Annotated in this window: 47 protein-coding genes and 1 tRNA gene (1 of these 48 cut by a window edge); 20 read left to right on the plus strand and 28 right to left on the minus strand. The window is 62.2% G+C overall.

The window, feature by feature from the left end; all coding sequences use genetic code 11:
- Positions 1–106: 106 nt before the first annotated feature.
- From CTATCC11996_RS11530 to cysS, 6 genes are all read right to left on the minus strand, one after another.
- A tRNA-Ser gene (locus CTATCC11996_RS11530) sits at positions 107–199 on the minus strand.
- Positions 200–253: 54 nt separating this feature from the next.
- Complete coding sequence (locus tag CTATCC11996_RS11535) at positions 254–1,519, minus strand: aspartate kinase (protein WP_003057587.1); 1,266 nt, start codon at positions 1,517–1,519, stop codon at positions 254–256.
- A 93-nt stretch (positions 1,520–1,612) separates the two neighbouring features.
- Positions 1,613–2,617: a tRNA lysidine(34) synthetase TilS gene (tilS, locus tag CTATCC11996_RS11540; protein ID WP_042437736.1), complete on the minus strand. Its 1,005-nt coding sequence runs from the start codon at positions 2,615–2,617 to the stop codon at positions 1,613–1,615.
- Between the two features lie 145 nt (positions 2,618–2,762).
- A complete protein-coding gene (locus CTATCC11996_RS11545; protein WP_003076249.1) occupies positions 2,763–3,740 on the minus strand; it encodes an acetyl-CoA carboxylase carboxyltransferase subunit alpha in 978 nt (325 codons plus the stop codon).
- A gap of 60 nt (positions 3,741–3,800) precedes the next feature.
- A complete protein-coding gene (locus tag CTATCC11996_RS11550) occupies positions 3,801–4,625 on the minus strand; it encodes a DNA-3-methyladenine glycosylase family protein (RefSeq protein ID WP_003076255.1) in 825 nt (274 codons plus the stop codon).
- A 50-nt stretch (positions 4,626–4,675) separates the two neighbouring features.
- The gene (cysS, locus tag CTATCC11996_RS11555) at positions 4,676–6,061 is read right to left on the minus strand and encodes a cysteine--tRNA ligase (protein ID WP_003076258.1); all 1,386 of its coding nucleotides are present in this window, start codon (positions 6,059–6,061) and stop codon (positions 4,676–4,678) included.
- A gap of 222 nt (positions 6,062–6,283) precedes the next feature.
- Between cysS and CTATCC11996_RS11560 the strand changes: the two genes are divergently transcribed.
- The 4 genes from CTATCC11996_RS11560 (at position 6,284) to CTATCC11996_RS11575 (ending at position 9,336) form a co-directional block, all read left to right on the plus strand.
- A complete protein-coding gene (locus CTATCC11996_RS11560; protein ID WP_003076260.1) occupies positions 6,284–6,847 on the plus strand; it encodes a tetratricopeptide repeat protein in 564 nt (187 codons plus the stop codon).
- A 132-nt stretch (positions 6,848–6,979) separates the two neighbouring features.
- A complete protein-coding gene (locus CTATCC11996_RS11565) occupies positions 6,980–7,564 on the plus strand; it encodes a peptidylprolyl isomerase (RefSeq protein WP_003076263.1) in 585 nt (194 codons plus the stop codon).
- Positions 7,565–7,633: 69 nt separating this feature from the next.
- The gene (locus CTATCC11996_RS11570; RefSeq protein ID WP_003076264.1) at positions 7,634–8,161 is read left to right on the plus strand and encodes a peptidylprolyl isomerase; all 528 of its coding nucleotides are present in this window, start codon (positions 7,634–7,636) and stop codon (positions 8,159–8,161) included.
- 377 nt (positions 8,162–8,538) lie between these two features.
- On the plus strand, positions 8,539–9,336 hold the full coding sequence (locus CTATCC11996_RS11575; protein ID WP_003076267.1) for a UDP-2,3-diacylglucosamine diphosphatase: 798 nt from the start codon (positions 8,539–8,541) through the stop codon (positions 9,334–9,336).
- A 191-nt stretch (positions 9,337–9,527) separates the two neighbouring features.
- Here CTATCC11996_RS11575 and CTATCC11996_RS11580 read toward each other — a convergent pair whose 3' ends face one another.
- Positions 9,528–11,174: an acyl-CoA synthetase gene (locus tag CTATCC11996_RS11580; protein ID WP_003076269.1), complete on the minus strand. Its 1,647-nt coding sequence runs from the start codon at positions 11,172–11,174 to the stop codon at positions 9,528–9,530.
- Between the two features lie 592 nt (positions 11,175–11,766).
- Here CTATCC11996_RS11580 and dnaG point away from each other — a divergent pair.
- The 6 genes from dnaG (at position 11,767) to CTATCC11996_RS11610 (ending at position 19,726) form a co-directional block, all read left to right on the plus strand.
- A complete protein-coding gene (dnaG, locus tag CTATCC11996_RS11585) occupies positions 11,767–13,752 on the plus strand; it encodes a DNA primase (protein WP_003076271.1) in 1,986 nt (661 codons plus the stop codon).
- Positions 13,753–14,027: 275 nt separating this feature from the next.
- Positions 14,028–16,475 carry an RNA polymerase sigma factor RpoD gene (gene rpoD / locus CTATCC11996_RS11590; protein WP_003076272.1) on the plus strand — a complete coding sequence of 816 codons (2,448 nt, stop codon included), beginning with the start codon at positions 14,028–14,030 and terminating at the stop codon, positions 16,473–16,475.
- A 147-nt stretch (positions 16,476–16,622) separates the two neighbouring features.
- Positions 16,623–17,615, plus strand: a complete 993-nt coding sequence (locus CTATCC11996_RS11595) for a Bug family tripartite tricarboxylate transporter substrate binding protein (RefSeq protein ID WP_003076274.1) — start codon at positions 16,623–16,625, stop codon at positions 17,613–17,615.
- Positions 17,616–17,636: 21 nt separating this feature from the next.
- Entirely contained in the window at positions 17,637–18,581 is a 945-nt protein-coding gene (locus CTATCC11996_RS11600) for a ketopantoate reductase family protein (protein WP_003076276.1), read from the plus strand.
- Between the two features lie 356 nt (positions 18,582–18,937).
- Positions 18,938–19,243 carry a winged helix-turn-helix transcriptional regulator gene (locus CTATCC11996_RS11605; protein ID WP_003057624.1) on the plus strand — a complete coding sequence of 102 codons (306 nt, stop codon included), beginning with the start codon at positions 18,938–18,940 and terminating at the stop codon, positions 19,241–19,243.
- Between the two features lie 129 nt (positions 19,244–19,372).
- A complete protein-coding gene (locus tag CTATCC11996_RS11610) occupies positions 19,373–19,726 on the plus strand; it encodes an FKBP-type peptidyl-prolyl cis-trans isomerase (RefSeq protein ID WP_003076278.1) in 354 nt (117 codons plus the stop codon).
- 77 nt (positions 19,727–19,803) lie between these two features.
- Here CTATCC11996_RS11610 and CTATCC11996_RS11615 read toward each other — a convergent pair whose 3' ends face one another.
- The 4 genes from CTATCC11996_RS11615 to ppsA form a co-directional block, all read right to left on the minus strand.
- A complete protein-coding gene (locus CTATCC11996_RS11615) occupies positions 19,804–20,310 on the minus strand; it encodes a hypothetical protein (protein ID WP_003076280.1) in 507 nt (168 codons plus the stop codon).
- A gap of 197 nt (positions 20,311–20,507) precedes the next feature.
- On the minus strand, positions 20,508–22,592 hold the full coding sequence (locus CTATCC11996_RS11620; protein WP_003076283.1) for a VC_2705 family sodium/solute symporter: 2,085 nt from the start codon (positions 22,590–22,592) through the stop codon (positions 20,508–20,510).
- The gene (locus CTATCC11996_RS11625) at positions 22,585–22,974 is read right to left on the minus strand and encodes a DUF4212 domain-containing protein (RefSeq protein ID WP_034349047.1); all 390 of its coding nucleotides are present in this window, start codon (positions 22,972–22,974) and stop codon (positions 22,585–22,587) included. The genes CTATCC11996_RS11620 and CTATCC11996_RS11625 overlap by 8 nt, the downstream gene beginning before the upstream one ends.
- Positions 22,975–22,989: 15 nt before the next feature.
- Positions 22,990–25,380 (minus strand): phosphoenolpyruvate synthase, encoded by a 2,391-nt coding sequence (gene ppsA / locus CTATCC11996_RS11630; RefSeq protein WP_003076285.1) that lies wholly within the window; start codon positions 25,378–25,380, stop codon positions 22,990–22,992.
- Between the two features lie 252 nt (positions 25,381–25,632).
- On the opposite strand from ppsA, the gene ppsR reads away from it, so the two are divergent.
- Positions 25,633–26,454, plus strand: coding sequence for a posphoenolpyruvate synthetase regulatory kinase/phosphorylase PpsR (gene ppsR, locus CTATCC11996_RS11635; protein ID WP_003057637.1), 822 nt, complete (start codon positions 25,633–25,635; stop codon positions 26,452–26,454).
- Positions 26,455–26,523: 69 nt separating this feature from the next.
- On the opposite strand, the gene CTATCC11996_RS11640 is transcribed toward ppsR, so the two are convergent.
- Together CTATCC11996_RS11640 and CTATCC11996_RS11645 are read right to left on the minus strand one after the other, a co-directional pair.
- On the minus strand, positions 26,524–26,724 hold the full coding sequence (locus CTATCC11996_RS11640) for a YgaP family membrane protein (protein ID WP_003076287.1): 201 nt from the start codon (positions 26,722–26,724) through the stop codon (positions 26,524–26,526).
- Positions 26,725–26,913: 189 nt separating this feature from the next.
- Complete coding sequence (locus CTATCC11996_RS11645) at positions 26,914–27,858, minus strand: LysR family transcriptional regulator (RefSeq protein WP_003076289.1); 945 nt, start codon at positions 27,856–27,858, stop codon at positions 26,914–26,916.
- Positions 27,859–28,047: 189 nt separating this feature from the next.
- Here CTATCC11996_RS11645 and CTATCC11996_RS11650 point away from each other — a divergent pair, with 189 nt between their 5' ends.
- Positions 28,048–28,320, plus strand: coding sequence for a DUF2798 domain-containing protein (locus tag CTATCC11996_RS11650; RefSeq protein ID WP_003076290.1), 273 nt, complete (start codon positions 28,048–28,050; stop codon positions 28,318–28,320).
- Between the two features lie 88 nt (positions 28,321–28,408).
- Here the strand turns inward: CTATCC11996_RS11650 and CTATCC11996_RS11655 are convergent, their stop codons facing one another.
- The 8 genes from CTATCC11996_RS11655 to ahpC all read right to left on the minus strand — a co-directional run bounded on the left by CTATCC11996_RS11655 (position 28,409) and on the right by ahpC (position 37,723).
- Positions 28,409–29,233, minus strand: coding sequence for a heme ABC transporter ATP-binding protein (locus CTATCC11996_RS11655; protein WP_003076292.1), 825 nt, complete (start codon positions 29,231–29,233; stop codon positions 28,409–28,411).
- Positions 29,230–30,339, minus strand: a complete 1,110-nt coding sequence (locus tag CTATCC11996_RS11660) for a FecCD family ABC transporter permease (RefSeq protein ID WP_003076295.1) — start codon at positions 30,337–30,339, stop codon at positions 29,230–29,232. Before CTATCC11996_RS11660 ends, CTATCC11996_RS11655 begins: the two co-directional genes overlap by 4 nt.
- A 14-nt stretch (positions 30,340–30,353) precedes the next feature.
- Positions 30,354–31,244, minus strand: a complete 891-nt coding sequence (locus CTATCC11996_RS11665; RefSeq protein WP_003076297.1) for a heme/hemin ABC transporter substrate-binding protein — start codon at positions 31,242–31,244, stop codon at positions 30,354–30,356.
- Complete coding sequence (locus CTATCC11996_RS11670; protein WP_003076299.1) at positions 31,241–32,353, minus strand: hemin-degrading factor; 1,113 nt, start codon at positions 32,351–32,353, stop codon at positions 31,241–31,243. The genes CTATCC11996_RS11665 and CTATCC11996_RS11670 overlap by 4 nt, the downstream gene beginning before the upstream one ends.
- On the minus strand, positions 32,350–32,739 hold the full coding sequence (locus CTATCC11996_RS11675) for a hypothetical protein (RefSeq protein ID WP_003076301.1): 390 nt from the start codon (positions 32,737–32,739) through the stop codon (positions 32,350–32,352). Before CTATCC11996_RS11675 ends, CTATCC11996_RS11670 begins: the two co-directional genes overlap by 4 nt.
- Before the next feature lie 71 nt (positions 32,740–32,810).
- On the minus strand, positions 32,811–35,075 hold the full coding sequence (locus CTATCC11996_RS11680; protein WP_003076304.1) for a TonB-dependent hemoglobin/transferrin/lactoferrin family receptor: 2,265 nt from the start codon (positions 35,073–35,075) through the stop codon (positions 32,811–32,813).
- Positions 35,076–35,414: 339 nt separating this feature from the next.
- A complete protein-coding gene (ahpF, locus tag CTATCC11996_RS11685; protein ID WP_003076305.1) occupies positions 35,415–36,971 on the minus strand; it encodes an alkyl hydroperoxide reductase subunit F in 1,557 nt (518 codons plus the stop codon).
- 176 nt (positions 36,972–37,147) lie between these two features.
- Positions 37,148–37,723: an alkyl hydroperoxide reductase subunit C gene (gene ahpC, locus CTATCC11996_RS11690; RefSeq protein WP_003057651.1), complete on the minus strand. Its 576-nt coding sequence runs from the start codon at positions 37,721–37,723 to the stop codon at positions 37,148–37,150.
- Between the two features lie 393 nt (positions 37,724–38,116).
- On the opposite strand from ahpC, the gene bfr reads away from it, so the two are divergent.
- Positions 38,117–38,593: a bacterioferritin gene (gene bfr / locus CTATCC11996_RS11695; protein ID WP_003057652.1), complete on the plus strand. Its 477-nt coding sequence runs from the start codon at positions 38,117–38,119 to the stop codon at positions 38,591–38,593.
- 65 nt (positions 38,594–38,658) lie between these two features.
- Here the strand turns inward: bfr and CTATCC11996_RS11700 are convergent, their stop codons facing one another.
- The 3 genes from CTATCC11996_RS11700 to CTATCC11996_RS11710 form a co-directional block, all read right to left on the minus strand.
- Entirely contained in the window at positions 38,659–39,615 is a 957-nt protein-coding gene (locus tag CTATCC11996_RS11700; RefSeq protein WP_003057653.1) for an alpha-E domain-containing protein, read from the minus strand.
- Entirely contained in the window at positions 39,615–41,075 is a 1,461-nt protein-coding gene (locus CTATCC11996_RS11705; RefSeq protein WP_003076309.1) for a circularly permuted type 2 ATP-grasp protein, read from the minus strand. The genes CTATCC11996_RS11700 and CTATCC11996_RS11705 overlap by 1 nt, the downstream gene beginning before the upstream one ends.
- 160 nt (positions 41,076–41,235) lie before the next feature.
- Positions 41,236–43,725, minus strand: a complete 2,490-nt coding sequence (locus CTATCC11996_RS11710) for a DNA internalization-related competence protein ComEC/Rec2 (protein WP_034348915.1) — start codon at positions 43,723–43,725, stop codon at positions 41,236–41,238.
- A gap of 210 nt (positions 43,726–43,935) precedes the next feature.
- Between CTATCC11996_RS11710 and CTATCC11996_RS11715 the strand changes: the two genes are divergently transcribed.
- Both CTATCC11996_RS11715 and pdxY read left to right on the plus strand, forming a co-directional pair.
- Positions 43,936–44,394 carry a RidA family protein gene (locus tag CTATCC11996_RS11715; protein WP_003076313.1) on the plus strand — a complete coding sequence of 153 codons (459 nt, stop codon included), beginning with the start codon at positions 43,936–43,938 and terminating at the stop codon, positions 44,392–44,394.
- 163 nt (positions 44,395–44,557) lie between these two features.
- Positions 44,558–45,451, plus strand: a complete 894-nt coding sequence (pdxY, locus tag CTATCC11996_RS11720) for a pyridoxal kinase PdxY (protein ID WP_003076314.1) — start codon at positions 44,558–44,560, stop codon at positions 45,449–45,451.
- A gap of 16 nt (positions 45,452–45,467) precedes the next feature.
- Here pdxY and CTATCC11996_RS11725 read toward each other — a convergent pair whose 3' ends face one another.
- The 4 genes from CTATCC11996_RS11725 to CTATCC11996_RS11740 all read right to left on the minus strand — a co-directional run bounded on the left by CTATCC11996_RS11725 (position 45,468) and on the right by CTATCC11996_RS11740 (position 52,657).
- Positions 45,468–47,129 (minus strand): methyl-accepting chemotaxis protein, encoded by a 1,662-nt coding sequence (locus CTATCC11996_RS11725; protein ID WP_003076317.1) that lies wholly within the window; start codon positions 47,127–47,129, stop codon positions 45,468–45,470.
- A 205-nt stretch (positions 47,130–47,334) separates the two neighbouring features.
- Positions 47,335–49,725, minus strand: coding sequence for a DNA topoisomerase IV subunit A (parC, locus tag CTATCC11996_RS11730; RefSeq protein WP_003076318.1), 2,391 nt, complete (start codon positions 49,723–49,725; stop codon positions 47,335–47,337).
- Positions 49,726–49,765: 40 nt separating this feature from the next.
- Positions 49,766–50,632 (minus strand): lytic transglycosylase domain-containing protein, encoded by an 867-nt coding sequence (locus CTATCC11996_RS11735; RefSeq protein WP_034349049.1) that lies wholly within the window; start codon positions 50,630–50,632, stop codon positions 49,766–49,768.
- Between the two features lie 54 nt (positions 50,633–50,686).
- Positions 50,687–52,657: a DNA topoisomerase IV subunit B gene (locus CTATCC11996_RS11740; protein ID WP_003064589.1), complete on the minus strand. Its 1,971-nt coding sequence runs from the start codon at positions 52,655–52,657 to the stop codon at positions 50,687–50,689.
- Positions 52,658–53,073: 416 nt separating this feature from the next.
- Here CTATCC11996_RS11740 and CTATCC11996_RS11745 point away from each other — a divergent pair, with 416 nt between their 5' ends.
- From CTATCC11996_RS11745 to CTATCC11996_RS11760, 5 genes are all read left to right on the plus strand, one after another.
- Positions 53,074–54,270, plus strand: coding sequence for an MFS transporter (locus tag CTATCC11996_RS11745; protein ID WP_003076322.1), 1,197 nt, complete (start codon positions 53,074–53,076; stop codon positions 54,268–54,270).
- 16 nt (positions 54,271–54,286) lie between these two features.
- Positions 54,287–54,418 carry a hypothetical protein gene (locus tag CTATCC11996_RS26475; RefSeq protein WP_003064585.1) on the plus strand — a complete coding sequence of 44 codons (132 nt, stop codon included), beginning with the start codon at positions 54,287–54,289 and terminating at the stop codon, positions 54,416–54,418.
- Between the two features lie 42 nt (positions 54,419–54,460).
- Entirely contained in the window at positions 54,461–55,273 is an 813-nt protein-coding gene (locus tag CTATCC11996_RS11750) for an SDR family oxidoreductase (RefSeq protein ID WP_003076324.1), read from the plus strand.
- Between the two features lie 81 nt (positions 55,274–55,354).
- Positions 55,355–55,957, plus strand: a complete 603-nt coding sequence (locus tag CTATCC11996_RS11755) for a class I SAM-dependent methyltransferase (protein WP_370511088.1) — start codon at positions 55,355–55,357, stop codon at positions 55,955–55,957.
- 36 nt (positions 55,958–55,993) lie between these two features.
- Positions 55,994–57,469 carry the 5' portion of a DUF6630 family protein gene (locus CTATCC11996_RS11760; RefSeq protein WP_003076328.1) on the plus strand. The gene runs 675 nt beyond the window's last position, so only the first 1,476 of its 2,151 coding nucleotides appear in the window; the start codon lies at positions 55,994–55,996; its stop codon lies off the right edge, out of view.

Consider the following 57,469-nt stretch of genomic DNA (forward strand, 5'->3'; position numbering starts at 1 on the left):
GCATTGTAGCCTGTTTTCACCAGACTCAAATCAAAGTTTGAAACTTTTTGTCAAGACCCAGAAGGTCTTGACAAAAAGAAAAAGCCTCTCGGCTTTTTCTTTGATTTGGCGGAAACGGAGGGATTCGAACCCTCGATGAGGCTCTACACCCCATACTCCCTTAGCAGGGGAGCACCTTCGGCCACTCGGTCACGTTTCCGGAATGACGCTATTGTAAACAGCTTTTTTGTTCGTTTTTGGAAAGTTGCGAAAATTATTCGCTTTTGTCCAAACCAAAGGCTGTGTGCAGGGAGCGCACAGCCAGCTCCAGGTACTTCTCGTCGATCACGACCGAAGTCTTGATCTCTGAAGTCGAGATCATCTGGATGTTCACGCCTTCCTTGCTCAGAGCACGGAACATGGTGGAGGCCACGCCCACATGGCTGCGCATGCCGATGCCGACGATGCTGACCTTGGCGATATTGGGATTGCCCACCACTTCGGAAGCACCCAGTGCAGGAACAACGCTTTCACGCAGCAGCTCCATGGCGCGCTGGTAGTCGCCCTGGCTCACGGTGAAGCTGAAGTCGGTCTTACCGTCCTTGGAGATGTTCTGGATGATCACATCGACTTCGATGTTGGCATCGGCCACAGGACCGAGGATGGCAGCAGCCACACCAGGGGTATCAGGCACGCCCAGCACGGAGATCTTGGCCTCGCCACGGTTGAAAGCGATGCCGGATACGACAGCCTTTTCCATTTTTTCGTCTTCCTCAAAAGTAATCAGCGTGCCGGACTTGGCTTCTTCTTCCAGATCGATATCCCAGGGCGTGAAGCTGGACAGCACGCGCATGGGCACCTTGTACTTGCCTGCAAACTCCACGGAGCGGATCTGCAGCACCTTGGAGCCCAGGCTGGCCATTTCCAGCATTTCCTCGAAGCTCACCGTACCCAGGCGCTTGGCAGCAGGCACCACACGGGGATCGGTGGTGTAGACGCCATCCACATCGGTATAGATCAGGCATTCGGCAGCCTTCAGGGCGGCAGCAACGGCCACGGCAGAAGTATCTGAACCGCCACGACCCAGCGTGGTGATATTGCCTTCGGGATCGATCCCCTGGAAGCCGGTCACGATCACGACACGACCTGCCTCGAGGTCGGCGCGCACGCGCTTGTCGTCGATGGACTCGATGCGAGCCTTGGTGTAGCTGCTATCGGTGCGCACGGGCACTTGCCAGCCCGCATAGCTGACGGACTCCATGCCTTCAGCCTGCAGCGCAATGGCCAGCAGCGCCGAGGATGCCTGCTCGCCAGTGGCGGCCAGCATATCGAGCTCACGATAGTACGAACTCTTGGCGTGGCTGGGAGCCAGTTCGCTGGCCAGACCCAGCAAACGGTTGGTTTCGCCACTCATGGCGCTGGGCACAACCACCAACTGGTGACCTGCCCGAGCCCATTTGGCCACACGCTTGGCGACGTTGCGGATGCGCTCTGTCGAGCCCATCGAGGTGCCGCCGTATTTATGAACGATCAGTGCCATTGGATACTAAAGGGTGACGAAACAGCAGCCACGGCGCAGGTCACAAAGGTTTTGGCGCGCCGGCGGTTTTCGTACAGGTAAAAAAACCAAAACCTAGGAATTGTACCAACCGAGACTTGCCCCCTGGCGCTCCACAAAACCCCGCCCCACCTTGATGTGGATGCGGTGCCCTCGCGTAGTGCAAACGCCGAGCTGCGCCATGAGCTGCGCAAGCTGGGCCGCAGTCGGCGTTGTGCCATGTTCGGTGCGCAGCCAATAACGCAGAACATTGCCCAGACGTGCCTCACTCAAACTCTGCAGCGCCTTGATGGCGGGCGGCGCCCCCACCAGCTGCAGATCTGCCGCAGCCTGCTGGTCCAGCAGTTCGGACGCCTGGGCACAATGGGCACTGCTGCGCGCAAAGGTGCTGCGAAACTGCGGAAAGACCTGCTCCAGCACTGGCAGCAGCTGAGCCCGGATACGGTTGCGCGTGTAGCCTGGATCGGCATTCGTCGGGTCCTCGACCCAGCTCACATCCCTGAGCCGCAACCAGTCGCGCAGCGCCTGGCCCGGCACTGCCAGCAAGGGCCGGAACCACTCCAGCCCCGCTCTTTGCCAATGGCCGGGCATGGCTGCCAGACCGGCCACACCTGCGCCGCGCGAGAGCGCCAGCAGCAAGGTCTCGACCTGATCGTCGGCATGCTGGGCCAGCGCCATGGAGCGTACTGCATCCAGCGGCACACCATCTGCAGCCAGCCAGGGCTGGCCGGCCGCCTGAATCAAGGCCGCATAGCGCCCCTGGCGCGCCGCATCTTCGGGGCTTTGCCCCTGCACGTTGCGCGCATCGATGGCGCAGACCTTGAGGACAATGCCGTGGCTGGCGCATAGCTGCTCGCAGTGCTGCTGAAAACCATCAGCTGCAGCCTGCAAACCATGGTGCACATGAATCGCCCTCACCTGCCCCGGCCAGCGCGCATGGCAGGCCAGCAGCAGAGCCGACGAATCGGCTCCGCCACTGAAGGCCACGACCAGCGGCAGCGGCGGCTTGAATGCAGCGATGGCCGCATCCACCCGAGCCGCCGAAGCCCCCAACAGCTCAGCATCTGACTGGGCTTGCATGAACAACAAACTCCCTCTTTCCAACTCAATAGCGCCCAACGCTTACTTGGCAAAGGCTTAAGGCGTATTTCGCTCATAAACTCTCGACAAAAACAAATGGCTCCCGAAGGAGCCATTGTGCGCAAGCGGCATCAAGCCCGCTGGATCAGCGGTTGTCAGCCTTGGTGTCGGCAAACTTGCCATAGCTCTGAATGCGCTCGTAGCGACGATCCTGCAGCTCCTTGGGCTTGAGATCGGTCAGCTGGCGATAGGCGTCACCCAGTGCACGCTTGAGGAAGGCCCCCATTTGCTTGTGATCGCGGTGAGCACCGCCCACAGGCTCGTTGACGATCTTGTCCACCAGCCCCAGCGCCTTGAGGCGGTGGGCGGTGATGCCCATGGCATCCGCTGCTTCCTGGGCTTTTTCGCCGGTCTTCCAAAGAATGGAGGCGCAGCCCTCGGGGCTGATCACCGAGTACACGGAATATTGCAGCATCAGCACCTGGTCGGCCACGGCAATGGCCAGCGCACCGCCCGAGCCACCTTCACCGATGATGGTGGTGATGATGGGGGTCTGCAACTGAGCCATTTCGTAGATGTTGCGACCGATGGCCTCGGACTGACCACGCTCCTCGGCATCGATACCGGGGAAGGCGCCGGGCGTGTCCACAAACGTGAACACGGGCAGCTTGAACTTCTCGGCCGTCTTCATCAGACGCAAGGCCTTGCGATAGCCCTCGGGGCGCGTCATGCCGAAGTTGCGCAGTGTGCGCTCCTTGGTATCGCGGCCCTTTTGATGACCGATCACCATGCAGGGCTGGCCGTTGAAGCGCGCCAGGCCACCGATGATGGACTGGTCATCAGCAAAGTGGCGGTCGCCGTGCATTTCGACAAAGTCGGTAAAGCACTCGCGCACATAGTCGAGCGTATAGGGGCGCTCGGTATGACGGGCAATCTTGGTGATCTGCCAGGGGGTCAGGTCGCTGTAGATGTCCTTGGTCAGCTGCAGGCTTTTCTTGCTGAGCTGGTCGATCTCTTCCGAGATATCTACTGCGCTTTCAGTCTGCACATAGCGCAGTTCTTCGATTTTGGATTCGAGTTCTGCAATGGGCTGCTCAAAATCCAGAAAGTTCTTTTTCGCCAACGTATTTCTCCTTGTGCCAGCCTGTTGCAATCCTTGCAATCGGCCAGTGGACAGATGTCATCAAGCCACAGGCTGCGCCTCGAGCGAGCGCCAAATATACCAAGTTGCAACCGTGCACCACGGTTTCCAAGCCTCGGCAACTTCACGGGCATCGCTGCGACTGACAGGATCGCCCGAAAAATGATTGAGAGAGATGCCCTGTATCAAACCGGCATCGTCCAGAGGCAGCACATTGGGCCGCCCCAGGCAGTAAATCAGAAAATTCTCGGCCGTCCAGCGGCTGAGACCGCGTATGGACATCAGCTCGGCAATGATGACTTCATCGCTCATCTGAGCCCATTCATCCATATGCAGGCGATGCTCGGTGAAGTGCAGGGCCAGATCGACCAGATAGTCCACCTTGCGAGCCGACAGTCCCGCGCCACGCATATCATCCACCTTGAGCCTGAGCACCTGCTCGGGCTGCATGGCAGCAGGTAGCCTGGCGAACTTGTTCCACAAGGTCTTGGCCGACTTTGCAGAGATCTGCTGCCCGATGATGGAGCGGGCCAATGTGGCAAAGGCCTGCTCCTGCCCGCAAGGCTGCAGCGCCTGGCTGCCGAGTTGCGGAATCAGGCGCTTGAGCACGCGATCGCGGCGCATGAGCTGACGGCAGGCCTCGGCCCAATAGGCAGGCACGCCATCGGGCAGATCCAGATGGATCTTGGGCGCAGCCACTTTGGGCGCGACTGCCTGCTTTGCAGTTGTACCCGCTGGCTGAGCAATGGCTGCCGCCCCCAAAGGCGCTACAGGCAAAGGCGCAGCCGGCCCCATCGGCACGGGCAGATCAGCCACCAGCGGCAGCTGCTCGAACTCCATGGTGTCCAGATGCTTGACCGCACTCATGCGCGACTCTCCGCACTGCTCACACAGTTGATGGAATATTGCATGCAGCCTCAGCCCTTTGCGGCCGCTTCCCAGCTCGTGCCCGCAGCCGAGTCCTTGAGGACGATGCCCTGCTCGAGCAGTTCCTTGCGGATGCGGTCTGCCTCGGCCCAGTTCTTGGCTGCCTTGGCGGCTGTGCGGGCAGCGATCTGCGCTTCGATGGCAGCAGCATCCACGCCTTCAGCGCCAGCTTGCAAGAACTTCTGGGGCTCGGTCTGCAGCAGACCCAGGCTTGCTCCCAGCACCTTGAGCAGGCCCGCCACTTCAGGCGACTTGCTGCGGTTGACCTCTGCGGCCAGCTCGAACAACACGGCCACGGCTTCGGGTGTGCCAAAGTCCTCATCCATCGCCGCCTTGAAGCGGGCGGCGTAGGAATTGCTCCAGTCGATCTGCACCTCGGCGGGGGCCACCAGATCCAGGGCGGTATAGAGGCGCTTGAGCGCACCACGCGCATCATCGAGATGCACGTTGGAATAGTTCAGCGGGCTGCGGTAGTGGCTGCGCACGACGAAGAACCGGATGGTCTCGGCGTCGTATTCCTTGAGCACATCGCGGATGGTGAAAAAGTTGCCCAGCGACTTGGACATCTTCTCGTTGTCCACATTGATGAAGCCGTTGTGCATCCAGGTACGGGCAAACGGCTTTCCGGTCGCGCCTTCGCTCTGGGCAATCTCGTTCTCGTGGTGAGGGAACTGCAGATCGGCACCACCTCCGTGGATATCAAAGCTCTCGCCCAGCAGCTCGCAACCCATGGCCGAGCATTCGATATGCCAGCCGGGTCGACCCTCACCAAACGGGCTCTGCCATTTCACATCGGCCGGCTCGTCGGCCTTGGACGACTTCCACAGCACAAAGTCCAGCGGATCATGCTTGCCGTCAGCCACGGCCACACGCTCACCGGCGTTGAGTTCATCCAGCGTCTTGCCCGAAAGCTTGCCGTAGCCAGGGAACTTGCGCACGGCGTAGTTCACATCGCCATTGCCGGCCTGATAGGCCAGACCCTTGGTCTGCAGCTGAGCGATCATGCTCAGCATCTGCGGCACGTATTCGGTGGCGCGCGGCTCCAGCGTGGGGCGCTCGATACCCAGCGCATCCGCATCCTGGTGCAGCGCATCGATCATGCGATCGGTGAGGCTGCGTATGGTCTCGCCGTTTTCCACCGCGCGCCTGATGATCTTGTCGTCGATGTCGGTGATGTTGCGCACATAGGTCACCTTGTAGCCGCTGGCACGCAGCCAGCGCTGCACCACGTCGAAAGCCACCATGGAGCGCGCGTGGCCCAGGTGGCACAGGTCATAGACCGTCATGCCACAGACGTACATACGCACATGGCCCGGCTCCAGCGGCGAAAACGATTCCAGTGCACGCGACAGCGTGTTGTAGATACGCAAACTCATGAATCTTGAAATTGGGAGAGAGGGTGGCGACCAGCAGCACTGGTCATGCCTGCGATGCATAAACCGTGCCTGCCATTCCCTGAGGCTGAAAAATGCGCACTAGCATCCAGACACATCCCGGTCCGGCCAGACGCCTAAGCGCCGCACACCCCTCAGCTACAATTCCCCCCAGTATAAGCTCCCGCCGCAGCGCAGTTCTTGCGGCGCCATGAAAGCACCTACATGCCTGTACGCAACTTGTTCAGTACCGCAGCGCGTGCGGCAGCCCTGGCTGCCTTGCTCGCTGCAGGTAGCGCCCACGCCGACGATTACACGGATGTTGCCCAGTTGCTCAAAAGCGGCAAGACGCAGCAGGCGCTGCAAAAAGCGGACACCTATTTGGCCAAAAATGCGCGCGACCCACAGATGCGCTTTCTGCGCGGCATTGCGCTGAGCAATGACGGCAAGACCGAGGACGCGATTGCGGCTTTTCGCCAGCTGACCGAGGACTATCCCGAGCTGCCCGAGCCCTATAACAACCTGGCCGTGATCTATGCACGCCAGGGCGATCTGGATCGCGCTCGCTCCGCACTTGAAGCTGCCGTGCGCAACAATCCGAACTATGCCGTGGCACATGAGAACCTGGGCGATATCTATGCCCGCCTGGCCTATCAGTCCTATGCGCAGTCCCTGGCCAAGGGCGGCCGCCCAGCAGCGCTAAACCCCAAGCTCAAGCAGCTCAAGGACCTGCTGCAGCCTGCGGCCTCCCTCGCAACGCCAGCCCCGGCCCAGCCTGCTCAGCGCTGAAGCGGTTTTTTGCCATCGCCGCCCTTCTCCTTCTTGTGAAGCAGGCCGGCGCCCTCAGCTGCCTCAAGCCTGTTTTTCGCAGCCGCTATCCCAGCGGCCCTGCCCAAGGCCCACTTACCCAGGAATATGACCATGCTGAATTTCCGTCGAAACAGCCTCAAAGCTCTGTCCGCCATTGCGCTGACAGCCACTGTTTTTGCAATCCCCGGCCTGGCCCAGGCGCAATCCAAGGTGCAGCTCAAGACCAGCATGGGCGATATCGTGCTGGAACTGAACGATGCCAAGGCGCCCAAGAGCGCCGCCAATTTTCTGCAATATGTGCGCGACAAGCACTATGACGGCACGGTGTTCCACCGCGTGATTGACGGCTTCATGATCCAGGGTGGCGGCATGGACGCCAATCTGAATGAAAAGCCCACACGCGCCCCGATTCCGCTGGAAGCCAGCAACGGCCTCAAGAACGACCGCGGCACGATTGCCATGGCGCGCACCGGCAACCCCAACTCTGCCACCTCGCAGTTCTTCATCAATGTGGTGAACAACGACATGCTCAACGCCCCCAAGCCCGACGGCCATGGCTATGCCGTCTTCGGCAAAGTCGTCAAGGGCATGGATGTGGTGGACAAAATCCGCGCCGTGGCTACGGGCAACCGTGGCATGCACCAGAATGTGCCCACGACGCCGGTAACAATCCTCTCTGCCACCGAAATCAAGTAAACAACCCGGCGGCGCTGCACCTGCCGGGCTGCACCCGCCTCTTTACTCCTTCCTCTAGAAAGCACAGACATGAGCAATCCCCAAGTCGAACTGCACGTGACCATCAACGTGGCTGACACCGCAACCCAGGGCGTGATCACCCTGGAACTGGACGCCGTGAACGCGCCCAAGTCCACCGAGAACTTCCTGAGCTACGTGAACCAGGGCTTCTACAACGGCACCATCTTCCACCGCGTGATCAAGAACTTCATGATCCAGGGTGGCGGTTTTGCAGCCGACATGAAGCAAAAGGAAACTGCTGCTCCCATCGAGAACGAAGCCAAGAACGGCCTGAAGAACGACAAGTACACGATTGCCATGGCTCGCACCAGCGATCCTCACAGCGCAACCGCCCAGTTCTTCATCAACACCGTGGACAACGGCTTCCTGAACCACACCGCCCCCACCGGCCAAGGCTGGGGCTATGCCGTGTTCGGCAAGGTCGTCAAGGGTGAAGAAGTCGTGGACGCCATCAAGAAGGTGCGCACCACCCGCAAGGGCTTCCACGACGACGTGCCTTTCGACGCCGTGGTGATCGACAAGGCCGTGGCCCTGTAATTTGATCCCCCTGAGCCGCTTTGCGGCTTCCCCCTGAGGGGGACGACGGCCTCGCTGCGGGGCGGCCCTTGCTTGCCGTCTCTCGCACGAGGCCTTTGTTGTTTTAGAAGCCGCTTACTTCACGACTTCCGCAAAACGGGTTCTGTCAGGATGACTGCCTGCGGGAAGCAGGCTGTTGTTGCCTTCTTGTTTGCGCAAGTCCTCACTTGTTCAAATGACTGAATCCATCGTTCATTCAGATCCCCGCACGACTGCGCCTCAGGTGACGCAGCTGCAAGGTGCCCCCGGCTGGGACGACGGCCTCGCTGCGAGGCGGCTCTTGCTTGCCGTCACTCGCTCTGAGCCGTTATTGTTTTCAGGCTGCGTAACATCATCACATGACTGATTCTTCAGATCCCCGCACGACTGCTCCTCAGGTGGCGCAGCTGCAAGGCGCACCCGGCTGGCGAGCTATCGACTTTATTTCCGATCTGCACCTGCAGCCGTCCGAGCCGCAGACGGTTGAAGCCTGGCGCAGCTATCTGGCACGCAGCACGGCCGATGCCATCTTTATCCTCGGCGACCTGTTTGAAGTCTGGGTGGGTGACGATGCACTCGATGAGCCCGGCAGCTTCGAAGCCGACTGCGCAGCCGTGCTGCGCGAGGCGGCGCAGCAGCGCCCGCTGTTCTTCATGGTCGGCAACCGCGACTTTCTGGCCGGTGACGAATTTCTGCGCCGAAGCGGCATGACCGGCCTTTCCGACCCCACGGTGCTGCGGTGGGCAGGCACCAGCATCCTGCTCAGCCATGGCGATGCACTATGCCTTGACGATGTGGATTACCAGCAATTCCGGGCTGTTTCGCGCTCCGCCGCCTGGCAGCAGCAACTGCTGGCCCAGCCCCTGGCCGTGCGCCGCGCGATCGGCAAATCGGCACGCAGCGAAAGCGAGCAACGCAAGCAAAGCGGCGCTCCCTACGCGGATGCCGACGCGCAGATGAGTGCCACCTGGATGCAGGCCGCGCAAGCGCCCTGGCTGATTCACGGCCATACCCATCAGCCCGCCGACCACGCACTGGGCAACGACCAATGGCGCATCGTGCTCAGCGACTGGCATATCGATGCCGATACACGTCGCGCCGAGGTACTGCGCGTGACGCCCGAAGGCTGGCAGCGCATGCCGCCCAATCTGGCCTGACGCGCTGACTGGCTGCGGCCACTTTATTGATAGCTTGTTGCGCACTCCATTCATAGATTTCAGATTGAAAACTACCCAAGTTCTATGAATAGCAGGCGCTAACAGCTATCAAATTTACCGAACCGACAAACGCAGAAAAGCCCGCTGCCCGCATAGCCAAGGCACCGGGCTTCGGGGTTGGCGGCCGGATCTCAGACCGAGATGGCGGAAGCCGAGCCTGCCTGCTTGCGCAGCTCGAACTTCTGGATCTTGCCCGTGCTGGTCTTGGGCAGCTCGCCAAACACCACGGCGCGCGGCACCTTGTAGCCGGCCAGGTGCTTTTTGCAGTGGGCAATGATGTCTTGCTCCGTGGTCTCGGCTCCGGCCTTGAGCTCGATGAAGGCGCAGGGCGTCTCGCCCCATTTGGGGTCGGGCTTGGCCACCACGGCCGCAGCCAGCACGGCAGGGTGGCGATAGAGCACATCCTCCACTTCGATGGACGAGATGTTCTCGCCTCCCGAGATGATGATGTCCTTGCTGCGGTCCTTGATCTGGATATAACCGTCGGGATGCTGCACGGCCAGGTCTCCGCTATGGAACCAGCCCCCGCGGAAAGCCTCCTGCGTCGCCTGCGGATTCTTGAGATAGCCCTTCATGGCGATATTGCCCTGAAACATGATCTCCCCCATGGTCTGGCCGTCGCGCGGCACGGGCTGCATGGTTTCAGGGTCCAGCACGGCCGCAGAGCGCTGCAGGTGGTAGCGCACGCCCTGGCGCGAGTTCAGGCGGGCGCGCTCACCGATATCGAGCGCATTCCAGCTCTCATGCTTGGCGCAGACCGTGGCCGGCCCATAGGTTTCGGTCAGACCGTAGACATGGGTGATGTCAAAGCCCATGGCTTCCATGCCTTCGATCATCGATGCGGGCGGCGCGGCCCCTGCCACCATGGCCTTGACGCCTGCGGGCACGCCCTGCTTCATGGCGGCCGGCGCATTCACCAGCAAGCTGTGCACAATGGGCGCGCCGCAGTAATGGGTCACGCCATGGTTGCGGATGGCGTCAAACACCGCCTGCGCATCCACCCGGCGCAGGCAGACGTTGACCGCCGCGCGCGCTGCCACCGTCCAGGGAAAACACCAGCCGTTGCAGTGGAACATGGGCAGCGTCCACAGGTAGACGGCGTGCTTGGGCATGTCCCACTCCAGCACATTGCTGATGGCATTGTTGTGCGCGCCGCGATGGTGGTAGACCACGCCCTTGGGGTTGCCTGTGGTGCCGCTGGTGTAGTTCAGCGCAATCGCATCCCATTCGTCGCCGGGCCACTGCCAGTCGAAGCCGGCATCGCCCTGGGCCACAAAGCTCTCGTAGTCGATGACACCGATCTGCTCGGCCGCCTCGCCATAGACGCTGTCCTCGACCTGGATCACATGGATGGGTTCTGTGCCCTTGCGCAATTTGAGTGCCCTGGCCATCAAGGCCGCAAACTCGGGGTCCACGATCAAGGCCTTGGCTTCGCCGTGATCCAGCATGAATGCCAGGGTCTCGGCATCGAGCCGGGTGTTGAGCGTGTTGAGCACGGCACCGGCCATGGGCACGCCAAAGTGCGCCTCCACCATGGGCGGCGTATTGGGCAGCATCACGGCCACGGTGTCGTTCTTGCCAATGCCGATTTTCTGCAGGCTGCTGGCCAGCTGACGACAACGCGCATAGGTTTGTGCCCAGCTCTGGCGCAAGTCGCCATGAACAATGGCCAGGCGCTCGGGATAGACCTCGGCCGTGCGGGCAATAAAGCCCAGCGGCGTCAGCGCGGCATGGTTGGCGGTATTCGGTGCGAGGTTCAAATCGAAAGAACTTGTCATGTTTGTCTCCTGAGCGTTTTGTACCCCAGCATGGGTCACGCCAGGCTTACAACCGAGCGCCATACAGGCCTGTTGTGATCGGCATCAAGCAGTTGCTCCCGAAATGGCCGCACCGCGCCGGCAAACCGGCATGTGACATGCACAGACAAACCAGAGCAATGCAAAAGGTCATTCAGCAAGACAGTACTTTCAACAGCTTCTGAAAATCGATAAATTCATTTGAAATCAACCACATGGAACCCCATTGAAAAACGCCCTCATTCCCCAAGCAGGGCCAACTCATGCAAGTCATCTATAAGACATCATTTATCTGACAGACCAATCACCAGGACTTCGAATCGCTCTTAGAATGCGCACATGTTTTGAGGGCATGACTGCCTGTACTGGCGGTACAAGACCGGCATCTCTGCCCGCACGGAGCCGGTCGCAAGCCTCAAGACTGTGTGGCGGAGGAGACGTTTTAGAGGAGAGCCTGGCAATGATCCAGGCATCAGGAGACCTGAGCCTGCACCCATGGGTGCAGGCTTTTTTTTGCCCGCCTGCACATTCCTGCCCCGCCATCGGCGTTTGCCGAAAAAGGCAAAATACGCGGGTGGCCATTCCCCAATCATTCATCCAAGAGTTGCTCTCCCGCGTCGACGTGGTCGACATCGTGGGCCGCTATGTGCAGCTCAAAAAGGGCGGCGCCAACTTCATGGGCCTATGCCCTTTCCATAGCGAGAAGTCGCCCTCTTTCACGGTCAGCCCCAGCAAGCAGTTCTTTCACTGCTTTGGCTGCGGCAAGAGCGGCAATGCCATCGGCTTTCTGATGGAGCATGCCGGCATGGGCTTTGTCGAAGCCGTGCAGGAGCTTGCCAACCAATGCGGTTTGCAAGTGCCGCAGGACGACATCAGTCCTGCCGAGCGCCAGCGCCAGGCTCAACAAAAGCAAAAAGCCGAGACCCTGAGCGACCTTCTGGAAAAAGCTGGCGAGTCCTATCGCAAACAGCTCAAGGCCGCACCCAAGGCCATCGAGTATCTGAAAAAGCGCGGCGTCTCGGGCGAAGTCTCCAAGCGCTTCGGCCTGGGCTACGCCCCTGCAGGCTGGCATGGCCTGGCCAGCGTATTTGCAGAGTACGACAACCCGCAGCTCGAAGAATGCGGGCTGGTCATCGTGGGAGAGGACGACAGTCGTCGCTACGACCGCTTCCGCGACCGGCTCATGTTCCCGATTCGCAACGTCAAAGGCGAATGCATAGGCTTTGGCGGACGGGTGTTTGGCGATGAAAAGCCCAAATACCTGAACTCCCCCGAAACCCCGGTCTTCCACAAGGGCCGCGAACTCTACGGCCTCTACGAGGCCCGGCAGGCCCTGCGCGACATGGGCTACGCGCTGGTCACCGAGGGCTACATGGACGTGGTGGCGCTCGCCCAGCTGGGCTTTGCCAATGCCGTGGCCACGCTGGGAACGGCCTGCACGCCCGAGCATGTGCAAAAGCTGTTCCGCTTTACCGATGCCGTGGTCTTCAGCTTCGACGGCGACGGCGCGGGCCGACGCGCCGCGCGCAAGGCGCTGGATGCGGCACTGCCGCTGGCGACGGACACGCGCTCCATCAAATTCCTGTTCCTGCCTTCGGAACATGACCCCGACAGCTTCATCCGCGAATTCGGCCCCGAGGCCTTCTCGCGTTATGTAGGCGACGCCACACCGCTGAGCCGTTTCCTCATCGAATCGGCCAGCGAAGGCTGCGACCTGGGCCAGACAGAAGGCCGCGCCCACATGGCCAGCAACGCCCGGCCGCTGTGGTCGCTGCTGCCCGACGGCGCGCTCAAACGCCAGTTGCTCTCAGAAATCGCAGCCCTGGCCCAGCTGGACTCGCGCGACCTCTCCGATATCTGGGCGCAGGAAGCCGCACGCACCGCCCCCATTGCCCGCCGCACGCCTGCGCCCCCCGAACCTCAGGCACCGCAATGGGATGCGCCTGCGGGCAACTGGGAAAGCGCTCCCGACTGGGCCGATGCCGCAGTACCGGCTCCCTCCTACCCGAGCCAGGGCAGCGGTGGCAACTGGTCGGGCCGCAAGGAATTCGGCCGCCAGCGCAAGCCCTGGGTCAAGAAGGGCGAGGACTGGAACCCGCCGCAGCTGGGCCCGCGCCCCACGCCAGTCAGCCGCGAAGACCAGGCCGCACGCCTGCTGATGTGCCACATGGAGTTCATGGAAGAGATGACCCATGAGGATTTTGATGCCCTGGCTCGCTGCAACCAAAGCCATGCCCCCTTGTTTCGCTGGCTGGAGGCCCAGTTCACCGAGTCCGGGCCGCGCTCCTGGGCAGTGCTGCGCGAGCAATTGCAAGGCACGCCTTGCGAGCCGCTGGCCCAAAAGCTCATGAGCGGCGCCCATGCCAACCCAGAAGGCGAGGTGGACGAGTTGCGCAAGGAATTGCGCGGCACGCTCAATCTGATCCTCGTGGATCACCTCAAGCGCGAGGAGGCCCAGGCGCTCAAGGAGATCGCCACCGACCCCACTGCGGCAAGGCGTTACATAGAGTTTCAACAGCGGCGAAAAAATTTATCTGTAATTATTAGCTCCGACTCTTGACAACTTTAAAAAAGGTATAATTTAGAGGATATAGGCAAGAGCGACAGCAACACCTCCGACCCGGGCACCGTGAAGAAATCACGTGATGGCAGCAACTGCATGGCCCATTTCTCGCAAGGATTGCATACCAAATGATCGCCCCAACATCTTGCCATGGAGTCTTTGTGCTCCGCCGGACAGGCTAGGCCTGTTCTTGCGCCAGCTTTCATGGCGTTTGTTTGCATTTTCCGTTTTCCTTTGTGTGTTTGTGTGTGTTCGTACCGTGAGAGGTGTTCATGCCCGTTTCAAAGTCCGTGAAGTCCAAGCAGGCCCCAGAAGCTTCCGCGAAGCCCAAGACCTCTAAAACTTCCACTTCCGCAGCAGAGCCCGCGAAAAAGGCCAGTGCCAGCAAGCCTGCTGTGAAGAAGAGTGCTGCATCTGCAGCCGAAGCAAAGAAAGACACCACCGTGGTTACCAAGTCACAAGCCGAACTCAAAGCCATGGCCGATGCGCTGCTGGCGCAGGCAACTCCCAAGCGCGGCCGCAAGAAGGCCGAAGAAGACGACGACACAGCTGCCGCTCCTGCCGCCAAGAAGACTGTCGCCAAAAAGGCCCCAGCCGCCAAGAAGGCAGCCGCCGTCAAGGCCCCTGCTGCCAGCGCCGATGCCGACAAGGCTCCCGCCAAGCGCGGTCGCAAGCCCAAGGCCAAAGAAGCCGACGAGGACATGGATGATGCAGACCTGTCGGATATCGACAGCGATCTGGAAGGTGAAGTCGAAGAGGAGGCATCGACCGAAGCGTCTGCTGCTCCTGCCGAAAAGGCCAAGCCTCTGCGCATGAAGATCAGCAAGGCGAAGGAACGCGCCTTGATGAAGGAATTCGGCCTGGACGAGACCGTTCTGACCGAAGAGGAAATGAACACCCGCCGTCAGCGTCTGAAGATGCTGATCAAGCTGGGCAAGACCCGCGGCTACCTGACCCACGCCGAAATCAACGACCACCTGCCCGACAAGCTGGTCGATGCCGAAACGCTGGAGGTCGTGATCTCCATGTTGAACGACATGGGCGTGGCCGTGTACGAGCAGACTCCCGATGCGGAAACCCTGCTGCTGAACAATACCGGCCAGTCGGCGACCACCGAAGAGGAAGCGGAAGAAGAGGCCGAAGCGGCTCTGTCCACCGTAGACTCCGAATTCGGTCGCACCACCGACCCCGTGCGCATGTACATGCGTGAAATGGGTACCGTCGAGCTGCTGACACGCGAAGGCGAAATCGAAATCGCCAAGCGCATCGAAGGCGGTCTGATGGACATGATGGAGGCCATCTCGGCCTCCCCCGCGACCATCGCCGAAATCCTCAACATGGCCGAGGAGATCCGCGAAGGCAAGGTTGTCATCTCCACCGTGGTGGACGGTTTCGTCAATGCCAACGAGAACGACGACTATGTGGCCGAGGAAGACTTCGACGAATACGACGAAGAAGACGATGACGACGGCAAGGGCGGCTCCAAGGCCCTGACCAAGAAGCTCGAAGAGCTCAAGAACGAAGCCCTGGGTCGCTTTGACTCCATGCGCGAGCTCTTCGACAAGATGCACAAGGTGTATGACAAGGAAGGCTACGGCACCGAGGCATACATGAAGGTGCAAAAGGCCATCACCGAAGAGCTGATGACCATTCGCTTCACGGCCAAGACGATCGAGAAGCTGTGCGACCTGGTGCGCGCCCAGGTGGACGACGTGCGCAAGAAGGAACGCGAGCTGCGCAAGATCATCGTGGACAAGTGCGGCATGCCGCAGGAGCAGTTCATCAAGGACTTCCCGCCCAACCTGCTGAACCTGGACTGGGTCATCAAGCAAGTGGCGGCAGGCAAGAACTACAGCGCCGTGCTGGAGCGCAACATCCCGCCCGTGCAGGAGCTGCAGCAGAACCTGATCGACCTGCAGGCCCGCGTGGTTGTGCCCCTGGAAGAGCTCAAGCACATCAACAAGCGCATGAACAGCGGCGAGCGCGCCAGCCGTGACGCCAAGAAGGAAATGATCGAGGCCAACCTGCGTCTCGTGATCTCCATCGCCAAGAAGTACACCAACCGCGGTCTGCAATTCCTGGATCTGATCCAGGAAGGCAATATCGGCCTGATGAAGGCCGTGGACAAGTTCGAATACCGTCGCGGCTACAAGTTCTCGACCTATGCGACCTGGTGGATTCGTCAGGCCATCACGCGCTCCATCGCCGACCAGGCCCGCACGATCCGCATCCCGGTGCACATGATCGAGACCATCAACAAGATGAACCGCATCTCGCGCCAGCACTTGCAAGAGTTTGGTTTCGAGCCCGATGCGTCCATCCTGGCAGCCAAGATGGAGATCCCCGAGGACAAGATCCGCAAGATCATGAAGATCGCCAAGGAGCCGATCTCGATGGAAACCCCCATCGGCGACGACGACGACTCCCACCTGGGCGATTTCATCGAAGACGGCAACAACACGGCGCCTATCGATGCCGCCATGCAGGCCGGTCTGCGCGATGTGGTCAAGGACATCCTCGACGGCCTGACGCCTCGCGAAGCCAAGGTGCTGCGCATGCGCTTCGGCATCGAAATGTCCACCGACCATACACTGGAAGAAGTCGGCAAGCAGTTTGACGTGACGCGCGAGCGCATCCGTCAGATCGAAGCCAAGGCGCTGCGCAAGCTCAAGCACCCTTCGCGCTCCGACAAGCTGCGCAGCTTCATCGACTCACTGTAAAGTCAGTCCAAGGAGCCGGCTCGCCAGCTCCCTGCTACTCAAAGCCCCGATCTGTCTCAGGTCGGGGCTTTTTCGTATGCACCCCAGGTCAGCAAGCCTTTGCTTTCGGCCAAACACACCAAAAGACACATAACAACGGAGACAGACATGAACACAATCCAAGCAAACCGCTTTCCGACACGGCGCCAGTGGCTGGGCTATTCCGCTGCCTTGCTGTCTACACCTTTTGCTGCCATCGCCAATCCGCCCCAGCGCCTTGGCACGCAACTGCGTATCGTGATCCCCGCCAACCCCGGCGGCGGCTGGGACCAGACCGGCCGCGCCCTCGGCGCAGCGCTGACCAGCAGCGGCACGGTGGACAAGATCATTTATGAAAACATTGGCGGCAAGGGCGGCACCATCGGCTTGGCCGAGTACACCAAACGCTATGGCAGCGACCCCAACAGCCTGCTGATCGGCGGCATGGTCATGGTCGGTGCCCTGGCGCTGAACAAGAAGTCGGCAGAGCTGCATCAGGTGCAGCCCCTGGCGCGCCTGACCAGCGACTATCTGGTGGTGGCCGTGCCCACCGACTCGCCGCTTGCCAACCCCAAGGCTCTGGCCAAGGCCATGCGCGAGAACCTGCCTGCACTGACCATTGCCGGAGGCTCTGCAGGCGGTGTGGACCATATGTACGCGGGCATGCTGGCCCGCCTGGCCAAGGCCAATGCGGAGCAGCTGCAATACAAACCCTTTGCCGGCGGCAACGATGTGCTCCAGGCCCTGCTGCAAAAGCAGGTGCAGGTTGGAATCTCGGGTTACAGCGAGTTCAGAGAAGCCTTGCAGGCGGGCAAACTGCGCGCCCTCGGTGTTTCGTCACGCCGTGCCATGTTCGGCATTGCCTCCATGCGCGACCAGGGTCTGGATGCTGAAATGTCCAACTGGCGTGCCGTCTTTACAGGCAAGAATCTGCCGGCAGAACGCGCCCAGCAACTGCTGGCGGCTATCGACCACGCGAGCAACCAGGACAGCTGGAAGCAAGCCCTGGTCAGCAATAATTGGAACTCTTCTTGGCAGACCGGCAAGGCACTGCATGAATTTCTGGAGGTCGAAACCTCCACTGCCCAGTTGATGACCTATCTGCTCAAGCTCAAGAGCTGAGCCTCTTTGCGAGATAGCCGCATGAACATGCTCAACCACTGCGCTGCATCCCCCCGCCTGTCCATTGCCGTCATGGGTGCGGGCTCAGTGGGCTGCTACTTTGGTGCTCTGCTGGCACGCGCCGGCCACTCGGTCACGCTGATCGGCAGAGCATCGCATATGCAGGCCATCAGCCAGCACGGGCTGCGACTGCAGACTGCGACAGAAGATCTGAACATTCCCGTCACCACCAGCACCGAAGCCAGTGCCGTAGCAGGCACCGATGTAGTGCTGTTCTGCGTGAAATCCACCGACACCGAAGCAGCGGCTGCACAGATCAAACCCCACCTGGCAGCGCACACCCAGGTACTGAGCTTGCAAAACGGCGTGGACAACGACCAGCGCCTGCGCCAGGTGTTGGGTCAGCAGCCGGTGGCAGCGGCCGTGGTCTATGTGGCCACCGCCATGGCAGGCCCAGGCCATGTGCGTCACTTTGGGCGGGGCGAGCTGGTCATCGCGCCCTGTCTGCAAGGCGACGCGATCGCGGCCCAGTTCAGCGCCGCCGGCATTCCCACGCAGGTCTCGGATGGTGTGCTGGCCGCACTCTGGCAAAAACTCATCATCAACTGCGTTTACAACGCACTCTCCGCCCTCACCCAGCAGCCCTATGGCTGGCTGGTCGCGCAGCAGGGCGTACCCGCAGTGATGCAGGATATCGCCGCCGAATGCAAGGCCGTGGCTCTGGCCGACGGCGTGCAGTTGCCGACCTCCGTGGACGAGGCTGTAGCTGCCATAGCGCGCACCATGCCCCGGCAGCTCTCTTCCACGGCCCAGGATCTGGCGCGCAGCAAGCCCACGGAAATCGACCATCTCAACGGCTATGTGGTGCAACGCGGTCAGGCGCTGGGCATTGCCACACCGAGCAACCGTCTGCTGCTGGTGCTGGTGCAACTCAAGCAAATACCGACACCAAAGCAGGAACTATGATTTCCATAGCTGCATGCTCTGACAAATCAATGGCTAGAGTCAATTTTTACACCTGGAAACACCTAAGCCAGCACTAACACTTCCGGCGTAGCTCGCCAACCCGTCCCGAGGGCTGCACCAGCCCTACCCCTATTGCTACAAACCCTGAAGCAAGCGAGTCTTCTCCCTGATTCGTGGCTGACCCGCAACACTTGCGCGCTGTTTGTGGCCTTTATCACTTCAAGGCGTTGCAGTCGAAGATTTGAAGCTACTAAACTTGTAGCAAAATAAATTAACCGCTATAGTCCATTGGACATGGCACTGAAAGCGCCTAGTGCGCCCAGCTCGACAACATCATTGCGCAAGGAGAAGCGTCCATGAGCTCCAAGGAAAACGCCGCCATCAACCAGCTGTTCGAGAAGCTCGAATGCCGCTATGCGCTGCGCGTGCTGTGGGCTTTGCGGGATGGCCATCCCCAGACCTTCCGACTGCTGCAAGACAGCGTGGGCGGTATCACTCCCAACACCTTGAACACCCGTATCAAGGAACTGCGTGAGTGCGGCCTGCTCGAGCATGGCAGCGACGGCTACACCGTCACCCTGACCGGGCAGGATCTGCTCAAGCGCCTGTCCGATGTACAAGCCTTTGCCAATCGCTGGGTTGCAGCGCGCGCCAAGAAGTAAACCTTGGCGCTGTTGCGGCCGGGGACCTGGCGGCAAGCGTGCACAACTATCATCCAAGGGCCCCAAGCATGCTTGGCCGGCCCTTTTTTCCATCGCCTTTTTCTGCTTTGCGCTGAAAGGAAATCCATCATGGCATTCAACACTACTGCCTCCGGCCTGCAATACGAAGACACCGTCGTAGGTGAAGGCAACGAAGCCAAAGCCGGTCAGAGCGTGACCGTGCACTACACCGGCTGGCTCTACAACAACGGCGTTCAAGGCGCCAAGTTCGACTCCAGCAAGGACCGCAACGATCCTTTCGTCTTTCCCCTGGGCGCCGGCATGGTCATCAAGGGCTGGGACGAAGGCGTGCAGGGCATGAAGGTGGGCGGTCAGCGCACGCTGCTGATTCCCGCTGCCCTGGGCTATGGCGCGCGCGGCGCCGGTGGCGTGATCCCTCCCAACGCCACGCTGAAGTTTGACGTGGAACTGCTGGCCGTCTGAAAAACCGGCCGGTTCATGAAAAAAGCGGCTCTTCTAGGCCGCTTTTTTCTTTGCAAGAGGCTCAGCACAGATGGTGCTTATGTCTCATCCGCCTCAAACAGCACCCTGTGCAACGACGTATAGGCCTTGTCACCCGCAGCATCACGTATGCGCGGAGCCAGCGCTGCCAGCTGCTCATAACCCATGGCCGCCTCCACCGCCAGATTCAGCCTGAAGCCCTTGAGCCCCAGAGCCCCCGTGATGGACACCGCTATCGGATAGGCTCTCTGGTAGCGCCTCTGGGTGCTGCCAGGGTCGACGTCAGCAACTGCCAACGACGCCGAACTACTCTTTGAGAGCGAAGATGCATGGGCCTGTGCTGCTGCATCAGCCACAACGGACGACTCTCTTGTGGCCAGCCAGCCCTTGCCGACCAGCGCCAGAATATCGTCCTTGTTCACCCCCAGCGCCGAAGTTGCCTCCAGCACCTGCATGAGGCTGCGACGACCGTCAAACAGCAAAAAGGCCGAGCGCAGCCGCTGGCTCAGATCGGCATGGCGCTCCTTGAAGGCCAGCTGACCCTCGGGTGTTTTGACTAGATACATCGACCCTGCCCTCTGTGCATTGAATTGCTTTCAGCCCTGCAGGGTGGCAGTTATGGCAGCAGGTGAAAAGCGGGTTTTCCTGCAAGCAAGGTTCGCGCATGCTCCAGATCAGCCATCAGCTCACGGCGGATACTCAGCAGGAAACCGCCTCGAGCCCGATCCCAAAAAACGCCGAAGGCCATCACATCAAGAGTTATTCAAACTCTCGCCCGCCGCTGCTCCCACCAGCTCACGAGCAATGTAGTGGCCAAGCCCACCGGCACTCCAAACACTCCGGCCGAGATGGGCTGAATGCCCCACCAGAGTGCCTCGCCACGAAGGACCGACGGCAGAACCCCTTGCAGGCCAGGAACGTGAGAGACCATGTAGTAAAGCGTCACGGCCAGGCCCAGCAGCATGCCGGCCACCGCACCACGGCGCGTTGTGCCGCGCCAGAAGATGCCCAGCACCATGGCCGGCACAAAAGCCGAGCCTGCCAGAGAGAAGGAGGCCGAGACCATGGGAAGAATGTCCGAAGAGCGCCGCGCCGCCACAAACGCCGCCGACAGGGCCACCAGCAGCAATGCGAATTTGGAAAGAATCACGCGCTGTTCGGGCGACATGCGGCGCTTGCGCGTATCCAGGCGCTGGCGCTCCTGGAAATAGAGATCCCGCACCAGGGCATTGCTGATGGTCAGCAGCAGTCCGTCGGCCGTGGACAGGGCCGCCGCCAGCCCGCCAGCAGCCACCAGCCCGGAGAGCACATAAGGCATGCCGCCGAGTTCTGGAGTGGCCAGCATGATGAGGTCGGCCCCCATGCGGATTTCGGCAAACTGCAAAATGCCATCGCCGTTGATGTCCTCCACCGACAGCAGCGAGGCGTCCACCCTTGACCACTGGGCTATCCAGTTCGGCAAGGCATCGAAATGCGTGCCAACGAGATTGCTCATGACCTCGTACTTCACCAGCACAGCCAAGGCTGGCGCCCCCAGATACAGCAACCCGATGAAGAACAGCGACCAGGCCACCGAGGTACGCGCCGCAGACACCGAGGGAACCGTGAAATAGCGCGTGAGCAAGTGCGGCAGCCCCGCAGTGCCGACCATCAGGCAAAACATCAGCGCCAGAAAATTGCGCCGACTTTCCTCATAGGCCTGCTGCTCGGCCGGCGAGCCATGTGGATCCCCCGCGAAAGGCTGGCTTTGCAGCGGCATGCCGCCCAGCGGCTTGGCCCGCTCATAGGCCTCGTGCAGCTCGCGGCTCCAGAGCTCGCGTGCCGCCGCCTCGTCCTTGGGCATGGCGGCCAGTTCCCGGCTGGCGGCCATGATGGCGCCGATATTGCCGCTGCTGGTGCGCAGCTCGCGAATATGCTCGCTCAGTGCCTGACGTTCAGCCGCCAGCACATTGGGTACATCGCGCAGTTTGGCCTGCAGCACCTGAGCGCGCGTGCGGTAGGCCTCCAGCACAGACTGCTCGGCCTCTGAGGCCAGCAACTGCTGCTCCATGGCGCCAATCTTGCCCAATTGCTGACTATAGGCCAGCTGCGCCCATGGGTTGCCCAGCTGTTTGTAGGCCAGCCAGGAGACCGGCAGCATGAAGGCCAGCAAGATGACCACATATTGCGCCACCTGGGTCCAGGTGATTGCCCGCATTCCGCCGAGGAAGGAGCACAGCAGCACGCCGCCCAGCCCCAGCATGATGCCTATCTCGAACTGAACACCGGTCAGCCGCGCGGCAATCAGGCCCACACCATAGATCTGCGCCACCACATAGGTGAAGGAACAGGTGATGGCCGCCAGCGCAGCGATGATGCGCGGCCAGCGTCCGCCATAGCGCGCCTGAAAGAAATCCGGCACGGTATAGAGATTCATGGCCCGCAGATAAGGGGCAATCAGCATGCCGACCAGGCAAAACCCGCCCGTCCATCCCAGGACATAGGCCAGCCCGCCAGGCTGCGTACCGGTCCCCGAAAAGCCTTGCAGATAAAGCGCGCCGGAGAGGCTGATGAACGAGGCTGCGCTCATCCAGTCAGCAGCGGCCGCCATGCCGTTGTAGAAAGGCGGAATGCGCCGGCCGGCGACGAAATACTCCTCGGCATCGCTGGTGCGCGAATACACGCCGATGGCCGCGTACACCATCACTGTGGAGAACAGAAAGATGGGCCCTATCCAGTGCCGCGAGAGCCCGCGCTCCTCGGCCCAGAGCATGGCCAGCAAAAAGCCCGCCGTTCCCAGCACATAGAGAAAAAGAATGCGATGCAGCCGCCAGTGGTAGGCACGGCTCAGAACGGGCCGCTCAGGCATGAAGATCTGAAGCGGCAGAGGAGGCGTCGTGAGCCTCAGCCGCTTTGCGCGCCTCGTCACGCGCCTGTTGGCGTTCAAAATAATCCATGGCTACACAATAGACCACGATGATGAGCAGGAACATCAGGACCGCCCCTTGGGCCGCCATCCAGTAGGCCACGGGCCAGTCGGGCACCAGCGCCTGGATATCCCGCGCAAAGTAGCAGATGCCAAATGAAAATACCACCCAGACCGTCAGCAGCAAGGCCTTGAGTCTCAGGTGGTAGGTATCGTGCAGATCCGGCGGGAAGGTGACTTCCACCGGATTGCCCAAAGCATCGAATGCCTGCCGCGGAGCATCCGACACAGCATCGTCATGCACGGGCGCGTGATGCGTCTGCATGCCGATGCGCAAGGCTTACTCAGCCAGCTTCTGCCAGGTGGAGACCACGCTGTCAGGGTTCAGAGAGATGGACGAAATGCCTTCGTCGGCCAGCCACTTGGCAAAGTCAGGGTGGTCCGAAGGGCCCTGGCCGCAGATGCCCACATACTTGTTCTGGTCGCGGCAGGCCTTGATGGCACGAGCCAGCAGCTTCTTGACGGCGGGGTCGCGCTCGTCGAAGTCGGCGGCCAGCAGCTCCAGACCGGAGTCACGGTCCAGGCCCAGGGTCAGCTGGGTCAGGTCGTTGGAGCCCACGGAGAAGCCGTCGAAGTATTCGAGGAACTCTTCGGCCAGCACGGCGTTGGAGGGCACTTCGCACATCATGATCAGCTGCAGGCCATTTTCGCCGCGCTTGAGGCCGTTTTCGGCCAGCAGCTCAGTCACACGCTTGGCCTGGCCCAGGGTACGCACGAAGGGGATCATGATCTTGACGTTGGTCAAGCCCATGTCCTCGCGCACGCGGAGCAGGGCTTCGCATTCCATCTTGAAGGCTTCGCCGAACTCGGCCGAGATGTAGCGCGCAGCGCCGCGGAAGCCCAGCATGGGGTTCTCTTCCTCGGGCTCGTAACGGCTGCCGCCGATCAGCTTGCGATATTCGTTGGACTTGAAGTCGGACATGCGCACGATCACGGGCTTGGGCCAGAAGGCAGCGGCAATCGTTGCCACGCCTTCAGTCACCTTGTCCACGTAGAACGCGCGGGGAGATGCATGGCCGCGGGCCACGGACTCGACAGCCTTCTTCAGATCGGCGTCAACGGCGGGGTAGTCCAGGATGGCCTTGGGGTGCACGCCGATGTTGTTGTTGATGATGAATTCCAGGCGGGCCAGACCCACGCCCTCATTGGGCAACTGGGCAAAGTCGAAAGCCAGCTGGGGATTGCCCACGTTCATCATGATCTTGGTGGAGATGCTGGGCATCTCGCCACGCTTGACCTCGGTCACTTCGGTTTCCAGCAGACCGTCATAGATCTTGCCGGTATCGCCTTCCGCGCAGGACACGGTGACCAGTGTTTCGGCCTTGAGCAGATCGGTCGCATTGCCGCAGCCCACGACGGCAGGGATGCCCAGCTCGCGAGCAATGATGGCTGCGTGGCAGGTACGGCCACCGCGGTTGGTGACGATGGCCGAAGCCTTCTTCATGACGGGCTCCCAGTTGGGGTCGGTCATGTCGGTCACCAGCACGTCGCCGGCCTGCACCTGATCCATCTGCGAGATGTCGGACACCAGGCGCACGGGGCCGGTGCCGATCTTCTGGCCGATGGCGCGGCCTTCGGCCAGCACGGTGCCCGTGCCCTTGAGCTTGTAGCGCAGCTCGGCCTGGCCCTTGGCCTGGCTCTTCACGGTTTCGGGACGCGCCTGCAGGATGTAGAGCTGGCCGTCGGTGCCGTCCTTGCCCCATTCGATATCCATGGGGCGGCCGTAATGCTGCTCGATCACGAGAGCGTAATGCGCCAGCTGCTGCACTTCCTCGTCGGTCAGCGAATAGCGGTTGCGCAGCTCATGGGCCACATCCACCGTCTTGACCAGCTTGCCGTCGGCAGCCTTTTCCTCGGGCGTGGCAAAGATCATCTGGATCAGTTTGGAGCCCAGATTGCGGCGGATCAGTGCCTTGTTGCCAGCCTTGAGCATGGGCTTGTGCACATAGAACTCGTCGGGGTTCACGGCACCCTGCACCACGGTCTCGCCCAGGCCGTAGCTGGAAGTGATGAAGACCACTTCCTCGAAACCGGATTCGGTGTCGATGGTGAACATCACGCCGGCAGCGCCCTTGTCGGAGCGCACCATGCGCTGCACGCCGGCGGACAGTGCCACCACATCGTGCTCGAAGCCCTTGTGCACGCGGTAGGAGATGGCGCGGTCGTTGTAGAGCGACGCGAACACTTCCTTCATCTTGTGCAGCACGTCTTCGATGCCCACCACGTTCAGGAAGGTTTCCTGCTGGCCGGCAAACGATGCATCGGGCAGGTCTTCTGCCGTGGCGGAAGAACGCACGGCAAACGATGCCTCGGCATTGCCGCCTTGCAGACGGACAAATTCCTCACGGATGGCCTGCTCCAGATCGGCTGGGAAAGGCTGGCTTTCCACCATGGCACGAATCTCCGCGCCGACAGCGGCCAGGGCGCGGACATCGTCCACATCCAGAGAGGCCAGCTTGGCGGAAATCTTGCCGGCCAGACCTTCAAAGGCCAGGAACTCGCGGAATGCATGAGCCGTGGTGGCAAAGCCGGTAGGCACGCGCACGCCCTGGGGCAGTTGCGAGATCATCTCGCCGAGCGAGGCGTTCTTGCCGCCGACCGACTCGACGTCGGTCATGCGCAGTTTTTCGAACGGAACGACTAATGCGGTCGCTTCGAAGAGTTGAGACATGGGAAAGCTCCAAAGGTAAAAAACCGGCACGCTTGCGGCGACTGGGCTGAATGGCCAGGGCACGCGAACCCACGCTGCATCGATGCAGTGCTTTGCTGTTCTGGATGTTGACCGTCAACGAGCATGGGTGGAATTTGGGAATAATGGGCGCAATTGTAGGCCTAGCCATGAACCCTGGCGCGGCTCAAACCTGTTTCAGACTTCAGGGCATGGCATTGCCAGCCCCGCCTCCACATAATCACTGCGCGCACCATGCATACCCATACGATTTTTGTCATTTCTGACGGCACAGGCATCACCGCCGAGACCTTCGGCACGGCCATCATGGCCCAGTTCGAGAGCAAGCCGAGGCTGATTCGCATCCCCTTTGTGGACTCGATGGACAAGATTCATCAGGCCGTGCGCCAGATCAACCATGTGGCCGAGGTGGAGAAGAGAAAGCCCATCATCTTCACCACCCTGGTCAATCAGGAGATGCTGGAATTCCTTGAAGCCAACTGCAAGGGCAAGCTGTTCGACATGTTCGGCACCTTTGTGCGCCCGCTGGAGGTGGAACTGGGCCAGAAGTCGCTGCACCGCGTGGGCCGCTTTGCCGACATCAGCGAGAGCAAGGAATATCTGGAGCGCATGGAGGCCATCAACTACACGCTGGCTCACGATGACGGCCAGACCCATGCCGACCTGAGCGGCGCCGACGTGATTCTGGTGGGCGTGAGCCGCTCGGGCAAGACGCCAACCAGTCTGTACCTGGCCATGCAGTTTGGCCTCAAGGTGGCCAACTATCCACTGATTCCCGAAGACTTCGAGCGCAAGCAGCTGCCGCCCGCGCTGGAGCCCTACCGCAAAAAGCTGTTTGGCCTGACGATTCAGCCCGAGCGCCTGTCCAGCATCCGCAACGAACGCCGCCCCGACTCCAAGTACGCCAGCCTGCCCAACTGCCGCTACGAGGTGGCCGAGGCCGAGGCCATGATGCGCAGAAGCGGCATCGAGTGGCTGTCCAGCACCACCAAGTCGATCGAAGAGATTGCCACCACCATCTTGCAGGAAGTGCTGCCGCAGCATCTGGGCCACTGAGGGTTGACGTCACCCGCAAAGGCCCGGCTTGTTCGTCCGGGCCTTTGGGCGGGGCGAGCGAGCGGCGGCCTATTTTTTTCGCGTATCCAGCGGGCAGGTGTTCAAGCCCGCCAGCGAGTACAGCGGGCAAAAGCGCAGCAAGCCGGTGGCCAGGGGAATCACCCCAAGCCATCCCCACCAGCCAATGAAGCCCATCGCCGCCAGAACGATGAGGATCAGGCCCAAAGCGATACGAAGCATGCGGTCCAGACCGCCGACATTGAATTTCATGCTGACTCCCTGCGTTGCAGGCATCCGGAGTGAACGCCTGATTCAATATATGAATAGATAGTATATTTTTTTATATACTGACATCAAGAGCCTCTGGTACTGCAGCACACAACTAACACTGCTTTCTTGCGCCAACGCAAATAGCTTGGACCGCAAGAACCGGCCGGCCCAAGGTGCACTTGCACCACATCAGTCTGGCAAGGGCCAGTTCAGTTGTGCCTGCTGCGGCAGCACCTGCAGCAGATAGTCCACCAGCGCGCGGACCTTGGCAGGCACATATTGGCGATCCTTGAAGCAGGCGAAGAAGTCCAGCGGAGCATCCTCGAACTGCAACTGGCCCTTGCGCGCCGGCTTGAGTGCCAGCGGCACCAGCCGCCCCCTGCGCAGCTCCTCATGAACGATGAAGCTGCCGGCCCAGGCAATGCCGCCACCGGCAGCGGCGAACTCCACCAGGGCATCGATATCGCTGCCTATGGCCGCAATCTTCTGCTGCGGATCGGTGCGCTGGCCATCGCGCAGAAAGGGCCAGCGCATGAGCCGGCCGTCGCGCTCGCGCCGGTACAGCAAACAGGGGTGTTCGAGCAGCTCCTGCGCCGTCTGCGGTCTGCCGTGCTGCTGCAGGTACAGGGGCGAGGCACACAGAATGCGCGGCACCGAGGCCAGCAGCCGTACCGACATGCCGGGCTCCAGCACATCGCGGTAGCGCACGCTGATGTCCACATCTTCCTTGAGCACGTCCACATGCCGGTCCGTGATCAACAGCTCCAGCTCCAGCCGCGGATGCAGCGCGGTAAACGCCGGCAGTAGCGGCGCCAGCACATGGCGGCCGAAGGCGGCCATGCAGGCAATGCGCAATCTGCCTTGCAGCTCTCCATGAATCAGCGAGAGATCGGACTGGGCTTTTTCGAGCTCGTCGAGCACCGGAGCGACGCGCGCCAGATAGCGCTCGCCAGCTTCGGTCAAGGCCATGGACCGGGTGGTGCGGGTGATCAGGCGCGTGCCCAGTTCGCGCTCCAGCCGTGCGATGTTCTGACTGGCTGCGGCGGGCGAAATGCCCAGCTGGCGCGCAGCCGAGGCGATGGAGCCGCCCTCCAGCGCTTTGACAAAGGTTTCGATGGCTCGCAGATTCGGCATGACTGCGAATGTATCCTCAATTGGATTCGAAAGTTCTGATTATGAGTGCAACAAGCCCCGGACCTCTACCGCCGGCTGCCGGTGATGCTTACAGTTCAACCCTGTTTTCCATCCATGCATTCGGCCCGAACCGCTGGCAGACCTTACTCCCGCCGCGACGACGCGCAATGCATTTCCGGCATCGCTTTCATGAATTCTTCCAACAGCTCCTCCCCATCCAGACTCTCGACGCTCAAGCTGCACCGACGCTACACGCCGTTTGTCTTTGCGTTTTTCATGGCCGGCATCATGGCCTTCCTGATGTGTTGCACCATCGTTGCGGCCAATACCGGGTTTGATACCGGCTACGTCCGTCGCGTGTTCAGTGCCTATGCGCTGGCCATGCCGGTGGCGTTCTTCTGCGTGATGATGGTGCGGCCGCTGGTGCTCAAGCTGGTCGCGCTGACGGTGCATACGCATTGACAGCCAGTGACAGCTAGTGCAGCAGCTATTGAATCTGAAGCAGCCTGCACATGACTGGCTTCAAAATTCGATGCAATCTTCTGAAATTTCAAGCAGATAAAGCGGTATCAGCTACAAAAATATATTGAAGCGCACCGTCGCTGGCGCGCACCGGATCGCACTGCATGCCCCAGACCTGGCGCACCAGAGCAGGCTGCAGCACATCCAGCACCGCGCCGTGATGCACTCCGGCATCACCGCCCAGTACCAGCACATCGTCGGCATAGCGCAAAGCCAGATTCAGATCGTGAATCACCGCCACCACGCCTGCGCCCTGCTGCCCCGCCCACTGGCGCAGCAGACGCATGGCATGGTGCTGATGGGCCAGATCGAGAGCGGCGGTGGGTTCGTCCAGCAGCAGCCAGCGCGCCGCGCCGTCGGTCGGTTGCAGCCAGATCTGTGCCAGTGCCCTGGCCAGATGCGTGCGGGCCCGCTCGCCGCCCGACAGCGTATTGATGCTGCGCTGCGCCAGATGATCGACCCCGGTCAACGCCATGGCCTGCGCCGGAATCTGCGCCTCCCCGGTGCCGGGCTGGTGACGATGCGGATAACGCCCCAGCTCCACCACCTCCTGAGCCGTGAAGTCAAAGGCCACGCTGCAATCCTGGGGCATGACGGAGCGCCTGCGCGCCAGGCCCTCCACCGCATGCGCGGACAGCTCCAGCCCGTCGAGCAGAACCTGCCCAGACTGCGGTGCGCGCTCGCCCACCAGCATGGACATCAGCGTGGACTTGCCGGCGCCGTTGGGGCCGAGGATGGCGGTAAAGCGCCCGGCCGGAATCCGCACGTCCACCGTCGCCAGACGCGGCCCCTTGGCCACGCCGACGCCCAGATTGCGGCATTCGAGGCTGGACAACCCTTGGTGCGCACTCATACCTTGCTCCTGAACTGGCGCAGCATGGCCAGAAAAAGCGGCACGCCGATAAACGCGGTGAGCACGCCCAGCGGCAGCTCGGCCGGCTTGACGATGGTGCGCGCCACGGCATCGGCGCTGACCACCAGCGCCGCGCCCAGCAGGGCCGAGCCCGGCAGCACCACGCGATGGTCAGGCCCCGCCATCAGCCGCACCCAGTGCGGCGCGACCAGGCCGATGAAGCCGATGATGCCCGTGGTCGCGGTCACGGCACCCACGGCCAGCGCTGCCACCATCACGGCGCGGCGCTTGGTTTTCTCCACGGCCACGCCCAGCAGATTGGCCTGGGCCTCGCCGAGAGCGATTGCATTCAGCGGCCTGGCCAGCGCCAGCGCCGCAGCCGCGCTGACGGCCACGGCCGCCGACACCAGGGCTACCGCGCTCCAGCGGGAGGCACCCAGACTGCCCAGCAGCCACATCTGCAGATTGCGCAGTTGCTCGTCCGTGGACACAAAACTCAGAAAGCCCAGGCCGGCACCGGCCAGCGCATTGATGGCAATGCCGGCCAGCAGCATCAGGCCGATGCGGGTCGTGCCCTGAACCTGGCCCAGCACATAGACCACGGCAGTCACGGCCAGACCGCCGCCAAAAGCCATGGCCACCAGGGCCCAGCTGCCCAGATGACGCGGCAGCCAGGGCAGATACAGGCCGCCCAGCACGATGGTGATGCCCGCAGCCAGGGCCGCTCCGCTGCTCACGCCAATCAGCCCGGGATCAGCCAGCGGATTGCGGAACAGCCCCTGCATCAACGCGCCGGCCAGCCCCAGCCCCGCCCCTGCCGCCACGCCCATGAGCAGGCGCGGCAGGCGGATATTGAGAAAGACCAGATGCTCGGGCCCGGTTTGCACATCGCCACCCCAAAGGCTGCGAATGCCGTCCCAGACGATGCCGGGCAGTTGCGCAGGCGCAATCGCATAGGCACCGCTGGCCGCGCCCCAGACCATGGTCAGCAGCACCAGCGCCAGGCCCAGCAGCAGCGTGGCACTGCGGCTGAGCCGGCCGGCCGGCGTGCGCCAGCGCGATGCGACAGGCTGCTCGACTGCTGGCTTTCGCGCCACGCTCCCCATGCTTGCGCTCATGCTCAGGCCACCCACTGCAGGGCGCGCATATGCAAAGCCTGCACGGCACTGGGCAGGCGCGGGCCAAAGCCCAGCAAATGGCTGGCTTCCAGTGTCACCAGCGCCTTCTTGGCGTAGGCGGGCGTCAGTGCCAGCTCGGGCCGCTTCCAGAAGGCGGCCTCGCCACCCAGTGCTTCGATGCCCTGGGTGGTGTTGATAATGACCTCGGGCGCGGCGCTGGCCATGGCTTCAGCAGTCAAGGGCTTGTAGCCGTCGAACTGGTCGATGGCATTGACGCAGCCCGCGTACTGGATCAGCGCATTGGCTGCCGTGCCCTTGCCCGCCACTTGCGGACTGCCGCTGTGCGAGAGCACAAACAGCACGCGTGGCTTGCGCTGGGCCTTGGCCACCTGGGCCTGCACGCTGCTCCACTGCGCCTCGAGCTGGGCCAGCAGCTTGTCGGCCTCGGCCAAGCGGCCGGTTTCGCGGCCCACGACCTTGACCTTTTCCTGCACCTCGGCCCAGTTGTGCCTGGCCGCAACCAGCGATACGCGCACGCCTGCCTGACGGATCTGATCGAGCACCACGGGCGGACCGGCCTCGCTGGTTGCGATCACCGCATCGGGCTTGAGCGAGAGCAGGCCTTCGGCCGAGAGCTGGCGCACATAGCCGACCTTGGCAGTTTTTTGCGCCGCCTCGGGGAACAGGCTGGTGGTGTCCGTGCCCACCAGCAGGCTCTGAGCATTGAGCAGATAGACCACCTCGGTCAGTGCGCCGCTGAGCGACACCAGTCGCTTGGCTCCGGGTGCGGCAGCTGCAGAAGCGGCCTGCACCAGCCCCGGCAGGGCCGTGCCCGCCACGGCCGCACCCAGCCACTGCAGGCCCTGGCGTCGGGAAATGCTGGCCGTGCTCATGCAGCCTCCGCCACTGCCGCCTTGCGCGGCAGGCCGGCCACCAGATCGCGCCAGCCTTGCAGCTCGGGCTGGCCGGGCTTGCGCTCGCCGAAGAACATGGCCATGTTGTTGCCTTCGGCATCAAAGGCCTCGACCGAGGTCACCACTCCATCGCTGGTGGGCTTTTGCACCACCCAGACATTGGCGATCAGGTCGGTGCGCAGATGCAGGTTGAAGCCCTTGTCCAGCACATTGATCCAGCGCACTCCGTCCTTGCCGTCCATGGGCTGGATATTGCTCACGGGGCCGGTATGGATCTGAATGCAGCCGCTGCTGCCCACAAACACCATGATGGATACGCCGTCCACCGCCGCATCGCCCAGCAGCTGCGCGACCGCGTCGGTGTTCAGGCGCTCGCAGTACTGAGGCACGAGTCGGAAGGCCTGCTGGCGCTCGGCTCCGAACCTGCGCAGCATCTCGAAGAACTCATGCGTGTCCTTCATATCGGTCCAGGCCTGGCTCAGCGCGGGCACGTCGATCTCGGCGTCGGCCTTGATCGCGGGCTTGGCCGCAGGCTCGCGGAACACATAGCCTGCGGAGGGCTCGGCAAAGCGCTCGACCAGCGCATTCCAGGCCGCCATGTCCGTGGCCTCGCGTGCAAACACCTTGTGCACGGCACGGCCGGCAGCGTCATAGAACTGCAGGCTGCGCATGGCGGGACGGTTGCCGTTGGCGGACTCCTCGGTCACGGCAAAGCCGGCATGCCAGTGCATGAAGAACAGGCGCAGATCGATCTCGCGGCTCAGCGCCAGACCCACCGGGCCCTGGGCCGACAGGTTCTGGTAGATGCCGTCCTTTTCATGCACGGTGGATTCGTTGCGCGTGAGCGCCATCACGGTGCCGCAGGCTTCCAGGCCTTTAAGAATGTCCAGCCATTCGGCGCGCAGTGGCAAAGCCTTGAGCGTGCGTTCATGCTCGCCGCCATGGGCGGCGATGACCGCGCCTTCGCTCAGTTGCAGCGCCTCGGCCGCATCCTTGGCACGCAGGCCTTGCTCGCGCTTTTGCGCGAATTGCTCACGGATTTGCACCGCAGTCATGGTCTGGATTTCAGGGGATGTGATGGCGTTCATTGCAGGGTCTCCGGGCTGTGATGCCAGTGTGGTTGTGGATTGGAAAATTCGTCGTCAAAGCGGGGAGCGGAAGCCTGGGCTTCGGGCTCTTGTTCGGGCTGCGCCAGCACCTGGGCCACGGAGGCCCAGCGCTGCTCCAGCTTTTGCAGAAAGTGGCGCATGTCCTCGGAGCGCTCACAGCCGTCCAGGCCTTCGGCCATGCGTGCCAGTTGCGTCGATACCCTCTGAGCCATGGGCGCGCGGTGCGCCGCACAGCAGCCCTGGCTGAAACCGGTCATCAACGCCAGCACCGTGGCGAGCTGGGCTTCGCCCTCGGTCAACAGATATTCCTCATCGCGGCTGCCAGAGGCACTCTGGGCATTGGCGGCGTTCTCGAAAACAGACATGGCACACTCCCGCAGTTTTTGAGTCAAACAGATCTCAAGCGCTTATCAATAAAGCGCTTTCAGCTACAAAATCAGAAATCCTGAACCAGGGACACGCGCACATTGCGGCCCGGCTGGGTATAGGCATCGGCAATCTGCGTCGTGCGGCTCAAGCCACGCACATCCGCCCAGCGCGAATACTTTTTGTCGGTCAGGTTGTAGATACCCACGTTCAGACGCGTGCCGGGGCGGATACGCCATTGCGCACTCAAATCCAGCACCGTCGCTGATGGGCTGAGGAAGGGGCGACCAGAGGAAAGATCGGGCGCATCCTTGTCTTTTTTGCCCGCCCAGTGCGAGGCGCTGAGCTGCACGCCAACAGTGGATCTGTCATAGCGCACGCCCAGCACCAACTGCTGTGGCGAAATGGTGTCCACCGGCTTGTTGGTGCTCTTGTCCGTGCCCTTGGTATAGCCATAGGCAGCGTTGGTGCGCCAGTTGCCTCCAGCAAAGCGGCCCCAGTCGTAGTCGGCCTTGAGCTCGAAGCCGCTGATATGTACGCGATTCAGGTTGACGGACTGGAAAGTGGCCGGATTGTTGCGATCGCCGTATTCGCCCGCCACCTGCACCTGGTCCTGGATGAAGTCCTTGTAGCGGCCCGTGAAGACTGCAGCATCGAGACGCAAGGCATTCATGCGGCCGCGCAGACCCAGCTCGAAGGTATTGCTCTTCTCAGGCTTGAGGTCGGGGTTGGGAATGCTCTTGTAGAACATGAACGGGTTCTCGAAGAAGGCATTGATCTGCCCTGCATTCGGCGCTCTGAAGCCGGCGGCATAGTTGCCGTAAACCGACCAGGCATCGTTCATCTGGAACATGGCGCCCAGCTTTGGCGAGATGGCCGAGTCGGAGTTGCTGACCGCCGTGCCGCCAAAGCCCTGCTGCTTGGGCTTGATGCTGTAGTGCTCGGCACGCACGCCGGGCGTCAGGCTGAACGCGCCATAGTGCAGCTCGGCCTGGGCAAACAGCGCCGTCGAAGTTTCCGTGGTGTCGGGGAAGCGCTTGAGCGGGAAGCTCTCACCGGCAGGCGGCGTGATGCCGTTTTGCTCGTTGACCACCTTGCCGCGCAGATAGTCCATGCCATAGCTGAACTTGCCGCTAAGGCCATTGCTCCAGCGCAGCGTCTTGCCGGCCTGGGCATGCAGTTGCAGCGCGTCCTCGTCATAGGTCACATCACGCTCGCGATAGGCCAGAGGCGGAGTACGTGTTTCGGTCACGAACTCACGCGAGTCCGAACTCTGGTAGCTGGCCATCAGCTTGATTTCATCAGCCAGTGTCGTATTCAGTTCACGCCACTCACCTTGCCAGCTGGCACGCCAGCGCTTCATGGTGGTTTGTGCCCGCGAATCCGTCACCGTGGCCGTGCGTGCGCTGAGCAAATCGAAGTCCGCGCGCTTGTCCACGTTTTCCAGCGTGAACACATGCTTTTGCACGGCAGACGGCGTATAGACCAGACGACCCAGCAGCGAATGGCTCTTGTCCTTTTCAGGATTGGGCGTGGTGCGCAACGCACCCACCACATTGTTGCTGCCCATGCTTTCCAGCGCGCTGGAGCGGCCTATGCCAGCAGACACCAGCCAGCTCCACTCGGGGCTGGCGCGCCCTGCGATCGTCGCGCCCACGCGCTTGCCATTGTCCGAGCCGTCATAGCTGGCCGAGACACGGCCGCCAATGCTCTTGCCGTCCTTGAGCAAGTCATCGGGCTGTACGGTGATGAAGTTGACCAGGCCACCCATGCCGTCCGAGCCATAGAGCGCAGGCACTGCGCCGCGCAGAATCTCCACGCGTTGCACCAGACCCAGGTCCAGATAGTCGCGGCCAAAGGAGTTGGCGCTGAAGGTATAGCTGCGCGGCAGGCGCACGCCATCGACCAGCATCAGCACGCGGTTGCCTTCCATGCCACGGATATTGAAGCCGCTGTTCTGGTCACGCCCTGTGGGTGAGCCGGCCAGTGTGAAACGCGCCGGACTGCGCGGCACGGTCACATTGGGCAGCTTGGCTGCAAGCTCGCGGATGTCGCCGATCTGCTCCTCCTCCATCTGCTTGGCATCAATGACGTCCACCGTCATGGGCAGGCTGTCGGCGTCCTGCTCGTCGCGCGAGGCACTGATGACCACATCGCGCAGCACGGGCGTGCTGCGGTCGGCACGGGCCGCCGCGACCTGGACGGATTCGGAGGATTGCTGCTGGGCCTGGGCCGAGATAGCGGCGCAGGCCAGTGCGCAGGCCAGCGCCAGCGGACGGAGATTGGAGCGTGGCGCCAGCGAGGCGCGGGCGTGCAAAGCGGTGGCGGAAGCCATACCAGAAACCCTCTTTATTCATAGAAATGGACAAGAGCTGGCTTCTGATAGGTACGTCAATGGCCACAGGTCGAAACGTCAGAGGCTTCGCGGCCTGTAGCTGGCACGGCATTGGCTGGCTGAATGGCGCTCAGTATATGCGAATAATTCTCAACTGCAAATAACTTCGTTACAAAACGGGAATTGCGCCCCGACGCAAGGCTGCGATGTCCCCAAATCCGGTGCATTGAACGCCAAAGCCCCTGACGACCCCGGCGGCCGTTCAAAAGCAAAAAGGACTGCCTGGGCAGTCCTTTTTTGATAGCTTTCATCGCTTACCCTGCAAGCGATGAAGGCCGTTCAGTTGCGGATCAGATGGTCGAAGGCCGACAGCGCTGCGGTAGCGCCGGCGCCGGCTGCGATCACGATCTGCTTGTAAGGCACCGTGGTGCAGTCACCTGCGGCGAACACCCCGGGAAGATTGGTCTGACCCTTGGCATCCACAATGATTTCGCCGAACTTGCTCAGCTCCAGCGTGCCCTTGAGCCATTCGGTGTTCGGCACCAGGCCGATCTGCACAAACACACCTTCGAGCTCCACATGGTGCTCGACACCGCTTGTACGATCCTTGTAGCTCAGACCGTTGACCTTGCCGTTGGCACCCGTGATCTCGGTGGTCTGGGCGTTGGTGATAACGGTCACATTGGGCAGGCTGTGCAGCTTCTTGACCAGCACGGCATCGGCCTTGAGCTGATCGGCAAACTCCACCACCGTCACATGGGCCACCAGACCCGCCAGGTCAATCGCAGCTTCGATACCTGAGTTGCCGCCGCCGATCACCGACACGCGCTTGCCCTTGAACAGCGGACCGTCGCAATGCGGGCAGTAGGCCACGCCCTTGTTCTTGTACTCGGCTTCGCCGGGCACGTTCACATTGCGCCAGCGCGCACCCGTGGACAGGATCACGGTCTTGGCCTTGAGCGAGCCACCGTTGGCCAGTTGCACTTCCACCAGGCCGCCGGGGTGCGCAGCGGGAATCAGCTTCTCGGCGCGCTGCAGGTTCATGATGTCCACGTCATAGGCACGGGTGTGGGCTTCCAGGGCTGCGGCGAACTTGGGTCCGTCGGTCTCCAGCACGGAGATGTAGTTCTCGATCGCCAGCGTGTCGTTGACCTGACCGCCAAAGCGCTCGGCTGCCACGCCGGTGCGAATGCCCTTGCGAGCAGCGTACACGGCGGCTGCCGCGCCGGCAGGACCGCCGCCGATGATCAGCACGTCAAAGGCTTCCTTGGCCGACAGCTTGGCGGCGTCACGCGAGGCTGCACCGGTGTCCAGCTTGGCCACGATTTCTTCGATGGTCATGCGGCCGGAGCCGAACACGCTGCCGTTCATGAACACCATGGGCACGGCCATGATTTCGCGCTCGGTCACTTCCTTCTGGAAAGCGCCGCCTTCGATCACCGTGGTCTTGACCTTGGGATTGAGAATGGCCATCAGCGACAGCGCCTGAACCACGTCGGGGCAGTTGTGGCAGCTCAGGCTCATGTAGACCTCGAAGTTGAAGTCGCCGTCCAGTGCCTTGATCTGCTCGATCACGTCCTGCTCCACCTTGGGTGGATGACCGCCCGTCCACAGCAGGGCCAGCACCAGCGAGGTGAATTCATGACCCAGAGGCAGACCGGCAAAACGCAGCTGGGTGGCTGCGCCCTGGCGCTGCAGCGTGAACGAGGGCTTGCGGGCATCGCTGCCGTCGGTGCGCAGGGAAATCTTGTCGCTGCGCAGGGACTGGATGGTTTTCAGCAGATCGTGCATCTGGGCACTGGTCTCGCTGTCATCCAGAGAAGCCACCAGCTCAAACGGCTGCTGCACGCGTTCCAGGTAGGCTGCGAGTTGGGCTTTGAGTTGATCGTCAAGCATGGTGGATTCCTTTGAATTTAGAGTTGTTGATGCAATGCAGCAAAGTGCTTTTGAGGCCTTTGCCCGCCCATGAAAGCAAAAACTGGGCGAAAAAAAAGCCGGACGGACGGGCAGAACTCGCCTGAACGTCGTCCGGCTTTCAGAGCGCTTGCACGCTCAGCCGATAGGTATCAGGCTTAGATCTTGCCGACCAGATCCAGCGAAGGAGTGATCGTGCTGGCACCTTCCTTCCACTTGGCGGGGCACACCTGGCCGGGGTTGGCAGCGGTGAACTGGGCAGCCTTGAGCTTGCGCAGGGTTTCAGACACGTCACGAGCGATTTCGTTGGAATGCACTTCCATGGTCTTGATCACGCCTTCGGGGTTGATCACGAAGGTACCGCGCAGAGCCAGGCCTTCTTCGGGGATGTGCACGCCGAAAGCGTTGGTCAGCTGGTGTGTGGGGTCGCCAACCAGGGGGAACTTGGCCTTGCCCACGGCGTCGGAAGTTTCGTGCCACACCTTGTGCGAGAAGTGGGTGTCGGTGGTCACGATGTAGACCTCGGCACCGGCCTTCTGGAACTCGGCGTAGTTGTTGGCTGCGTCTTCGATTTCGGTGGGGCAGTTGAAGGTGAAGGCGGCGGGCATGAAGATCACCACAGACCACTTGCCCTTCAGGCTCTCTTCAGTCACGGTGATGAATTCACCCTTGCCGTTGCGGTTCACATAGGCTTCGGTCTTGAAAGGTTGAACTTGAGTGTTGATCAGAGACATTTGCTGTTTCCTTGTGGTTAGTGTTTGAAGACAGGATGAAGTTTAGAGCGACCCGCTTAATAAAACCAATCGATTGATTTCATTAAATTGATTTAAAAAACCTATCAAACAAAATTCCCGGCTTCTGAAGTCAAGCCGCACCGCTGTGCAGCTCAGCTTTCTATTGTGGGCCGAAACCAGGTAGTTCAAGCCAATAGTCCTTCAATCACGCTCATAGCTTTTGTTGTCATCACTGAGTCAAACCTCGCGAGGAAGGTCCGTCCGGCAGCACGTAAGCTAAACGAGAACGCGCATCAGATGCAGCCAATTCGCGCGGGCATGGGCTTTGTTTGATTTGCCTCATAAAGCATGGACAATCGACGCGAACAACAACTGCCCGAGAAGGAGTCCCCCATGAAAGGTGATGCACAAGTCATTTCCTGGCTGCAAGCCCAGCTCAAGAACGAACTGACCGCCATCAATCAGTACTTTGTGCACTACCGCATGTACAAGCACTGGGGCTTCGACAAGCTGGCCAAGAAGGAATATGAGGAATCCATCGGCGAGATGAAGCATGCCGACGCGCTGATGGACCGCATCTTCATGCTCGACGGCCTGCCCAATCTGCAGGACCTGGGCAAGCTGCAGATCGGCGAGGACGTGCCGGAAGCCCTGGCCTGCGACCTGCGCCTGGAGCAAGCGGCGCAACAGACCATCAAGGACGGCATCGCGCACTGCGAATCCGTGCGTGACTATGTTTCGCGCGATCTGCTGCAGAAGATCCTGGACGACACCGAAGAGCACATCGACTTCCTCGAAACCCAGCTCGACCTGATCGACAAGGTCGGCACGCAGAACTATCTGCAGTCCCTGATGGGCGAGATCGAATAATTTCGGCTTCACGCTGAAAAACAAAAGCGGCCTCAGGGCCGCTTTTGTTTTGAGCGCCGCCTGTATCAGGTCGGCATCAGGAAGTCCCGGCTGATGCCCGAGCCCAGATCGTTGACGCGGTCGAGAAACTGCGTCAGATAGGCGTGCAAGCCGGTGGTCAGGATCTCGTCGATGCGGCCGTATTGCAGGTCTGCCAGCAGGCGCCCGGCCTTGCGCGTGGTTTCCTGCGAATGGTCGTTGGCCACGCGCTCCAGGTTCTTGACCACCTCATGCATGCTGGCCAGCAGCGAGCGCGGCATGTCGGCGCGCAGCATCAGCAGCTCGGCTACGCGTTCGGGCGTGATCACATCGCGGTAGACCTTGCGGTAGACCTCGAAGGCCGAGACGCTGCGCAGCAAGGCGCTCCAGTGATAGAAGTCGAAGTTCATCAGGGCGCGACCGCGCGGCATGCCGTGGTAGTCACGCTCTATGGAATGGAACTTCACATCCAGCAAACGCGCCGTGTTGTCGGCCCGCTCGACAAAGGTGCCCAGGCGCACAAAGTGCAGCGCCTCGTCCTTGAGCATGGTGCCCAGCGACACGCCACGCCAAAGGTGCGAGCGGTATTTGACCCATTCGAAGAACTGCGCTGGGTCCTTCTTCCAGGCATCCTTGCCGAAGTGGCGCTGCAGCGCCAGCCAGGTCTGATTCTGCGTTTCCCAGGATTCCGTGGTCAGCGCTCCGCGCACGGCACGCGCGTTCTCGCGCGCAGCCTTCAGACAGGCAAAGATGGAGGACGGATTGGCCTCGTCCGACACCATGAACTGCAGCACAGACTCGCGGTCCACCACGGGGAATTGCGCCTTGAAGGCAGGGATCAGCTCGCTGATGGACAGCACGCTCTGCCAGCCACGGTGTGCATCATGAATGGCCTGCGGCAGCATGGCGGTTTCATAGGCCACGCTGAGCATGCGCGCGGTGTTCTCTGCCCGCTCGGTGTAGCGGGACATCCAGTAAAGATGATCGGCGGTACGTGACAGCATCAATGGCCTCCCTCTTGATCTTCCAGCACCCAGGTGTCCTTGGTTCCCCCGCCCTGGGATGAATTCACCACCAGCGAGCCCTGCTTGAGCGCCACACGCGTCAGTCCACCGGCCACCATATTGACTTCGGTGCCCGTGAGCACAAAGGGCCGCAGGTCGATATGGCGCGGCGCTATGCCTTTTTCCACCATGGTCGGGCAGGTGGACAGGGAGAGCGTAGGTTGCGCGATATAGCCCGAAGGGTTGCCGACCAGCACGCGGCGGAAGGCTTCGATCTCGTCCTTGGTGGCTGCCGGGCCGATCAGCATGCCGTAGCCGCCGGCACCGTGCACCTCCTTGACGACCAGCTCATGCAGGTGATCGAGCACGTATTTGAGGTCGTCCTCCTTTCGGCACAGCCAGGTCGGCACGTTCTGCAGGATGGGCTCCTCACCCAGATAGAAGCGGATCATCTCCGGCACATAGGGGTACACCGATTTGTCATCGGCCAGGCCCGTGCCCACGGCATTGCAGATATTGACGTTGCCTGCACGGTAGGCCCGCATCAGGCCCTTGCAGCCCAGCGTCGATGTGGGCCTGAAGACTTCGGGGTCGAGGAAATCATCGTCCACGCGGCGGTAGATCACGTCCACACGCTGCAGACCCTGGGTGGTGCGCATGTAGACCACGTCTTTCTCGACCACCAGATCCTGGCCTTCGACCAGCTCCACCCCCATTTGCTGGGCCAGGAAGGCATGCTCGAAATAGGCACTGTTGTACATGCCAGGCGTCAGTACCACCACCGTGGGCTCCAGCACGCCCGAGGGCGCGCTGGCTCGCAGGGTGTCGAGCAGCATGTCGGGATAGTGGGCCACGGGCGCCACGGCGTGCTTGCCGAACAGCTCGGGAAACAGGCGCATGGTCATGCGGCGGTTTTCCAGCATGTAGGAAACGCCCGATGGCACGCGCAGATTGTCCTCCAGCACGTAGTAGACGCCGTTGCCCTGCTCATCGGGGGCGCGCACGATGTCGATGCCGGCGATATTGGCGTAGACATCGTTGGGCACCTGTATGCCTTCCATCTCGGGCCGGTACTGGCTGTTGCCGCGCACCAGCTCCGTTGGAATCAGGCCGGCACGCACCATGTCCTGCCCGTGGTAGGCATCGCGGATAAAGCAGTTGAGCGCCTTCACGCGCTGGGCCAGACCGGCCTGCATGCGGGCCCACTCATGGGCCGGAATGATGCGGGGAATCAGATCGAACGGAATCAGGCGCTCCGTACCGGCGCCGCTCTCGTCCTTGTCGCCATAGACGGCAAAGGTGATGCCCACGCGGCGAAAGACGATTTCCGCCTCGGCACTGCGGGCTCGCAGATATTCCTGCGATTGTTTGCCCAGCCACTGCGCATAGTCCCGATAGTGGTCTCGCACCGCACCACCTTCGGCGGGCAAGCTCAGATACATCTCATCGAATGTGCGCATCCTGTCCTCTCTATTTTTGCCGCAGCTCACGCATGCAAGCCACGGATCTCAGTTTAGCGACGCCGCACCGGACAAGCTGCCAGGCAACGAGCGTGCAACCATGCATATCTGCATCCGCCTGAAGGCGTTACAGCATCAATGCAAGCCTCATGCCAGTTTCTCAGGGCTGCGCCTTTGAAACAGCATGGACATCCCAATAATGCGCCCGAATCAAGCGCTCGCATTCCAATTTTTCCGGTTGAGCAGAGCTCCAGTAGGCTGCGCCGCAGCGATCCTGAGCCACCAGCTGGCTGCCCACCGCCTCATAGCGCTGCACCACCGCTGTCACCGGGTGTCCAAAACGATTCCGATAACCTGCCTGCACCACCGCCCAGCGCGGGCGCAGCGTGCTGACCCAGGACTCGGTCGATGACGTCTTGCTGCCATGGTGAGGCACCAGCAGCCAGTCCACCGGCTCGTCCAGACTGGTTTGCAGCAGTTGCCGCTCCTGCGCTGCCTCGATATCTCCGGCCAGCAGGGCCACGCGCCCGCTGGCCGAGCGCAGGCGCAGCACGCAACTGCCAAAGTTCGGCCTGGCCTTGCGACCATTGAGCCAGGCCTCTGCGGCGGGCGGGTGCAGCACTTCAAACGTCACGCCATCCCATTGCCATTGCTGCCCCTGGGTACAGCGCTGAACCGGAGCCAGGCCAGCCAGTTGCGCAGCTTGAATCACGGAGTCCGAACCCCAGACTTTCGCGCGAGGCTGAGCTGCCTTGACGGCCAAAGCCCCGCCGGTGTGATCCTTGTCGCTGTGACTGAGCATCATGGCATCAATGTGCATGCCATTCGCGGCCATCAGCGGCAAGAGCACACGCTCACCGGCATCGCTCTGGCGGCTGTACTGCGGCCCCGAGTCATAGAGCAGACGGTGCCTGGCTGTGCTGATGATGACGGCATTGCCCTGGCCGATATCCGCCGCCAGCAGTTCGAACTCGCCGACACGCGGCCGTGCCTGAGGCCAGGACAAGGCAGGCAGCGCCAACAGCGCGGCCACCAGTCGCAGCCGGCCCGGCAAAGGCGCAATCACCAGCAGTCCGGCGGCTATCGCCAGCACGCTGGCCCACCAGGCAGGCTGCGGCAAGGCCCATACGGCCCCAGGCAGTGCAGCCAGCCACTGCAGCAGGCTCATCAGGGGCAGCATGGCGACGGCGGCAGCGCTTGCCGCCATCGGCAGCACAGCCGCCAGCAAGGCCAGCGGCGTGACCACCAATGTCACCCAGGGAATGGCCAGCAGATTGGCCAGCAGGCCCACGACGGATACCTGGCCAAACAGCAGCAGCCCCAGTGGCGCCAGGGCAAGGGAGATCAGCCATTGTTCACGCCACAGGGCATGCAGCTTTGCCACCCATCGGCCCGCAGCGCTTTTGCCTTTCGCGCCGACAGCGCCCGAGCCCGAAGCCAGCAATACGCCGACCGCGACGAAACTGAGCCAGAACCCGGCCTGCCACAACGCCCAGGGGTCGGCCACCACAATCACCGCCAGCGCCAGCAGCCATACACAGGCCCAGGGCCAGCGCACGCCCAGCCATTGAAGCAGCGCCACTACGGCCAGCATGCAGATCGTGCGCTGTGCGGGCAGACCCCAGCCGCTGAACAAGGCATAGGCCGCCGCCAATAACACGCCCATGAGCAGGGCCGCACGCGGGGCAGGCACCCAGCGACAGGCGGGCGCACTAAGCCTCCATACACGGCCCACGATCAAGACTGCCAGCCAGGCAAACATGGTGATGTGCAGGCCCGATATGCTCATCAGATGCGCCACGCCTGTCTGGCGAAACAGCGTCCAGTCCTTGCGCTCAATCGCCTGCTGATCGCCCACGGCCAGCGCTGCCACCACGCCCAGAGCGGCCTGAGCATGCTCTGCGCCGCCACCTGGCCACCAGCGCTGCAAGCGCAATGCCTCGCCCTGAATGCGATCGCGCAAGCCCTGTCGCCAGCGCTGCAGCGGATATTGGCTTGTCACGGCCAGGAGTTCGGGCGCGGGCTGCTGGCGCACATAGCCCGTGGCCTGCACCCCTTGCTCCCAGGCCAGCAGCTCATAGTCAAAGCCGTGCGGATTGCGCGATCCATGCGGGCGCTTGATACGTACCGTGAAACGCCAGCGCTGGCCGGGGCTCAGCGCCACGCCTTTGGCCCAGTCAGGCACGAGAGGCTGGCTGGCATCCCGCACCTGCCCGAACGGGCCATACCAGGACAGCTCCAGCAGCCTTGGCACGCCGGCATCCGAGCTATCGACCACAAAACGCCAGCGCTGGCCATTGGCCTGATTCTGCAGCATGGAAGCAATGCGGCCTTCCACCTGCAGATCCACGGCCTCCAGCGACTGTGGCAGGGTCTGCTCCAGATAGGCATGGGCGCGCCACCCCGTCAGCCCCGCCACACAGCAGGCTGCACCCAACAGCATCAGCCACCAGCTCTGCCAGGGTCTGCCACGCCATCTGCCTGCAAACAGCATTGTCAGCAAACCCCAAGCCAGCAAGATCTGGTAGAGCGACAGATGCCACAGTCTGGCCTGAGTCACCTGCCAGGCAGCACCCAGCACACAACCCCACAGCGGCGCCAGCCACGACGGGCGGTGACGCTGAGAGCTTGGAGTCTGATGGGGCGGCATGCTGCCATGCTAGGAGGGAGCGCCCAGCCACAGCATTGCGACTATCCCTGCCCTGTATCGAACACCAAAAACAGCATCAAATACTTGCTCTCATTGTGCGAGCAGCTATCAATTCAAAAGCTATGGCCGCTATGCCAAGGCAATCAATGCCCTGGCCCGCTGCTGTGTCAAACTTGTCGATCCCTTAGCCTCGCACTTTTTGGAGTCGTCATGAGCGTCTATGAAAAACTCAAAGCCCTGAATATCACCCTGCCCGAAGTGGCCTTGCCTGCAGCCGCCTACCTGCCCTATATGCAGACCGGCAATCTGGTGTTCCTCAGCGGCCATATCGCCAAGCAAAACGGCCAGCCCTGGGTCGGCAAGCTGGGCGAGAACATGACGACCGAAGAAGGCAAGCAGGCAGCCCGCGCCGTGGCCGTGGATCTGATGGGCACGCTGCAGCATGCCTGCGGCGGCGATCTGAATCGCGTCAAGCGCATCGTCAAGGTCATGAGCCTGGTCAACTCCAGCACCAGCTATACCGAGCAGCATCTGGTCACCAACGGCTGCAGCGAACTGCTGGGCGAAGTCTTCGGCGAAGCCGGCAAGCACGCCCGCAGCGCCTTCGGCGTGGCCCAGATCCCCCTGGGCTGCTGCGTGGAAATCGAGCTGATGGCCGAGCTGGGCTAAGACTTCGGCTCACTCACATAAAGTGAGCTAATACCGCTTGCTATTCATAGATTTCAGATACAAAACAATCTGAACTTCTTGATAGATAAGCGCAAGCAGCTCACTTTATCTTTGCAGCGCGATGCTTGCCGCAAGCATCCCGACCACTCACGAAAGAGCCCCCATGCCCGGCACGCAGGCACCCCCGCTGGTTCTCAGCATTCAATCCCATGTCGCCTACGGCCATGTGGGCAACGACGCGGCCATGCTGCCGCTGCAGTTGCTGGGCATAGAGCCCGTGGCCGTGCATACGGTGCAGTTCTCCAATCACACCGGCTACGGCGAGTTCAAGGGCCAGGTCTTCACGCCCGCCCATGTACAGGATGTGCTGGACGGCCTGCGCGCCCGCGGCGTGCTGGCGCGCTGCACGGCAGTGCTCTCGGGCTATCTGGGCGATGCCGGCGTGGGCGAAGCCATTCTGGCCGCCGTGCAGGAGGTGCGCGCCGCCCAGCCCGGGGCCCACTATCTGTGCGACCCGGTCATGGGCGATGTGGGGCGCGGCGTGTTCGTGCGCCCCGGCATCCCGGACTTTCTGCGCAAGCGCGCGCTGTCCCAGGCCAGCGTCATCACGCCCAACCACTACGAGTTCGAGCTGCTGTGCGGCGGCCAGCCCCTGAGCACCGTGGAGGCGGCCACCCGGGCGGCCCGCTCCATGCTCACGCAGCTGCATCACAGCCCGTCGGCCCTGATCGTCATCACCAGCCTGCGCACCGACGATCTGCCATCCGGTCAGCTGGCCACGCTGGCCGTGACGGCCGACCAATCCTGGCTGGTACAGACGCCCTATATCGACCTGCACCCCCTGCCCAACGGCATGGGCGATGTGTTCTCGGCCGTGCTGCTGGGCCATCTGATTCAAGGGCGCGCCGTGCCCGATGCCGTGTCCAGGGCCGTGAGCACCTTGTATGCACTGGTCTCTCGCACCGAATCGGGGCAGCGCGACCTGCCCCTGGTCGCCAGCCGCGAGCAGATCATGGCACCGGCGCACCTCTTTGACGCCGTGCCGGTCATCGGCTGAAGCGGCGCGACCCGAATCACTCCTGGTGCGCAAGCGCCGGCTGGCGCGCGGCGCCGGACGGGCGTGGCCGGACCGTCGAGGCGGTCCCTTTTGCTACCGATTCAATACCAGCCTTGGCATGTAAGTGGCTGCTTCTGAGATCATCCATGCGGAACATGCTGATCGTCTGTGTCAGCTGCTCGGCCTGCTCCCGCAGGCTTTGCGCGGCAGCGGCCGATTCTTCGACCAGGGCCGCATTCTGCTGTGTCATCTGATCGAGCTGGCTGATGGCCTGGTTGACCTGGGTCACGCCTGCACTTTGCTGGACCGAGGCTTCGCTCACCTCGGAAATCATGGTGCTGGCGTTCTGCACCGATTTGACGATATTGTCCATGGATTCGCCCACGCTCTGCACCAAACTGATGCCGTTTTGCACGCGCGCCTCCGAGGTGCCGATCAGGGTACGGATTTCCTTGGCCGCGTCGCCGCTGCGCTGGGCCAGGGAGCGCACCTCGCTGGCCACCACGGCAAAACCGCGCCCTTGCTCGCCGGCGCGCGCCGCCTCCACCGCCGCATTGAGCGCGAGGATATTGGTCTGGAAGGCAATACCGTCGATGACGCCGATGATGTCGCCAATCTTCTGGCTGCTCTGGCGAATCTCGTCCATGGTCACCACCATGGAAGCCACGACCTCGCCGCCGCGCTGGGCCAGGGCGGCCGCGCCCGATGCCGTGCTGCGCGCCTGCTCTGCGCTGCTGGCGCTGTTCTGGATGGTGCTGGTGAACTCCTCCATGGCGGCAGCGGTTTGCTGCAGATTGCTGGAAGTCTGCTCGGTGCGCGCCGACAGGTCCTGGTTGCCGCCAGCGATCTCGGCGCTGGCCGTGGCAATGCTGTCGGCACTGTGGCGCACCTGGGCCACCATATCGTTGAGCGCCCGGCACATGTCCTGCTGGGTGCGCAGCAGCGCGCCGAATTCGTCATGGCGCTGCACGGTTTCGCCCACCCGCAGATCGCCGCCGGCAATGCGCTCGGCCATGACCTGGGCGGCCAGCAGCGGCGACTGTATGCTGCGGATCAGAAAGAAGGCACCGGCGGCAATGCCCAGCACCACAAACAGCACGACCACACCGGCTATCTTCACGGTCGCCATGCGCAACTCGGCCATCTGCAGCAGGCTGTCGGCAGCGGCCTTTTTCTGCAGGTCGACAAACGCCTGCAGCGATTGCAGATAGGCTGCAATCGCGGGCTTGAAGCTTTGCTCGGCCAGCGCGAGAGCCCGGACCGCCTCCCCCTGGTTCTTGAGCTGGGCAATCTGCTGGCGCAGCGTCAGCACCTGCTGGCGCGCTGCGGACACGCGCTCCATCTGGGCCTTGTCCTCGGCAGACACCGCCAGTGCCTGCAGCGCCTTTTGCACCCTGGAAATACGGTCCGAGGTCTCGGCCATCGCGGGCTTGAAGCTCGCCTCCACCGACGCCTCGCTGCTCAGCGCCAATGCCAACGTGCGCACGGCGTTGGCTTCGGTCAGGCCCATCCACTCGATCGCCAGCTCGGTGCGTGAGCGCATTTGCTGCGCCGTCTGGTCCGACACCTGCTGCGTGACCGAGGAGCGGTAGCCCGCGAACCCGATCACCGCAATCAACACCGCCACGATGAGTAACACTGCCGCCCAGAGCTTGTGGGCCATCTTGAGTCGCTGCATAAAATATCCTGCCAACAAAGCTGCACAAGGCCTGCGCGCAGACATCGCCGCGCATTGAGACAAAATGTATCCATGCTGAACCCATGTCAGCAGCAGGAATTTCCCTTTGTAGTGCGCTGCCCCTGGCCCATGCTTGCACCGCAGAAAACAAAAAGCCGCCCAGGACCTGCCTGGCGCGGCTTTTTGACAGGCGGCACAAGCCTGCTTATTCCACGCGCGTCACCGCCTGGGGCTTGAAGCCCAGGTCGGCTGCCTTGCCCTTGCGCCCACGATTGCCGCGGGCATTGTTGAGGCTGCGGATCTCCAGCGTCTCGGTACGTGCCTTGCCGCCGCGCCCCACGCCATCCAGGCGAATGCTGCGCGTATAGGCGGCAGCGCCGGCGAGCTGGTCCTTGTCTTCCAGGCTGATCAGCATCAGGCCGCGCCCGCCCTTGGGCATGGCCTTGAGCTCGGCGATCTCGAAGGTCAGAATGCGGCCGCCCACCGAGGCGCAGATCACATGGCTGGCGGGGTTGAGCAAACCGGCCCCCTGCTCGCCGCCTTCGACATATTCGGCACGCGCATTCATGGGCACGCCATGCACTACCGACGGTGCGCACAGGGTCTCGCCCTCGCCCAGCGTGACAAAGGCCTTGCCGGCCTTCTGGCGCGAAACCATATCGCCCACGCTCGCCGTGAAGCCGTAGGCACCCGAGCCCGAGAGCAGCAGCTGCGTGCTTTCGCTGCCGGCAAAGTAGTACAGCAGTTGCGTTCCGGCTTCGAGCTCGATCAGCGTCGTCACGGGCTGGCCGTCGCCGCGTCCACCCGGCAGGGCCGATACCGGCACCGAATAGACCCGGCCGTTGCTGCCAAAGGCCAGCAGCTGATCGACCGTGCGGCACTCGAACGTGCCATAGAGACTATCGCCTGCCTTGAAGCTCAGCGTGGCAGCGTCCACACCGTGGCCTTGGCGCGTGCGCACCCAGCCCTTTTCGGAAATGATCACGGTCGTGGGCTCGTCCACCACCTTGACCTCGGCCACCACCTTTTTTTCCTCGTGGATCAGGGTGCGACGGGCATCGCCAAAGGTCTTGGCATCGGCCTCGATTTCCTTGCAGATCAGGCGGCGCATGGTCGCCTCGCTGCCCAGGATGTCTTCGAGCTTGCCCTGCTCGCTACGCAGCTCCTTGAGCTCCTGCTCGATCTTGATGGCCTCCAGGCGCGCCAATTGGCGCAGACGGATTTCAAGAATGTCCTCGGCCTGACGCTCGGAGAGATTGAAGGCATCGATCAGGGCCTGCTTGGGTTCATCGCTGGCGCGGATGATGGCAATGACCTTGTCGATATTGAGCAGCACGGCCTGACGGCCTTCGAGGATGTGGATGCGATCGAGCACCTTCTCCAGCCGATGCCGGCTGCGTCGCGTCACGGTCTGGAAGCGGAAGGCGATCCACTCCTCCAGCATCTGGCGCAGCGACTTCTGCACCGGGCGGCCATCGAGGCCGATGCTGGTCAGATTGATCGAGCTCGAAGACTCCAGGCTGGTGTGCGCCAGCAGCGCCGTGATCAGCTCCGATTGAGGAATCTTGCCGGTCTTGGGTTCGAACACGATGCGCACTGGCGCATCCTTGCTCGACTCGTCGCGCACGCAGTCCAGCACGGCCAGCATGCTGGCCTTGAGCTGGGTCTGCTCCTGGCTCAGCGCCTTCTTGCCGGTCTTGACCTTGGGGTTGGTGATGTCCTCGATCTCTTCGAGCACCTTCTGGGCCGACACACCAGGCGGCAGCTCGGTCACCACCAGCTGCCACTGGCCGCGTGCCAGCTCTTCGATCTTCCAGCGTGCGCGCACCTTGAGACTGCCGCGGCCCGTGCGGTAGGCGTCGGCAATATCGCTGCTCGATGAAATGATCTGGCCGCCGCCCGGATAGTCTGGGCCGGGAATCAGCGCCAGCAGCTCCTCCTCGGGCAGTTGCGGCTTCTTGATCAGGGCCACGCAGGCCGCCGCCACCTCGGGCAGATTGTGGCTGGGGATTTCCGTTGCCAGCCCCACGGCAATGCCGCTGGCACCATTGAGCAGCGAGAACGGCAGACGGGCCGGCAGCTGCTTGGGCTCCTGGGTGCTGCCGTCGTAGTTGGGCACAAAGTCCACCGTGCCCATATCGATTTCATCGAGCAGCAGGCCGGTGATCTTGGACAGGCGCGCCTCGGTGTAACGCATGGCAGCTGCGCCGTCTCCGTCGCGGCTGCCGAAGTTGCCCTGTCCGTCGACCAGCGGGTAGCGCTGGTTGAAATCCTGCGCCATGCGCACCAGTGCGTCATAGGCCGACTGGTCGCCATGCGGGTGAAAGCGGCCCAGCACGTCCCCGACGACGCGGGCGCTCTTGACCGGCTTGGCGGCCGTATTGCCGTTCGGGCCGCTATAGCTCAGCCCCATGCGCTCCATGGCATAGAGAATGCGGCGCTGCACGGGCTTCAAGCCATCGCTGACATCCGGCAGGGCACGGCCCTTGACCACCGATAAAGCGTATTCGAGATAGGCGCGCTGTGCGTATTGACCCAGGTCCAGTGCATCGCCAGCGGCTTGTTGAGACAAATCCAGTGTGGTTTGATCGCTCATGAATTCTTTGTGATTTTCCAAATTGCGCCGATCCGGCGACTCAAGGTATTTGCGCGTCCGCAGCCGCAGAGGCTGCGCCCGGCAGAGTCATGCGTATGCGGGAGCCGCTGCGGCCAGCCGAGCCGGCCGCAGCCAGCCGGCCACTCAGGGGCCTGGCTGCCTGCAGCTGTTCGTAAATGCCCGTGACGGCCTTGACGTAATTCATTGTTTCCTTGTAGGGCGGAATCGCCTTGCCGAATTTCTGCACCGCACCTTCGCCCGCGTTATAGGCGGCCAGCACCAGATCGAGCCGGCCCGGGAACAAGTCCATCAGATAGCTCAGATAGCGCGCGCCGGCAGGCACGTTCACGGCCGGGTCGGCCAGCTGCTGCTGCATGCTGCGCTTCTTGCTGGCCGACACGCCAAAGCGCTCGGCCGTGGCCGGCATCAGCTGCATCAGACCGACAGCCCCCTTGGGCGAGACGGCCTGGGCATCGAAGCCGGACTCCACGGCGATCACGGCCTTGATCAGGTCGTAGTCCACGCCGGTCCTCTCGGCCGCCTTCTGCAGATGCGGCCTCACGCTCTTGTAGCGCGGCGAGACCTCGAAAAAGCTCTGCATACGGGTGCGGGCGTTGAGCCCCTCGGCCGCCGAGTCCTGCTTGAGCTGCAGGCCCGGCTGGCTGCTGTCGTAGAGCTCGCCCTTGAAGAACAGCTTGTAGCGCTCGTCCAGCGCCTCGGCCGCAAAGTGCGTGACGCCGAATTCGTCGACATAGGCCCAGAGATCGGCATGTGCCGCCGGCGCCATGGCCAGCCAGCCCGAGCCCGCCAGCAAGGCAGCCGCCACCGCACGTCGCAAACGCACAGACGCGAACCCGCCGCGCGCAGGCAGCTGGCTGGTTGAGACATCGAACATTGGCTTGTGCATGGCTGGCTCCATCGGCCGGTAGCGACCGCTAGTGCAGGCGTTGGCAACGCCCGCCTAGATATCGACCTCCACGGCATCGCCATGCAGCTCCATCAGCTCGCGGCGAGCGGCGGCTTCGCCTTTGCCCATGAGCTTGGTGACCACGGCTTCCGACTGTGCAAAGTCCAGATTCATGAACTGCACCGGCAGCAGACGACGCGTATCGGGGTTCAGCGTGGTTTCCCACAGCTGTTCGGCATTCATCTCGCCCAGGCCCTTGAAGCGGCTGACCTGGCATTTCTCACGCGGCACGCCGTCCTTGGCGCATTTTTCGATGATGGCATCGAGCTCGCCCGCATCCAGGGCATAGACCTTGATGGCCGGCTTCTTGCCGCGTGCAGGCACGTCCACACGGAACAGCGGCGGCAGCGCCACATGGATGTGACCGGCTTCGATGAGCTTGGGGAAATGCTTGAAGAACAGCGTCAGCAGCAGCACCTGGATGTGCGAGCCGTCCACGTCCGCATCCGAGAGAATGCAGATCTTGCCGTAGCGCAGGCCGGACAGGTCTGGCTCGTCATTGGGGCCATGCGGGTCCACGCCGATCGCCACCGAGATATCGTGGATTTCGTTGTTGGCGAACAGCCGGTCGCGGTCCACCTCCCAGGTGTTGAGCACCTTGCCGCGCAGAGGCAGGATGGCCTGGGTTTCCTTGTCGCGGCCCATCTTGGCGCTGCCGCCGGCAGAGTCGCCCTCGACCAGAAACACCTCGTTGACGGCTATGTCCTTGCTCTCGCAATCGGTCAGCTTGCCGGGCAGCACGGCCACGCCGCTGCCCTTGCGCTTTTCCACCTTCTGGCCGGCCTTCTGGCGGGTCTGGGCGGCCTTGATGGCGATCTCGGCCAGCTTCTTGCCCCAGTCCACATGCTCGTTGAGCCACAGCTCCAGCGCCGGGCGCACAAAGCCCGAGACCAGACGCACGGCATCGCGCGAGTTCAGGCGCTCCTTGATCTGGCCCTGGAACTGCGGGTCCAGCACCTTGGCATTGAGCACATAGCTGGCGCGCGCAAACACGTCGTCGGGCATGAGCTTGACGCCTTTGGGCAGCAGCGAGTGCATGTCGATGAAGGCCTTGACGGCCTGGAACAGGCCGTCGCGCAGGCCGCTGTCATGCGTGCCGCCAGCGGTGGTGGGAATCAGGTTGACATAGCTTTCGCGCAGCGGCGCACCGTCTTCGGTGAAGGCCACGCACCAGGCCGCGCCCTCGCCTTCGGCAAAGCTGTCGTTGTTCTTGTCGGCAAAGCCCTCGCCTTCGAACAGGGGGATGACGGGCTCGCCATGCAGGCTCTGCGCCAGATAGTCGCGCAGACCGCCCTTGAACTGCCAGCTCTGGGTGTCACGCGATTTTTCGTTGATCAGCGAAACGGCCACCCCGGGCATGAGCACGGCCTTGCTGCGCAGCAGATGCACCAGCTCGCCCATGGGCAGGGCCGAGGATTCGAAGTATTTGGCATCGGGCCAGGCACGTACCGTCGTGCCCTGCTTGCGCTCGCCAGCCTGCAAAGGGCGCACCTTCAGCGGCTCGATCACATCGCCGCCCGAGAACACCAGCGTGGCCACCTGGCCGTCGCGGTGCACCTGCACCTCCAGACGCGTGGCCAGCGCGTTCGTCACCGACACGCCCACGCCATGCAGACCGCCCGAGAAGCTGTAGGCGCCGCCATTGCCCTTGTCGAACTTGCCGCCCGCATGCAAACGCGTGAAGACCAGCTCCACCACGGGCGCCTTCTCCTCGGGGTGCAGGCCAAAGGGAATGCCGCGCCCGTCGTCCTCCACGCTGTAGGAGCCGTCGGCATGCATGGTGAACTTGATTTTCTTGCCGTAGCCGGCAAGCGCCTCGTCGGCAGCGTTGTCGATCACCTCCTGCAGGATGTGCAGGGGGTTGTCGGTGCGCGTATACATGCCGGGACGCTGTTTGACAGGCTCCAGACCCTTGAGAACGCGGATCGAGCCTTCGGAATATTCGTTGGACGGTTTGACTGCCATGGGGGCGGATTGTAGTAGCCTCTCCAGATGAGAGCTGGATAAATTCACAGTTGTTTACTCCCAATACTCTTGCACAAAGCCCGAACATCTGTCTTGGCAACGTGTTTTTACCGGATCTTTATCGCAGAGAAGACTATCAAAAAGATAGCTTTTACCTTATGTAATTCATATATTTAATATAGTTTTTTACCTAAATCATTTACAAATACTACGTAAGACGCTCACTTTTTTATTTTTCTGATTCGCTGTGCATCCAGGCAACCCAGCACTGCCATCGCATTCTGGCAGGCCGGACTGCCACGCATGTGACGAGCTGTGCAGGCGCAAAACAGCGGGTTTCGTTACAGTGGTGTGCTGACCGCCCCCAAGCCTTTTTTCGCACACACGGCATGACTACAAAGACAACTCAAGCCCCCATGTCCATGGCGCAGATTCTTCTGTGCGGTGGCGCCATCGTCACGCTCTCCATGGGCATACGCCACGGCTTCGGCCTGTGGCTGCAGCCCATCACCCAGGAGATGGGCTGGACGCGCGAGAACTTTTCCCTGGCCATCGCCGTGCAGAACCTGTCCTGGGGCATCCTGGGCATCTTCGTCGGCATGCTGGCCGACCGCATCGGCGCCTTCAAGGTGCTGATCGGCGGCTCCGTCCTCTACGCCCTGGGTCTGGTCGGCATGGCGCTGTCTCCCACTTCCACGGTGTTTTTGCTGACCGCCGGCGTGCTGATCGGCGCGGCCCAGGCCGGCACTACCTATGCCGTGATCTACGGCGTGCTGGGCCGGCAGATTCCGGTGGCGCGGCGCAGCTGGGCCATGGGCGTGGCCGCAGCGGCAGGCTCGTTCGGCCAGTTCTTCATGGTGCCCGTGGAGGGCAAGCTGATCGCGCAGTTCGGCTGGTCCAATGCCTTGCTGATACTCGCGCTGTTCGCGCTGCTGATTGCCGCCCTGGCCTTTGGCCTGCGCGAGCCGGGCTTTGGCGGCAGCACGCCCATCAAGCGCGAGCAGACCGTGGGCCAGGCACTCAGGGAAGCCTGGACCTACCCCAGCTTTCTGCTGCTGATGGCGGGCTACTTTGTCTGCGGCTTTCAGGTCATGTTCATCGGCGTGCATATGCCCAGCTATCTGAAGGACTTCGGCATGGCGCCCCATGTGGCCAGCTATTCGCTGGCCCTGGTCGGCCTGTTCAATATCTTCGGCACCTATCTGGCCGGCAATCTGGGCCAGAAGCTGCCCAAGCGCTATCTGCTGTCGGGCATCTACGGCCTGCGCTCGGTGGCCACAGTGGCCTTTTTGCTGGCCCCGCTCTCGCCCTGGTCGGTCTATGCCTTCTGCGCCGCCATGGGCTTTCTGTGGTTGTCCACCGTGCCGCTGACCAATGCCACCATCGCCCAGATCTTCGGCGTGCAGCATCTGTCCATGCTGGGCGGCTTTGTCTTCTTCAGCCACCAGATCGGCAGCTTCCTGGGCGTATGGCTGGGCGGCTATCTCTACGATATCAACGGCAACTACGACATGGTCTGGTACATCTCGATTGCCCTGGGCATTTTTGCCGCCATCGTCAACCTGCCCGTGCGCGAGACAGCCATTGTGCGCAGCGCGCCCAGCGCAGCCTGATACCGGAGACACCCCCATGCCGCTCAAACTCTGGCAACGCATCTCCATCTGGTGTGCCGTGCTCGTGCTGCTGCTGGCGGTGTTTGCCCTGTATCTGCAACCGGAATTCATGCTCACACTGGCAGACCAGGTCTGGGCCTGCTTCTGAGCTCTTGGGCAACCGGCCCGGGCGGCATGGCCGGGAGAGAGCATGGCCCGCATCATCATCACCGGAGCCTCGGACGGCATAGGCGCCGAAATGGCCCGCCAGCTGGCACAAACCCATGGCAGCCGGCTGCAGCTGACGCTGGCCGCGCGCAATGCCGGCAATCTGCAAGCCGTGGCAGAACAATGCCGAGCCCTGGGGGCGCAAGTGCTGGAAGTTCCCACCGATGTGAGCGAAGAGGCCCAGTGCCGCGCACTGATCGACGCCGCCGTGCAGCAGTTTGGCGGGCTGGATGCCCTGATCAACAACGCCGGAGTCTCTGCCCATGCGCTGTTCGAGCAGGTCAGCGCACAAGACCTGGGCTGGTATGAGAGGTTGATGCGCATCAACCTCTGGGGCAGCGTCTGGTGCACCCATGCGGCGCTGCCGCACCTCAAGGCCAGCCAGGGCTCCATCGTCGCCGTGTCTTCGCTGGCCGGTCTGATCGGCGTGCCGGGCCGCACGGCCTATAGCGCCAGCAAGTTCGCCATGGCCGGCTTCTTCGAAGCCCTGCGCATCGAGCTCAAACCCGCCGGCGTGAGCGTAACCACCGCCTACCCCGGCGTGGTGGACACGCGCATCCGCGTCCACGGCTACAACGCCAGAGGCGAGGCCGCAGGCGTCAGCGGCCTCAAGGAAGACGGCGCGATGACGGTGGCCGAATGCGCGCGTCTCATCCTCGACGGCCTGAAGCGCCGCCAGCGCGAAGTGGTGATGACAGGCAAGGGCAAGCTGGGCCGCTTCATCAAGCTGATCGCCCCGGGCATGGTGGAAGACATGGCCCTGGCCGCCCTCAAGGACGATGTGAAGCCGCACTGAGCCGGCGCGAGCTGCTGCCGACGCATCGACGCACAAGGCATGCAAGGATTTGGCTGCGGGCACTGCTATAGTTTTCGCAAGATGACCAGCAACTCCCAGCCTCCCGCACCCGCCGCCATTCCTGCTACGACCGCCAGCCACTGCGCGCCGGCGCCCTCTGCCTGGATTGCCCGCTTTGCCCATCTGGTACGCCCGCAGGGATCGGTGCTGGACCTGGCCTGCGGCATGGGTCGCCATACCCGTTTCTTCTCGGCCTTGAACCACACCCTGACCAGCGTGGACAGGGCGCCGGAGGCGACCCGGTCCGTGGCGGATATCGCCGAGACGATTACCGCCGACATCGAAAACAACGCCTGGCCGCTGACGGGCCGCAGCTTTGACGGCGTGGTCGTCACCAACTATCTGTGGCGTCCGCTGTGGCCGCAGATTCTGGACAGCGTCAAGCCCGGCGGCGTGCTGCTCTACGAAACCTTCGCCCAGGGCAACGAGGCCTATGGCAAGCCCTCGCGCCCGGACTTCCTGCTCGCCCCCGGCGAGCTGCTGCAAGTCTGCGCCGGCTGGAGCATCGTCGCCTACGAGCACGGTCTGCTTGAGCAGCCCGCGCGCGTGGTGCAGCGCATTGCTGCCATCCGGCCCGATGGCGCGGCCGCACCTGCCGCACCAGCAGCACTTGTGCAAGCCTGACGCCCCCTCTTGCCCACCCCGATCTGCCCGACTGCCATGCCCGCCTACGCCCTGCTGCTTGCCCACAACGAACACCCCAGTGCCTCGACAGAGTGGCCCGCAGAGCCCGGCGGCAGTTGCGACGGCTGGGCCGAGTGGTTCAGCAGCACGCCGCTGCTGTTCAGCGTGTTGCTGGGCGATGCACGGCATCTGCCCGAGCTGGTGCCCTGCAGCGCCTACCAGGACAAGCAAAGCCTCTCGGCCCTGGCCGCACCCATGGAGCAGGTCCGGGCCCGCTGGCAATGGCTGAGGAGCGTGATTGAGCCACTGCCCGCAAAAAGCCCTGCGCATTGGCCCGACTCCGTCAAGAAGCAATGGCAGCACATCGATCACACCATCAGCACCAGCACGCGCCAGTGGCTGTTGCTGGACTGCGCCACGCTATGTCCGCATGACTTTGACGAAGCGGAGTTCACGACCTTTTTGCAGGCCCAGCGCGAGCTATGCCGGCAATGGAGCTGCAGCGGCGGCGAGCTGCCCGAATCCCTGCAGGCCTTGAAGCGGGCGCCGCAATCCCATATGGGATGGTGGAGCGATTCTGTCATTGCCCGCACCGAGGTCATCGAGCAGGAAAGCGAAGAAGACTGGCCCGCCTGGCTGGCCGATCACTACGAACTGCGCCACCATGGCGCCTGGGACGAAGCGACCGAAAGCTATTACGTCATGCCCAGGCTGCACCCGCGCACGGGCCTGAAGCCACAGAACGAGGCCGAGCGCGACCACTGGCCTGTGGGCATGGTCACGCCCTATGGCCGCTGGCTGCAGCGACCCTTGGAAGGCGCAAGCATGACCTTTGTCTCTGGCGAGCATCTGAGCGTGCATTACCCCGAGACCACGCCGGGCGAAGGCGCGAAGTCCGGCATCAAGGATTTGAACGGCATCTGGCTGGTATCGCCCTCCGAGGGCTATCGCGACGCCTATGCCGTCACACCCCAGGTCATGGCCTGCCGATCACCGGGGCAGGAAAACATGCAGGAGCTGCGCAGCCTGCCCAGCCTCGCGCTGCTGCACGAAGGGCTCAGCAGCATCGACTACAACGAGGAACAGGACGAATTCATCCGTGCCGAAAAAGGCCCGTACGGCAACTCGTGCCAGTTGCTGCTCAAGGCCGACGGCCAGCCGCTGTTTGATGCGGGCCGCTATGAACACATCAACGACTTCAGCGCCAAGACAGAGCTGGCCGTCGCCTGCGTCCGGGAGCCCTTTGTCAACGAGCAGGGCGAACAGGAGCACCGTATCCTCGAAGGCGTGATCGACATCCGCGGCCAGGAAATCATCCCCTGTCAGTTCAAGACCATAGAGCGCGGCTTCAGCAGCTCGCCCCCCAAGGTATTTCCCGGCCGCAAGCTTCTGGCCATCACCGAAAAAGGCGAGCCCCGCATCTTCAACACCAAAGGCAAGCTGCTGGCCGCCCCTGATATCTGGTGCCCTCCGCTGAACTGCAGTCCGAAGAAAAATGAACTGCTCACCTTC

Origin of the sequence: Comamonas testosteroni ATCC 11996 (assembly GCF_000241525.1) — a bacterium.
Taxonomy (GTDB): Bacteria; Pseudomonadota; Gammaproteobacteria; order Burkholderiales; family Burkholderiaceae_C; genus Comamonas; species Comamonas testosteroni.

Excerpts from the sequence above, each read along its gene's own strand:
- CTATCC11996_RS11535 (WP_003057587.1), bottom strand. The coding sequence starts at position 1,519 with ATGGCACTGATCGTTCATAAATACGGCGGCACCTCGATGGGCTCGACA.
- tilS (WP_042437736.1), bottom strand. The coding sequence starts at position 2,617 with ATGCAAGCCCAGTCAGATGCTGAGCTGTTGGGGGCTTCGGCGGCTCGG.
- CTATCC11996_RS11550 (WP_003076255.1), bottom strand. The coding sequence starts at position 4,625 with ATGAGTGCGGTCAAGCATCTGGACACCATGGAGTTCGAGCAGCTGCCG.
- cysS (WP_003076258.1), bottom strand. The coding sequence starts at position 6,061 with ATGAGTTTGCGTATCTACAACACGCTGTCGCGTGCACTGGAATCGTTT.
- CTATCC11996_RS11560 (WP_003076260.1), top strand. The coding sequence starts at position 6,284 with ATGCCTGTACGCAACTTGTTCAGTACCGCAGCGCGTGCGGCAGCCCTG.
- CTATCC11996_RS11565 (WP_003076263.1), top strand. The coding sequence starts at position 6,980 with ATGCTGAATTTCCGTCGAAACAGCCTCAAAGCTCTGTCCGCCATTGCG.
- CTATCC11996_RS11570 (WP_003076264.1), top strand. The coding sequence starts at position 7,634 with ATGAGCAATCCCCAAGTCGAACTGCACGTGACCATCAACGTGGCTGAC.
- CTATCC11996_RS11575 (WP_003076267.1), top strand. The coding sequence starts at position 8,539 with ATGACTGATTCTTCAGATCCCCGCACGACTGCTCCTCAGGTGGCGCAG.
- CTATCC11996_RS11580 (WP_003076269.1), bottom strand. The coding sequence starts at position 11,174 with ATGACAAGTTCTTTCGATTTGAACCTCGCACCGAATACCGCCAACCAT.
- rpoD (WP_003076272.1), top strand. The coding sequence starts at position 14,028 with ATGCCCGTTTCAAAGTCCGTGAAGTCCAAGCAGGCCCCAGAAGCTTCC.
- CTATCC11996_RS11595 (WP_003076274.1), top strand. The coding sequence starts at position 16,623 with ATGAACACAATCCAAGCAAACCGCTTTCCGACACGGCGCCAGTGGCTG.
- CTATCC11996_RS11600 (WP_003076276.1), top strand. The coding sequence starts at position 17,637 with ATGAACATGCTCAACCACTGCGCTGCATCCCCCCGCCTGTCCATTGCC.
- CTATCC11996_RS11605 (WP_003057624.1), top strand. The coding sequence starts at position 18,938 with ATGAGCTCCAAGGAAAACGCCGCCATCAACCAGCTGTTCGAGAAGCTC.
- CTATCC11996_RS11610 (WP_003076278.1), top strand. The coding sequence starts at position 19,373 with ATGGCATTCAACACTACTGCCTCCGGCCTGCAATACGAAGACACCGTC.
- CTATCC11996_RS11615 (WP_003076280.1), bottom strand. The coding sequence starts at position 20,310 with ATGTATCTAGTCAAAACACCCGAGGGTCAGCTGGCCTTCAAGGAGCGC.
- CTATCC11996_RS11620 (WP_003076283.1), bottom strand. The coding sequence starts at position 22,592 with ATGCCTGAGCGGCCCGTTCTGAGCCGTGCCTACCACTGGCGGCTGCAT.
- CTATCC11996_RS11625 (WP_034349047.1), bottom strand. The coding sequence starts at position 22,974 with ATGCAGACGCATCACGCGCCCGTGCATGACGATGCTGTGTCGGATGCT.
- ppsA (WP_003076285.1), bottom strand. The coding sequence starts at position 25,380 with ATGTCTCAACTCTTCGAAGCGACCGCATTAGTCGTTCCGTTCGAAAAA.
- ppsR (WP_003057637.1), top strand. The coding sequence starts at position 25,633 with ATGCATACCCATACGATTTTTGTCATTTCTGACGGCACAGGCATCACC.
- CTATCC11996_RS11640 (WP_003076287.1), bottom strand. The coding sequence starts at position 26,724 with ATGAAATTCAATGTCGGCGGTCTGGACCGCATGCTTCGTATCGCTTTG.
- CTATCC11996_RS11645 (WP_003076289.1), bottom strand. The coding sequence starts at position 27,858 with ATGCCGAATCTGCGAGCCATCGAAACCTTTGTCAAAGCGCTGGAGGGC.
- CTATCC11996_RS11650 (WP_003076290.1), top strand. The coding sequence starts at position 28,048 with ATGAATTCTTCCAACAGCTCCTCCCCATCCAGACTCTCGACGCTCAAG.
- CTATCC11996_RS11655 (WP_003076292.1), bottom strand. The coding sequence starts at position 29,233 with ATGAGTGCGCACCAAGGGTTGTCCAGCCTCGAATGCCGCAATCTGGGC.
- CTATCC11996_RS11660 (WP_003076295.1), bottom strand. The coding sequence starts at position 30,339 with ATGGGGAGCGTGGCGCGAAAGCCAGCAGTCGAGCAGCCTGTCGCATCG.
- CTATCC11996_RS11665 (WP_003076297.1), bottom strand. The coding sequence starts at position 31,244 with ATGAGCACGGCCAGCATTTCCCGACGCCAGGGCCTGCAGTGGCTGGGT.
- CTATCC11996_RS11670 (WP_003076299.1), bottom strand. The coding sequence starts at position 32,353 with ATGAACGCCATCACATCCCCTGAAATCCAGACCATGACTGCGGTGCAA.
- CTATCC11996_RS11675 (WP_003076301.1), bottom strand. The coding sequence starts at position 32,739 with ATGTCTGTTTTCGAGAACGCCGCCAATGCCCAGAGTGCCTCTGGCAGC.
- CTATCC11996_RS11680 (WP_003076304.1), bottom strand. The coding sequence starts at position 35,075 with ATGGCTTCCGCCACCGCTTTGCACGCCCGCGCCTCGCTGGCGCCACGC.
- ahpF (WP_003076305.1), bottom strand. The coding sequence starts at position 36,971 with ATGCTTGACGATCAACTCAAAGCCCAACTCGCAGCCTACCTGGAACGC.
- ahpC (WP_003057651.1), bottom strand. The coding sequence starts at position 37,723 with ATGTCTCTGATCAACACTCAAGTTCAACCTTTCAAGACCGAAGCCTAT.
- bfr (WP_003057652.1), top strand. The coding sequence starts at position 38,117 with ATGAAAGGTGATGCACAAGTCATTTCCTGGCTGCAAGCCCAGCTCAAG.
- CTATCC11996_RS11700 (WP_003057653.1), bottom strand. The coding sequence starts at position 39,615 with ATGCTGTCACGTACCGCCGATCATCTTTACTGGATGTCCCGCTACACC.
- CTATCC11996_RS11705 (WP_003076309.1), bottom strand. The coding sequence starts at position 41,075 with ATGCGCACATTCGATGAGATGTATCTGAGCTTGCCCGCCGAAGGTGGT.
- CTATCC11996_RS11710 (WP_034348915.1), bottom strand. The coding sequence starts at position 43,725 with ATGCCGCCCCATCAGACTCCAAGCTCTCAGCGTCACCGCCCGTCGTGG.
- CTATCC11996_RS11715 (WP_003076313.1), top strand. The coding sequence starts at position 43,936 with ATGAGCGTCTATGAAAAACTCAAAGCCCTGAATATCACCCTGCCCGAA.
- pdxY (WP_003076314.1), top strand. The coding sequence starts at position 44,558 with ATGCCCGGCACGCAGGCACCCCCGCTGGTTCTCAGCATTCAATCCCAT.
- CTATCC11996_RS11725 (WP_003076317.1), bottom strand. The coding sequence starts at position 47,129 with ATGCAGCGACTCAAGATGGCCCACAAGCTCTGGGCGGCAGTGTTACTC.
- parC (WP_003076318.1), bottom strand. The coding sequence starts at position 49,725 with ATGAGCGATCAAACCACACTGGATTTGTCTCAACAAGCCGCTGGCGAT.
- CTATCC11996_RS11735 (WP_034349049.1), bottom strand. The coding sequence starts at position 50,632 with ATGCACAAGCCAATGTTCGATGTCTCAACCAGCCAGCTGCCTGCGCGC.
- CTATCC11996_RS11740 (WP_003064589.1), bottom strand. The coding sequence starts at position 52,657 with ATGGCAGTCAAACCGTCCAACGAATATTCCGAAGGCTCGATCCGCGTT.
- CTATCC11996_RS11745 (WP_003076322.1), top strand. The coding sequence starts at position 53,074 with ATGTCCATGGCGCAGATTCTTCTGTGCGGTGGCGCCATCGTCACGCTC.
- CTATCC11996_RS26475 (WP_003064585.1), top strand. The coding sequence starts at position 54,287 with ATGCCGCTCAAACTCTGGCAACGCATCTCCATCTGGTGTGCCGTGCTC.
- CTATCC11996_RS11750 (WP_003076324.1), top strand. The coding sequence starts at position 54,461 with ATGGCCCGCATCATCATCACCGGAGCCTCGGACGGCATAGGCGCCGAA.
- CTATCC11996_RS11755 (WP_370511088.1), top strand. The coding sequence starts at position 55,355 with ATGACCAGCAACTCCCAGCCTCCCGCACCCGCCGCCATTCCTGCTACG.